Below are 55,018 nucleotides of genomic sequence, written 5' to 3'. Positions count from 1 at the left end.
CACGTTTGCGTGGCAGTCGCGACGGGGCAGGTAATGCACCAGCATTCGACGAGGCTGGCCGTCGCGATGCGGGCTATAGGCCTCGAAGGTCACGTCCTGGCCGGCAAGCGCGGCGCGGATGTTCACCTGTCGCTCGGCATAACCGCGCTCGCCGAGCACTTCGCGCGCAGTCTTGCCCAGCAGCCATTCGGTCGAATGGCCAAACCACTCGGTGTAATAGCGGTTATTGAAGCGGAAGCGTTCCTCGGAGTCGATGTAGCCGATCAGCACCGGCAGGGCATCGGTGATCATCTTGAGTTCGGCCTCGCGCTGGCGCAGCGCATCTTCGCTGGCCTGCTGGCTGGTGATGTTCATCACCGCGCCGGGGAAGCGCAATGGCCGGCCCTGCTCGTCGCAATGGCAGCGTCCGCGGGCCAGCGCCCAGCGCGTGGCGCCATTTTCGCCGCGTAGCCTGTAGCGCTCGTCGAGATTGCCGCGCTCGGTGATGCAGCGTTGCAGTGCGACGCGCAACCGTGGCACGTCGTCGGGATGCACATGATCGAAAAAGGCTTCGCTGCTCAGGCCCTTGGGCCCGGACTGTGCCACCGGCAGAATGCGCGATAGCTCAGCGCCAGGCGGTATTTCGCTCGATTGGATGGCCCAGTCCCAGATGCCGATCAGGTCGCTGGCTTCGAGTGCCAATTGCAGGCGCTGCTCGCTGGCTCGGTGGACTTCGGCGCTGAGCTTGTAGTGCAGGGCGGTTTGCGACAGGCGGGTTTCGGTGCGTACACGCTCGCTGGTTTCGCTCAGGCACAGCAGCAGGCCGCCGATGCTGCGCGGGGTGTCGCGGATGGGGCTGAGGGCGAGGTCGAACCAGGCTTGCTCCAGCACGCCTTCACGCTCGATCGCCAGCTGCTGGTTGCGCAATACCCGTGGCTCGCCGCGGCGGGCGGTGTCGCAAGCCGGGTTGAGCAGTTCCCAGGTCGCCCCCCCAGCGGTGGCAGGCTGGCTGGCCGAGTTCGGCTGGATGGCGGTCGCCGATCAGCGCTGCATGGGCATCGTTGTACAGCTGCAGCGCCTGCTCGCCCCAGAGAATGCACATCGGCAGCGGCGCTTCGAGCAGGGTGTCCAGCAGCAGTCGCAGCGCCGGCGGCCAGGTGTCCGGGGCGCCGAGCACGGTCGCACCCCAGTCGAACCGGCGAATGCGCTCGCTCATCTCACTGTGACTGTGGGGCCAGAGTTCGGCGCCTACTGCTGCCATGTTGCTTCCTATCGATCATCCGTGGCTGAACTACGAGCGCAAGGCGTCTGCTGCCTTTCCGTTCGCTGTTTCGATGCGTGTCGGCCCGGCTCGTCCTGAGCGGGTTTGCTGCCGACGGCAACTACCGACCTAGTGTAAGGCCTTCAGACGTCAGTGGCAGCGCCTGCCGTCACGCTTGCTCGCCGAGCAGGTTGCGCACCAGCTCCCGATAGTCGCCGACCGCGGCGAATTCTTCGGTGTCCTTGGCCGGACGCCGGCTATCCGGCTCGCGGACCGCAAGCAGATGAGCGATGCCGAAACGCTCGGCGCTGCGCAGGATCGGCAGGCTGTCGTCGATGAACAGCGCACGTGCCGGATCGAAGTCCAGATCCTGACGCAGCGCGTGCCAGAACTGTGGCTCTTCCTTCGGATAGCCGTAGTCGTGGGAGCTGATCAGGCGGTCGAACCAGGGCGCCAGTTCGACTTTCTCCAGCTTGAGTGACAACGAGTCGCGGTGCGCATTGGTAATCAGCACCACACGTTTGCCGGCTTCGCGCAGCGCGGCGAGAAAATCGTCGGCCGAGGGACGCAGCGCGATCAGTTCGGCGATCTCGCGTTTCATTTCACGAATCGGCAGGTTCAGCTCGCGGGTCCAGTAATCCAGGCAGTACCAGGTCAGCTTGCCGACGTGTTCGTTGAACAGCGGCGCGAGTTCCAGCTCGGCCATGGCGCGGCTGATGCCGTGCAGTTCGGCGTAGCGCTGCGGCAGCAGTTCGAGCCAGAAGTGGTTGTCGAAGTGGAGGTCCAGCAGCGTGCCATCCATGTCGAGCAGGACGGTATCGATGTCGGACCAGGGCAGGTTGGCGGTCATTGGCGGGCTCGGTCGGCGGTGGAGGGAATGACGGCTGCGGTCAACTGGTCGCAAAGCGTTCGCGGCCGGTGCAATAAGCCGGGTTATGATAGCCGCTCGCGTTTCCAGGAGTTTCCCATGCGCCAGAAACCCACAGTACTTGCCCGTGAGATCGTCGCCAGCAGCCGCCTGTTCCGTGTCGAAGAACTGCAGCTGCGTTTTTCCAATGGTGTCGAGCGCACCTATGAACGCCTGGTCGGCAGGGGTAGCGGCTATGGTGCGGTGATGATCGTGGCGCTGGCCGACGCGGAGAATGCGCTGCTGATCGAGGAATACTGCGGCGGCACCGACAGTTACGAACTGTCACTGCCCAAGGGATTGATCGAGCCGGGTGAAGACGTGCTCGAGGCTGCCAATAGGGAGCTCAAGGAGGAGGCCGGGTTCGGTGCGCGGCGCCTGGAGCTGCTCACCGAGCTGTCGTTGTCGCCGGGCTACATGAGCCAGAAGATTCAGGTGGTGCTGGCGCGCGATCTGTATCCCGAACAACTGCCTGGCGACGAGCCCGAGCCGATGCGGCTCGACAAGGTCAGCCTGTACGAGCTGTCGAGCCTGGTGCAGCATCCGCAGTTCAGCGAAGGACGTGCACTGGCGGCGCTCTATCTGGCACGCGATCTTCTCACCCAGCGCGGAGAGTTCGGCCAATGAACCATCCGTATCTGTCGTCGGTAATCGATCTGGTGCGCCAGGCCGGCGCGGTGATCCTGCCGCACTGGCGCAGCGAGCTGGCGGTGCAGGCGAAGGCTGATGACTCGCCGGTAACCGCTGCCGACATGGCTGCACATCGCGTGCTGGCGGACGGGCTGAGAGCGCTGGATGGCGCAATCCCGGTGCTCTCCGAAGAGGACTGCGAGCTGTCGCTGGCCGAGCGCGCCAGCTGGACGCGCTGGTGGTTGGTCGATCCGCTGGATGGCACCAAGGAGTTCATCGCCGGCAGCGAGGAGTTCACCGTCAATGTCGCGCTGATCGAAGAGGGCAAGGTGCGTTTCGGTGTGGTCGGCATCCCGGCATCCGGGCGCTGCTATTACGGCGGCGAGGACTTCGGTGCGTGGCGCAGCGAGGCGGACGGCGCGGCAGAGCCCTTGCGCGTGCGCAGGCAGCCTGTCGACGCGTTCACCGTGGTGGCCAGTCGACGCCACAGCAGTCCGGCACAGGAGCAGTTGCTGGGCCGTCTGGGCGAACGATTCGGTGAGCTGGCGCTGGCCAACGTGGGCAGCTCACTGAAGTTCTGCCTGCTCGCCGAGGGTGCCGCCGACTGCTATCCGCGTCTGGCGCCGACCTCGCAGTGGGACACCGCAGCGGCGCAAGGCGTGCTGGAGGGGGCAGGCGGTGAAGTGCTGGACGTCAGCGGCGTTCCGCTGCGCTACGAGGCGCGCGCGAGTTACCTCAATCCGTCATTCCTGGCATTACCCAAAGACGTCGACTGGCGTGACTGGCTGATCGAGCTGGCCAACCGCGGCTGAACCTGGCGTGGCTGCCATCTAGCGCCTGAGCGGAACTGCCGCAACAGCGGCTCCATGCTGATGGCCTACTTGTGCAGGACGAACTGCCCGGTGAAACGCACAGCGTCACGACCGTCGGCGGCGAGGATGCGGCTGTTGAGTTCCAGGCGCGAACGGCCCCGGCGGCGGTAGATCGACTCGAAACGCTCCCAGGCTTCGGGGCTTGGTGCCGAGCAGATGGCCATCGCATCGTCCACTACCGGCAACGGGTACTCGATCTTGCCTTCGTGGATGACGATATGGCCGTCTTCGATACCGGCTTCGCGCAGCCGCAGGTGCAACCAGCCCCAGCCTGCCAGCACGGCGGCGCAATACAGACTGCCGCCGAACATGCTGCTCTTGTGATTGATGTTCGGCTGCAGCGGTACCTGCAGGCGCAACTCGTGATTTTCCCACTGTTCGACGCGCAGCCCTAGCGAGCGGGTCAGCGGGATGTCGTGGTGGAGAATGGCTTCCAGGTAGCGGCTATCGCGGCTCATGCCGGGTAGGTTCCTAAACGTTGCGAAGATACAGACAGACGCCAAGCATGACTCTTGAGTCACGGTTTGGCCAGTCCGTTCACGGCATTTGCCGGGGCGCGTAAAAGCGGCTCTTCAGCTGCGTTGCAGGTGTTCCGGTTTTGGTGCTGCAGGTGTCGGTGGCGACGTTCGGTGGTGCGCCGCTCAGCCGGCTGACTTGCTGCGATAGGCACAGTACCCGGGGCGCGGGCCGATGCGTGGGTGGTTGCGGCAGGTGTCCGGACGCTTGGCATAGACCGTGCAGAGTCTGCTTTTGCGATCCAGATAGAGGCAATCGCCGTTGGTCAGGCGCGTCAGCGTGAAGATTTCGTGCTTGTGGTTGAAGTGCTCGACGATGCCCGCCTTGCTCAGTCGCTTGGCGATGTTCTTTGCCGGCTCGTCGCGCTCGAAGGCATCGACCAGCTCCAGGCGAATCAGGTCGTCGATGCGCACCTCCACCGGCAGCGTGCAGCAGGTGGCATGGCAGTCGCGGCACAGGCCGGCGCTGTAGCGCACCCAGGTTTCCAGGCGCTCGGGGTCGGCGGAGGCGATCAGTCTTGTCTTCACGGGCAGTCTTTCGGGGCATTCGGGCGCGCGCATCATAGCGAGCCGCACGGCGATTGCCAGCGCTGTCCGACAGCGGCGACCGGACGGGCGGTAGCGCAGATGTAAAGGAAACCTGCAACGCTTTTTCTGGAACGTCGAACGGAGGTGAACGGGCACGGCTGCCGCGAGTCCCTCTTGTGTGTCTTCGCTAACCGAGGTCTGTCCATGACGCAGGAAACAGCCATTGCCACCGCCGAAGAAGTTGCCGCTTTCCGGGAGCGGGTGTTGCGCAAGCTCACCTATTCGGTGGGCAAGGATCCGGAGAACGCTTCCGATTACGACTGGTTCCATGCGGTAGCCCTGGCCACCCGCGACAGCACCATCGACCGCTGGATGGATTGCACCCGTGAGGCCTACAACAGCGGACAGAAGCGGGTCTACTACCTCTCGCTGGAATTCCTTATCGGTCGGCTGCTGGTCGACAGTCTGAGCAACCTGGGCTTGTTCGAAGTGGCGCGCGAGGCGCTGGCCGGGCTCGATGTGGATATCGACCGCATCCGCCTGCTGGAGCCGGACGCGGCGCTAGGCAATGGCGGCTTGGGGCGGCTCGCGGCCTGCTTCATGGAAAGCATGGCGACCCTCGGTGTGGTCTCCCATGGCTACGGCATTCGCTACGACCACGGTCTGTTCCGTCAGGCGATCGTCGACGGCTGGCAGCACGAGCAGACCGAAACCTGGCTGGACTTCGGCAACCCCTGGGAGTTCGAGCGTTCGGAGGTCAAGTACCTGATCGGCTTTGGTGGCAGCGTCACCGCGACCACCAACGACAAGGGCGAGGTGCAACATTTCTGGCACTGGGCCGAAGGCGTGCGGGCGATCGCCTATGACACGCCGATCGTCGGCTGGCGCGGTGCCGGGGTGAACACGCTGCGCCTGTGGCGTGCCCGTCCGGAGGCGGATTTCCACCTGGCACGCTTCAACGCGGGCGACCATATCGGCGCCGCGGCGGAAGAAGCTCGCGCCGAGAGCATCTCCCGCGTGCTCTATCCGGCCGACAGCACCGAGGCCGGGCAGGAGCTGCGTCTGCGCCAGGAATATTTCTTCGTTGCCGCCTCGCTGCAGGACTTGCTGCGCCGCCACATCAAGCAGCGCGGCTCGTTGGACAGCCTGCCCGAGTACACGGCCATCCAGCTCAACGACACCCACCCGGCCATCGCCGTGGCCGAGCTGATGCGCCAGCTGGTCGACGTGCACAGCTACGAGTGGCAGCAGGCCTGGCGCCTGACCACGGCGACGCTGTCCTATACCAATCACACGCTGCTGCCCGAAGCCCTGGAAACCTGGCCGGTTGGGCTGATGGAGCGCCTGTTGCCGCGGCACATGCAGATCATCTACCTGATCAACGCTCATCATCTGGACTGCCTGCGCGAGCGGGGCATTCACGATGCCGAGCTGCTGCGCTCGGTGTCGCTGATCGAAGAGGATCATGGTCGTCGGGTGCGCATGGGCAACCTGGCATTCCTGGGTTCGCACAGCACCAACGGCGTTTCCGCGCTGCACACGCAGCTGATGCGCAAGACCGTGTTCACCGATCTGCACGGCTTGTATCCGCAACGCATCAACAGCAAGACCAATGGCATCACCTTCCGCCGCTGGCTCTATCAGGCCAATCCGCAGCTGACCCAGTTGCTGGTGGAGCACCTCGGCGAGGAGGTCCTCGATGAGCCGGAAACCCGCCTGCGCGAGCTCGAGCCCTTTGCCGAACAGGCCGCGTTCCGCCGGCGCTTCGCCGAACAGCGGTTGGCCAACAAGCGTCATCTGGCCAACGTGATTCAGGAGCGGCTGGGCATCAGCGTCGACCCGAACGCGTTGTTCGATGTGCACGTGAAGCGCATCCACGAATACAAGCGCCAGTTGCTCAACCTGCTGCACACCGTCGCGCTGTACCAGGCGATTCGCTCCGATCCGGGCGGCAACTGGGTGCCGCGGGTGAAGATCTTCGCCGGCAAGGCAGCAGCCAGCTACCACCAGGCCAAGCTGATCATCAAGCTGACCAACGATATCGCCAATACGATCAACGCCGACCCCACGGTGCGCGGCCTGCTCAAGGTGGTGTTCCTGCCCAACTACAACGTCAGTCTGGCCGAGGACATCATCCCGGCGGCCGATCTATCCGAGCAGATATCCACCGCCGGGTTGGAGGCTTCGGGCACCAGCAATATGAAGTTCGCCCTCAACGGCGCGCTGACCATTGGCACGCTGGATGGCGCCAACGTGGAGATGAGTGAGCAGATCGGCCTGGAGCACATGTTCATCTTCGGCCTGACCGCGCAGCAGGTGAACGCGCGCAAACAGGCCAACGAATACAACGCCGAAGCCATCATCGGCGCTTCGCCGCGGCTCAGCGAGGTGCTCTCGGCAATTCGCGGCGGCGCGTTCTCGCCCGGCGACGCGGGGCGCTATAGCGGGCTGGTGGACGGCATCAGCTGGCACGACACCTTCATGGTCTGCGCAGATTTCGAGGCCTATTGGCAGGCGCAGCTGGATGTCGAAGCGTGCTGGCGCGACCCTGACCGCTGGTGGCGTTCCTCGGTGCTGAACACGGCGCGTACCGGCTGGTTCTCCTCGGACCGCACCATTCGTGAATACGCCCGGGAGATCTGGAAAGTGATGTGACGGCACGCGCGCCGGGACACCATTCCCGGCGCGCGGTCACTCTGCACGCAGCGCCACCGGTGCTGGCAAACTGGTTGCCGCTGCGCTGAACTCTGTGGGGGCGCGACCGGTCTGAGGGGAGTTAGTTTTCCTACGGCCTGCTAAACTGCGCGGGTTTATCCTTCCTCCGGAGTCATTTCCATGTCACGCGTAACCCTCAGCCGCTACCTCATCGAGCAGACTCGCAGTAACAACACGCCTGCTGATCTGCGCTTTCTCATCGAGGTCGTGGCGCGAGCGTGCAAGGAAATCAGCCATGCGGTCTCCAAGGGCGCCCTCGGCGGCGTACTCGGCAGCGCCGACAGCGAGAACATCCAGGGCGAAGTGCAGAAGAAGCTCGACGTCCTGTCCAACGAGATTCTGCTAGAGGCCAACGAGTGGGGCGGCCACCTGGCCGGCATGGCCTCCGAGGAAATGGACAACGCCTACCAGATTCCCGGCAAGTACCCGAAGGGTGCCTATCTGCTGGTCTTCGATCCGCTGGACGGCTCCAGCAACATCGACGTCAACGTCTCGGTCGGCACCATCTTCTCGGTGCTGCGTTGCCCCAACCAGTGCTTCTCGCAGAACGACAGCCTCGGCGAGGAGGCCTTCCTGCAGCCGGGCACCGAGCAGGTGGCCGCCGGTTATGCCATCTACGGTCCGCAGACCATGCTGATCCTGACTCTCGGTCACGGCGTGATGGGCTTCACTCTGGACCGCGAGCTGGGCAGCTTTGTGCTGACCCACGAGCACCTGCGCGTGCCGCAGAGCACCGCCGAATTCGCCATCAACATGTCCAACCAGCGCCACTGGGAAGAGCCGGTCAAGCGCTATGTCGGCGAGTTGCTGGCTGGCAAGGAAGGCCCGCTGGGCAAGAACTACAACATGCGCTGGATCGCCTCGATGGTCGCCGACGTGCACCGCATCCTCACCCGCGGCGGGCTGTTCATGTACCCGCGCGACAACCGCGATCCGTCCATGGCCGGCAAGCTGCGCCTGATGTACGAAGCCAATCCGATGGCGATGATCGTCGAGCAGGCCGGCGGTGCCGCTACCAACGGCACGCAGCGTATTCTGGAAATCCAGCCTGAATCGCTGCACCAGCGGGTGCCGGTGTTCCTCGGCTCGAAGGAAGAAGTCGAGCGCGTCACCGGCTACCATCAGGGCTGATCGATGCAGGCGCCCTGGCAGGAGTTGCTGAATTGGTGGTTCGGCCAGGGCTCCAGTGCAACCGGGATCGCTGCCGAGAAGCAGCAGCTCTGGTTCGGTTACCGAGCACAGCAGGATGCCGAGGCGCGCGAGCGCTTCGGCGAACTGGTCGAGCAGGCGCTGAACGGTGAACTGCAGGATTGGGCGGAGCTGCCCGAGGGTTGGCTGGCGCTGATCCTGCTGCTCGATCAGCTACCACGCATGATCCATCGCCAAACGCCACGAGCCTTCGCCGGCGACGAACGCGCGCAACAGCTTGTTCGCGACGGCCTGGCGCATGGCGGTGACATGCTGCTGGCGCCGATCCAGCGCGTGTTCATCTACCTGGTGCTGGAGCACGCGGAAAACCTGGCGGTGCAGGACCTGGCGGTCGCGCACTTCAGTGCTCTGCGTGATATTGCCGATGAGCAGGAACAGCCGCTGTTCCTCGGCTTCCTCGACTACGCCGAGCGCCACCGCGAAGTGATCTCGCGCTTCGGCCGCTTCCCCCATCGCAACGCCATTCTCGGTCGTGAATCCAGCGACACCGAGCAATTATTTCTGGAACAGCCGGGCTCGTCCTTCTGAGGTCGGCTACTACTCGGGCAACGCCTGTGGCGCCTTTGCGCTGGGCATTGAACCTTAGAACAAGCAAGGAGCTCGATATGTCATTGCGTACCCCATTTCTGCTTGCCTGCGCCGTGTTGCTGGTTGCCTGCAGTCCGGTCACCCAGGAGAACTTCGCCAAGCTCAAGCCCGGCATGGAACGGGTGGAAGTGGAAAAGCTGCTCGGTAAGCCCTCTGAATGCGCGGGTGCGCTGGGTATGTCCAGCTGCACCTGGGGTGAGAAGAACCGTTTCATCAGCGTCCAGTTCGCCGGCGACCAAGTGATGATGTTTTCCGGCAAGGGCCTGAAGTAGCTATCAACGTAGCTTGGAGAGTCCGATGCGTGCGAGTGTGGTCCTGCTGTGCCTGACGCTGTTGAGCGGATGCGTGGGTGGTAGCCGCGAACAGCCCCCCGAGACCGTAGGCGAGGTGGACCTCCAGCGCTATCAGGGAACCTGGTACGAGCTGGCGCGCTTGCCGATGTTCTTTCAGCGTGATTGCGTGCGCTCCGAAGCGCATTACCAGTTGCAGGCCGACGGCAGCGTGGCAGTGACCAACTGCTGCGAAACCGAAGACGGCGACTGGCAGGAAGCCAAAGGCGAAGCGGTGCCGCAGCAAGCCGGCAGCACCGACCGGCTCTGGGTACGCTTCGATAACTGGTTCAGCCGGCTCTTTCCCGATCTGACCAAGGGGCACTACTGGGTGCTTTATCTGGATGAGGGCTATAGCACGGCGCTGGTCGGCAGCCCGGATCGCAAGTACCTCTGGTTGCTGGCACGCGATACCGAAGTCGACCAGGCGACACGCAAGCGTCTGCTCCATGAGGCTGAGCGACGCGGTTACGACACCAGCGAGCTGCTCTGGCGCCAGTGATCGTCTGGCCTGTCAGTCCCATTCCAGGCGCGCCAGCTGCCATTCACCCTGCTCCTGGCGCCACTCGAGCTTGACCTGATAATGCCCCGCCTGCTGCGGCAGCAGTGCCTCGGCGCCAGTGAGCGCTACCTGCGCCTCGGTATGGCCGCGATCAGGATAGGTCGGATCGACCCAGCTGCGCTGGCTGAGGGCGATTACCCGAACATTGCGATGACGCAGGAACATCAGCGTTGCGGTGCGTCTTGCCCACTCGCGGTCGTATTGGCGCTGGGCCTGGAAGTCGGCATGCAATAGCTCCATCAGCGCCCCGGTCTGCTTGCTCTCCAGCTTTGCCTGCAACTGCTCCACCGCCAGCTGCAATGCCGCTTCCGGGGTGTTGCCACCGCAGCCGACGAGTGCCAGCAGCACCGCCAGCACCGCTATTTTCCATGCTGACATGCTCAACTCCGTTAACCTCGTTATGATGCCGCTAACGTCATGGGGGCCGGCCGGCCCGCCGCAGATCAGGAGTGTGCCATGCAGACCTTGTATCCGGAGATCAAACCCTACGCCCGGCACGAGCTGGCGGTAGAAGAACCGCATGTGCTCTATGTCGACGAGAGTGGGTCGCCGGATGGTCTGCCCGTGCTGTTCGTCCACGGTGGCCCCGGCGGTGGCTGTGACGCCATGAGCCGACGCTTCTTCGATCCGAGCCTGTACCGCATCATCACCTTCGATCAGCGCGGCTGTGGCCGCTCGACACCGCATGCCAGCCTGGAAAACAACACCACAGCGCATCTGATCGCCGACATGCAGCGTATCCGCGAGCATCTGGGCATCGACAAATGGGTGCTGTTCGGTGGCTCCTGGGGCTCGACGCTCTCGCTGGCCTATGCCCAGACCTACCCGGAACACGTGCACGCCCTGATCCTGCGCGGCATCTTTCTCTGCCGGCCACAGGATCTCGCCTGGTTCTATCAGGAGGGCGCCAGTCGGCTGTTCCCTGACTATTGGCAGGATTTCCTCTCACCGATTCCGCCCGAAGAGCGTGACGACTTGATGCAGGCGTTCCACCGACGCCTCACCGGGACCGACCAGATCGCCCAGATGCATGCCGCGAAGGCCTGGTCCTGCTGGGAAGGGCGTACCGCGACGCTGCGTCCGAACAACCAGGTGGTCGATCGCTTTGCTGATACCCACCGGGCGCTGTCGATGGCCCGTATCGAATGCCATTACTTCGTCAATCAGGCCTTTCTCGAACCGGATCAGCTCTTGCGCGACATGCCGAAGATCGCCCACCTGCCGGGCTTTATCGTGCATGGCCGCTACGATGCGATCTGCCCGTTGGACAATGCCTGGGCGCTGCATCAGGCGTGGCCGAACAGCGAGTTGCAGATCATCCGTGATGCCGGGCATTCGGCGGCGGAGCTGGGTATTGCCGATGCCCTGGTGCGTGCTGCCGGCGAGATCGCCCATCGTCTGCTCGATCTGCCGCCGGCGGATGCCGAATGAAGGGGCTGATTCAGCGCGTGCGCCAGGCACGCGTCGAGGTAGCGGGCGAGGTTGTCGGGTCCATCGACCAGGGTTTGCTCGTCTTGGTCGGTGTCGAGCGCGAAGACGACCACGCGCGGGCCGACAAGCTGCTGCACAAGCTGCTCAACTACCGGGTCTTCAGCGACGAGCAGGGCAAGATGAATCGCTCGCTGAAGGATATCGGCGGCGGTCTGCTGCTGGTTTCCCAGTTCACCCTGGCGGCTGACACCCGCAGCGGCTTGCGGCCGAGCTTTTCCAGCGCGGCGCCACCCGCGCAGGGCGAAGCGCTATATGACTATCTGCTGGCGCAAGCGCGCGCCCAGCACCCGCAGGTAGCCTGCGGGCGTTTCGGCGCCGATATGCAGGTGCATCTGGTCAACGACGGACCGGTGACCTTTCTCCTCGAAAGCTGATCAGGATGTCAGTGCCGCACCGGCACTGGCTCCAAATCGTTATCGCGCAACCAGGTGACCGCATATTCGCGCAGCTGCACGGTCTGGTAGTGCAGCCAGGCCTCCCTGACCTCTGGAAAGTCCTCCAGCTTGAAATCGAATGTGCGTAGCGGCTTGCGGCCCTTGAGCGCATTGCTCAGTACTGCATGGGCGATGGGGTCATGCTGGGTGAAGAGGAAGGCTTCACGCATGGCGATCGATTGCGCCAGCTCCAGCGGTTCGATGTGAAGGTAGCGATCCTGCTGTACGTCGTATTTCTCCATGACGCCGGGTGCTGGCTCGCTCGGGAAGACGGCGCGGATCTCGCCGTTCTCTAGATCCAGGTAGTACTCGGCGCTGTCGCGTCCATCCAGAGCGTACTCCAGACGGTGCATGTCTATGGTCAATGGTCGCATGGCAAGAACGGCTCTTTATTGGATTAGGGCATAGGTCAGAGTCCCCGTGCGGTCGCACGGAAACATGAGCAGTCTTAGCCTCTGACTCCCTGGCACCGGGTGGGTGCGTTACGTTCATCGGGGCGCCATGGCTCGCGCGGCGAACGAAGGCCTGGCTGTGCTATGGCGCGGGCTTAAAACAGCCTGGCCAGCAGGGCGCTGACTGCCGTCTCGACGCGCAGGATGCGCTCGCCCAGCTGTACCGGCTGCAGCCCCGCGGCGGCGAGCTTTTCCACCTCGTAGGGAATCCAGCCGCCTTCCGGGCCAATCGCCAGCGTGACAGGCCCAACGACAGCGCGTGGACAGTGCGGATAGTCGCCGGGATGACCGACCAGGCCCAGGGTGCCCGCGCTGAGTTGCGGTAGGCGATCCTCAACGAAGGGCTTGAAGCGCTTTTCGATGATGACTTCCGGCAGCACGGTGTCGCGCGCCTGCTCCAGGCCAAGAATCAGCTGTTCATGGATCGCGGCCGGTTCAAGGAAGGGCGTCTGCCAGAAGCTTTTCTCCACCCGATAGCTGTTCAGCAGCACCAGTTGCGGCACGCCCATGGTCGCGACGGTCTGCAGTACGCGGCGGAGCATTTTCGGCCGCGGAAGTGCCAGCAGCAGAGTCAGCGGCAGCTTGGCCGGTGGCGGTTGGTCGAAGCTGACCTGCAGTTCCGCTTCGCCGGCATCCAGACGCAACAGGCGGCCACTACCCATGTCGCCGCCAAGCAGGCCGACCTTGAGGCTCTCGCCGACTTCCGCGCGATGAACCTGTTGCAGGTGTGTCAGGCGCCGATCACGCAACAGAACATGGTCATCGGCGACGAAGTCTGCCTGCTCGAGCAGTAGCAGGTTCACGGGCGTGGAGCGGGGGGCTGGTCACCGGTTTCCGGCGCTTCGTCCTCGGCGTCGCCGCGGAAATGCGGGTCGCGTTTCTTCACCAGGCTGCCGCAGATCACCCCAGCCTCGAACAGCAGCCACATCGGCACGGCCAGCAGCGCCTGGGAGAACACGTCGGGCGGTGTGAGCACCATGCCGACGGCGAAGCAGCCAACGATCACGTACGGGCGGCTCTTGCGCAGGGTGGCGACATCGACGATACCGACCCAGATCAGCAGGAACGTCGCCACCGGAATCTCGAACGCCACGCCGAAGGCGAAGAACAGCGTAAGCACGAAGTCGAGGTATTGGCCGATGTCGGTCATCATCGCCACGCCTTCCGGTGTCACGCTGGCGAAGAAGCCGAACATGATCGGGAACACCACGAAGTAGGCGAATGCCATGCCGGCGTAAAACAGGAAGATGCTCGACACCAGCAGCGGCACGGCGATGCGCTTTTCGTGCTTGTACAGCCCGGGCGCGATGAAGCCCCAGATCTGGTGCAGGATTACCGGCATCGACAGGAACAGCGCAACCATCAGCGTCAGTTTGAACGGTGTCAGGAAGGGCGAGGCGACGCCAGTGGCAATCATCGTCGCGCCTTCGGGCAGATAGGCGCGCAGCGGTGCGGCGACCAGTGCGTAGATCTGCTGCGAGAAATAGAACAGCCCGCCGAACAGCAGGGCGATGGCCACGACGCAACGCAGCAGGCGCTTGCGCAGCTCGGTCAGATGCGCGACCAGCGGCATTTCCTGGTCGTCGATGGAAGACTGGCTCATGGTTCGGGTGATCTGTCGGGGCGAGGAGTGGGCACGGCTTCGGCGCTGGAGGCAGACGATTCCGCAGGTGGCGCTAGCGTGCTGCCGACGTCGGCTGCGCTGCTGCCAGCGCTGGCGGCGACCTCGGTCGCGTTGCCCGCCGCTGGCGGCGTGGCGGCAGTCGAGGGGCTGGATGGCGCTGGTGGCATGATGCTCTGCTTCATCTCCCGCTCAAGGTCGAGGATGCGCTCGTTATGCAGTTGGCGACGGATCTCGTCGGCGCCGATTTCGCGCTCCACTTCGGCCTTGATGTTGCTGAAGCTGCGCTTCAGCCTGCCAACCCACAGGCCGGTGGTTCGCACCGCACCCGGCAGGCGCTCCGGGCCGAGCACCATCAGCGCCACCAGGCCGACCAGTAGCAGTTCGGTGAAACCGATATCGAACATCAGGACGTGCTCACATCAATAGAGAGAGCGGTCGCGCAGCACTGCGTGACCGCGTCAAGCCAGGGACTAGTCTTTCTTGGTCGGTTCTTCGACCTTGCGCGCTTGCGCATCGATGGTGTGGTTCTGCTTGTCTTCGACGCCGGGCTTTTCCTCGTCGGTGCCCATGGATTTGCGGAAGCCCTTGATCGCATCACCGAGGTCGGAGCCCAGGCCCTTGAGGCGCTTGGTGCCGAACAACATGATGACGATGAGCAGAATGATCAGGAGTTGCCAGATGCTGATGCCGCCAAAACCCATGGTGATATCTCCGATGTGAATCAGGTTTGCGGACGCGCGGCTTTTTCCGCGTGTCCGGAGAGACCGAAGCGTCGATCCAGTTCATCCAGCACTGCCTGCGGGTGCTGGCCGAGCGCGGCGAGCATGACCATGCTGTGGAACCACAGATCGGCGGTTTCGTAGATCAGGTCGCTGGCGTCGCCACTCACGGCGGCGTCCTTGGCGGCGAGGATGGTTTCCACCGATTCCTCACCGACCTTCTCGAGAATCTTGTTCAGGCCCTTGTGATACAGGCTGGCAACGTAGGAGCTGTCCGGCGCCGCACCCTTGCGGGCCTCCAGCACCTCGGCCAGACGGGTCAGGGTGTCACTCATGCTTGTGCTCCGCATAGATGGCGTGCGGGTCCTTGAGAACCGGCTCGACGACTTTCCAGCTGCCATTTTCGAAGACACGGTAGAAGCAGCTTTCCCGGCCAGTATGGCAGGCGATGCCGCCGATCTGCTCGACCATCAGGATGATCACGTCGGCGTCGCAATCCAGGCGCAGCTCATGCAGCCGCTGCACATGCCCGGACTCCTCGCCCTTGCGCCACAGCTTGCCACGCGAACGTGACCAATAGATGGCGCGGCCTTCCTGCGCGGTCAGCGCCAGCGCCTCGCGGTTCATCCAGGCCATCATCAGCACGCGACCGCTCTGGTAGTCCTGCGCGATCGCCGGGACCATGCCGTCGGCGTTCCAGTTGATTTCGTCCAGCCAGTTCATCCGGTTCTCCACTCAATGCGCCCAAGTGTGCCAGCCCGCACCAGCGATGGCTATCGGCGTACCACGATGAAGACGCCGGCCACCAGCATGACCCAGGCCGGCCAGGCGGTGATTGCAGCAAGATTCTCGGCGCTGGCCGCCAGTGTGGCGCCACTGCCAAGCAGCAGCGCGCCGATCAGGCGCAGCGGCCAGCCGCGATGGCGCTCGCGCCAGGGCGGCGGTGGGTTGTTCGCATGGGGGTGCGACATACGCTCGAGCAGCTCGCGGGTCATGTGTGCCAGATGCGGCAGTTGCTCGATCTGTGCGTGCACATTCTTGATCAGCTGCTTGGGGCTCATGCGTTCGCGCATCCAGCGCTCGAGATAAGGCTGCCCGGTGCTCCAGAGGTCGAGATCCGGGTACAGCTCGCGACCGAGGCCTTCGATGTTGAGCAGAGTCTTCTGCAGCAGCACCAGTTGCGGTTGCACTTCCATGTTGAAGCGCCGCGCCACTTGGAACAGACGCACCAGCAGCTGGCCGAAGGAGATGTCCTTCAGCGGCTTCTCGAAGATCGGCTCGCAGACGGTGCGGATTGCCGCCTCGAACTCGTTGACCTTGGTTTCCGCCGGCACCCAGCCCGAATCGATATGCAGCTGCGCGACCTTGCGGTAGTCGCGCTTGAAGAAGGCCATCAAGTTGCGTGCCAGGTAGTCCTGATCCTCGGGCGTCAGGCTGCCGACGATGCCGAAGTCCACCGCGATGTACTGCGGGCTCCACGGCTGATGGGTGCTGACGAAGATGTTGCCGGGGTGCATGTCGGCATGGAAGAAGCTGTCGCGAAACACCTGGGTGAAGAAGATCTCCACGCCGCGCTCGGCGAGCTGGCGCATATCGGTGTTCTGCCGCGCCAGCCCGGCCATGTCGGTCACCGGGACGCCGTAGATGCGCTCCATCACCAGCACCTGCGGGCGGCAATAGTCCCAGTAGATCTGCGGCACGTAGAGCAGCGGCGAGCCTTCGAAATTGCGCTTGAGCTGGCTGGCGTTGGCCGCCTCGCGCAACAGGTCCAGCTCGTCGTAGATGGTCTTGGCGTAGTCGTCGACGACTTCCACCAGGTGCAGACGGCGCGCGTCGATGGAGATGCGCTCGGCGCTGTTGGCCAGCATGAACAGCCAGGCCAGATCCTGACTGATGATCGGCTTGAGGTTCGGGCGCACCACCTTGACCACCACTTCCTCGCCGGAACGCAGCTTGGCCGCATGCACCTGAGCCACCGAGGCGGAGGCCAGCGGCTTGCTGTCAAAGCGGGCGAAGATCTCCCCCACCGACGCACCCAGTTGGCGCTCGATCAGCGCTGTGGCGACGGCTGAATCGAATGGCGGCACGCGGTCCTGCAGCATCGCCAGTTCTTCTGCGATATCCGGCGGCAGCAAATCGCGGCGGGTGGAGAGGATCTGCCCGAACTTGATGAAGATCGGCCCCAGACCTTCCAGCGCCAGGCGCAGCCGAGCGCCACGGGACAGCTCGCTGCGCCGACGTGGAATCCAGCGCCAGGGCAGCAGATAGCTGGTCGCGCGTAGCCACCAGGGCATCGGCAGGTCGAGAATGATGTCATCGAGGCGGTAGCGGATCACCACCAGCAGGATGCGAAACAGGCGGCGTGCGGCGGCGAACAGCTTCATTCGAGGCGATCTGGATTCAGGTTGAGGGCGAGGCGCTCGATGCGGGCTTCGAGTCGGTCGAGGGCAAGTTTCATGTCATCCAGCTCGTCGAAACGCGCCTGGGCTTCGGCCTGGCCGACCAGCATCCGCGATTCCTCGCTGAGGTAGTCGGCAAGATCCTGACGCAGCGAGTCGGCGCTGTCGCGTACCCAGTCCACAGGGCTACGCAGGCTGGAACCGAGCAGTTGTGCGCCGACCGGGCCGAGCCAGCGGGAAACTTCGTATTCCCAGTCCAGCTCCAGATCCTGCAGCACTTCGGCGAGGCTCATCAGCAGTCCGCTGTCACCGTCGATCTCGACCTCGGGGCCATGCAGCACCGCGGTCTTGTTGCGGCTGACGGCCAGGCGCAGCAGGCTGCTCGCTGGCGCGCGCAGGCGGCAATCGGCCTCCGCGCCCCAGTTGCTGGCCAGGCGCAGACCTTCGTTATCGGCGAGAATGAACAGGCGCCAGGCCGGCGCGGTGCAGTCGATCTCGATGATCCGGCCGTTCAGGCGTGCCAGTCGCGGCAGTGCGGTGGGGTCCAGGCGCAGGACGCGATTGATGCCGCGCTCGGCACCGGCCAGCAGGGCAGTGCGCAACATCAGGGCTTGATGCCGCGGTGCAGGGCGACGATGCCGCCGGTCATGTTGTGATAGCTGACGCGCTCGAAACCGGCGGTCTCCATCATGCTCTTGAGGGTTTCCTGATCCGGGTGCATGCGGATCGACTCGGCCAGGTAGCGATAGCTCTCGGCGTCGTTGGTGATCAGCTTGCCCATCATCGGCAACAGGCTGAACGAGTAGGCGTCATAGGCCTTGGAGAACAGCTGGTTGGTCGGTTTGGAGAACTCCAGTACCAGCAGACGGCCGCCCGGCTTCAGCACGCGCAGCATGGAAGCGATGGCGTCTTCCTTGTGCGTCACGTTGCGCAGGCCGAAAGCGATGGTGACCACGTCGAAGTGGTTGTCCGGGAAGGGCAGCTTCTCGGCATCGGCCTGGACGAACTTGACGTTGCCGGCCACGCCCTTGTCCAGCAGCTTGTCGCGGCCGACCTTGAGCATCGAAGCATTGATGTCGGCCAGCACCACCTCGCCGGTAGGGCCGACGATGCGCGAGAACTGGCGGGTCAGGTCACCGGTGCCGCCGGCGATATCCAGCACGCGGTTACCGTGGCGGGCGCCGGACAGCTCGATGGTGAAGCGCTTCCACAGGCGATGCACGCCACCGGACATCAGGTCGTTCATCAGGTCGTACTTGGCGGCCACGGAGTGGAACACCTCGGCCACCTTCTGCGCCTTCTGGCTTTCCGGCACGTTCTTGTAGCCGAAATGGGTGGTCGGTTCTGCGTCATGCGCTTTGCGAGGGTCGGTCATGTCACTTTCGCCGAGAAGAATGTGCCCGGCATTCTAAACCTAAATGGCCGGCTGATAAGCGTCGAGCTGGCCGCGGCCGGCAAAAGGTCTAGCGGCGACATGTCGCAGGGTTGGGGAGGCCGGTCGCCGAGAAGGGAAGTCGCCGTGCGCGCTTGCAGCCTCTTGTGGGCACGCTATGGCTTCCTCCGCCGTTCGTCGCTGCTTTGCTATAGTGCGCGCCTTTTCGGGCGCAGCCAGGAGTCGTAATGGCCCAGATCATCGTCGAGCGTACCCACAATCTTGGCCGCGAGGCCGCACGCGAGAAGGCCGACGAGCTGGCCGCGCGCCTGGCTCGCGAGTTCGGCGTGAGCTGTCAGTGGCAGGGCGATGTGCTGGCCGTCAAGCGCAGCGGCGCGGACGGGCGCATCGAGGTCCACGAGGACAGCGTCAAGGTGCTGCTCAACCTCGGCCTGCTGCTCTCGGCCATGGGCGGCAGCATCAAGGGCCAGATCGAGCGGGCGTTGGACAAGGCGCTGGTCTGAGCTGGCGCCCAGCTTAACGGGCGCCTCGATAGGTGCGGGACGTAGGGTGGATGTCGCTTTTTACATCCAGCGCAGCGCTGCTCGATTGACCTGAACCCGATGGATCGCCACCCGGTGGGCCGCCACCCGGTGGATCGGTGGCGCGTGATCCGCCCTACGGTTTGCCTTTCAGAGCATCAGCTTGACCACGGATTCGTTCGGGTCGCGTGACTTGCCAGCGGCCGCCAGCGCCGCGAGATAGTCATCCCACAGCGCTTGCTGATTCAGTGCCAGGCGTTCCAGATAGTCCCAGGTAAACAGGCCGCTGTCGTGGCCGTCGCTGAAGGTCAGCTTCAGTGCGTACTGGCCGGCCGGCTCGATCTGCTCCAGGCCGACGTTCAGCTTGCCGGTTTGCAGCACCGGATTGCCGTGGCCCTGGACTTCCGCCGAGGGCGAATGCACACGCAGGAACTCGGCGGACAGCACGTAGCGCTCGTCGGCGCCGTACTCCAGCTCCAGCGTTTTCGATGCCTTGTGCAGCTTGATTGCGGTGGGGATGCGCATGCAACGCTCCGGAAAACCGGCCGCGGCGATCGCCACGGCCGCGACGGTTAGAGAATGTAGCGCGACAGGTCTTCGTCCTGCGCCAGTTCGCCGAGGTGCTCGTTGACGTAGGCAGCGTCGATGCGGATCGCTTCGCCGTCCTGCTTGGCTGCGATATCGCCAGCACTGAAGGAAACCTCTTCCAGCAGCCGCTCGAGCAGCGTGTGCAGGCGACGCGCGCCGATGTTCTCGGTTTTCTCGTTGACCTGCCAGGCGATCTCGGCGATGCGCTTGATGCCGTCTTCGAGAAACTCGATGTGCAGGCCCTCGGTTTTCAGCAGTTCACGATACTGCTCGGTGAGCGCCGCATGCGGCTCGGTGAGGATGCGCTCGAAGTCCTGCGGTGACAGCGCCTTGAGCTCGACGCGGATCGGCAGGCGGCCCTGTAGTTCCGGTACCAGATCGCTGGGCTTGGACAGGTGGAAGGCGCCGGACGCGATGAAGAGGATGTGGTCGGTCTTGACCATGCCCAGCTTGGTGTTGACCGTGCTGCCTTCGATCAGCGGCAGCAGGTCGCGCTGCACGCCTTCGCGGGAGACGTCGGCGCCGCTGGTATTGCCGCGCTTGGCTACCTTGTCGATCTCGTCGATGAAGACGATACCGTTCTGCTCAACCGCTTCCAGGGCGCGTGCCTTGAGGTCTTCTTCGTTGACCAGGCGCGCGGCTTCCTCGTCGCGGATCAGCTTGAAGGCTTCCTTGATCTTCAGCTTGCGGCTCTTCTTCTTGCCTTTGCCCATGTTGGCGAAGAGGTTCTGCAGCTGGTTGGTCATCTCCTCCATGCCGGGCGGAGCCATGATTTCCACGCCGGCCGGGCTTTCGGCGACTTCGATGTCGATTTCCTTGTCGTCCAGCTGCCCTTCGCGCAGGCGCTTGCGGAACAGCTGGCGGGTGTTGGAATCGCTCGGCTGCATTGGCTCCTCGGAGAAGCCCACCGGGCGCGCCGGCGGCAGCAGCGCGTCGAGGATGCGCTCTTCGGCGGCGTCTTCGGCGCGGTGGCGCATCTTGTGCACCTCCTGCTCGCGCAGCATCTTCAGCGCGGCGTCGGCCAGGTCGCGAATGATCGACTCGACGTCACGGCCGACATAGCCGACCTCGGTGAACTTGGTCGCTTCCACTTTCAGGAAGGGCGCATTGGCCAGCTTGGCCAAACGGCGGGCGATTTCGGTCTTGCCGACACCGGTGGGGCCAATCATCAGGATGTTCTTCGGGGTGACTTCCTGGCGCAGCTCGGCGGGCAGCTGCATGCGCCGCCAGCGGTTGCGCAGGGCGATGGCGACGGCACGCTTGGCGTCGTCCTGGCCGATGATGTGGCGGTTGAGTTCGTGGACGATCTCGCGGGGCGTCATGGACATTTCTTCATTACTCCGGAAGCTGGGCGGGGTACCAAACAGGCGGCTTGAAAAACGTGGGCGAGGCAGGCAAGACACACACCGTATTTGCCAACACAGCCAGTTTTAATCGGCCTGTCAGACGGCGCTATCCAGCTCCTCAATGGTCAGATTCTGATTGGTGAACACGCAGATGCTGCCGGCGATGTTCAGCGCCGTCTCGGCGATTTCCTGGGCCGACATGTCGGCGCCGGCCTTGAGCAGCAACGCTTTGGCCGCGGCCTGGGCGAAACCGCCGCCAGAGCCCATGGCGATCAGGTCGTCCTCGGGCTGCACCACGTCGCCGTTGCCGGTGATGATCAGCGACGCGTCCTTGTTGGCTACCGCCAGCATGGCTTCCAAGCGACTCAGCGAACGGTCGGTACGCCAGTCCTTGGCCAGCTCGACGGCGGCGCGAACCAGGTGGCCCTGATGTTTCTCCAGCTGGCCTTCGAAGCGTTCGAAGAGGGTGAAGGCGTCGGCGGTGGCACCGGCGAAGCCCGCCAGTACCTGGCCGTGATAGAGGCGGCGGACCTTCTTGGCGTTGCCTTTCATGACGGTGTTGCCCAGGGAAACCTGGCCGTCGCCGCCCATGACGACTTTGCCGTTGCGGCGCACTGAAACGATGGTGGTCAAAGGAAAATCTCCACACTGCGGGGCGATGAATGCCCGAATGCGGTTGATATGGGGGACTGCTGGCGGCTTTTCAACGGCTGTCGATGACGTTCATCGACAGCCGTGTTACAGCGCTTTGCTTTGCAGCGCTCAGTCGCTCAGGGCCGGTCCGGGCTCTTCGCTGCGCTGCGGGCGACTGGGCTGGCGCGGCACGTCGCCGGCAACCGCCGCGGCGATCAGCTTGCGCAGGCGCACCGGGATCGACTTGGCCGCCGGCACCTTGCTGCGTTCGGCGTGGTGCCAGACGGGCAGCAGCGCGTTGCATTCCGGGTAATAGCCGGCGCAGCAGCCCTCGGGAATGTTGTAGGGCGTCACCCGCAACGGGCTGACTGCGCGATGCACGCCATCGTCGACCACGGTGATCGCTTCGATGCGATCGTTCTCGGCCAGGCCCAGGCGGGCGATGTCGTTGCGGTTCATCAGAATCACCGCGCGGGTGCCATGAATGCCGCGGAAGCGGTCGTCGTAGCCGTAGACGGTTGTGTTGAATTGGTCATTGCTGCGCAGCGTCATCATCTGCAGTACGTCGTGCCGCTCGTGGCCGTTTTCTTCGGTATCCGGGTCGGCGGACAGCGATGGCGGATTGATGAAGTTGGCCTTGCCCGACTCGGTATCCCAGCGTCGTTCGCTCGCACCGAGCGGGCGGTGGAAGCCGCCGGGCTCCATCATGCGCACATTGAAGTCGTGGAAGATCTCCGGGTAACTCTCGGCAATGGCGTCGCGGATCAGGCTGTAGTCCGCCACCCAGGTATCCCAGTCCAGCATCGGGTTGGGTGTCAGCGTCGCCTTGGCCAGCCGCGCGATGATCGCCGGTTCCGATAGCAACAGTTCGCCAGCGGGCTCGGCGGCGCCGCGCCAGGCGCGGATGCAGCCGGTGCTGTCTTCGGTGGTGTGGCGCTGCTCGCCGGTGGCCTGGCGGTCGATCTCGGTCCGTCCCAGGCAGGGCAGGATATAGGACACCTCACCGGTGATCAGGTGGTTGCGATTGAGCTTGGTCGATACCTGTACCGACAGCCGTAGCTTGCGCCACGCCGGCTCCATCTGCAGGGTGTCGGGAATGGCACGGACGAAGTTGCCGCCCAGGCCGATGAAGCCACGGATGCTGCCGTCGAGAATGCCTTCACAGGCCTCCACGGTATTCACGCCATCCTCGCTCGGCGGCTCGAAACCGAATTGCCGGCGCAGGTTGTCTGCCGGGACTTTCGCAGCCTTCTCGGTGATGCCGACGGTGCGCTGGCCCTGCACGTTGGAATGGCCACGCACTGGCAGGATGCCGGCACCCTCCTTGCCGATGTTGCCGCGCAACAGCAGCAGATTGACCAGCATCTGGATGGTCTGCACGCCGTAGCGGTGCTGGGTCAGCCCCATGCCGTATGGCGCGATAACCCGTTCACAGCTGGCATAAACGGTGGCCGCGGCCTCCATGGCGGTACGGCTCAAACCCGAGCGGCGTTCCAGATGTGCCCAGCTGTAGCTGCGGATGCGTTGCTCAAAGGCTTCGAAGCCGTGGGTGTGCTGCTCGATGAAAGCCATATCGAGCACGCGCTTGCGGCCCTCGGCGACGGCCTGGTCGTCCATGGCGAACAGCGCCTTGCACATGCCGGCGATGGCGGCCATGTCGCCGCCGATGGCGAGCTGGTGGTACTGGGTGCTGATCACCGTGCTGTCCGGTGTGAGCATCTCGCGCGGCGACTGCGGATTGACGAAGCGCTCCAGCCCACGCTCGCGCAGCGGATTGAAGGTGACGATCTGAGCGCCGCGTTCACGGGCTTCCTGCAGCTGATGCAGCATCCGCGGGCTGGAGGTGCCGGTGTTGTGGCCGAAGAAGAACAGCCCGTCGGTGTGCTCGAAATCGTTCAGGGTGACGGTCGCCACCGGCACGCCGATGCTCTCCGGCAGCGCCACCGAGGTGCTCTCGTGACACATGTTGGAGCTGTCCGGCAGGTTGTTGGTGCCGTACAGCCGCGCCAGCAGGCCATACATGTAGGCCGTTTCCAGCGCCGCGCGGCCGGACATGTAGAACACCACCTGATCGGGATCGGCCATGGCCTTGAGTTCGGTGCCGATCTCGGCGAAGGCCTCATCCCAGCTGACCGGCTGGTAGTGATCGCTGGCGGCGTCGTAGCGCAGCGGATGGGTCAGCCGGCCCTGCTGCTCGAGGTCGTAGTCGCTCCAGTTGAGCAGCTCGCTGACGCTGTGCCTGGCAAAGAATTCCGGGCCGCAGCGCAGTGACGTGGTTTCCCAGGCGGTGGCCTTGGCGCCGTTCTCGCAGAACGACAGTGGTCGTGACGGATGCGGCTTGGCCCAGGCGCAGCTGACGCAGGCGAAGCCGTCGATCGGTTTGTTCTGCTTGAGCAGCAGGCCGATGCCGGCCGGCGAGACGCGCTCACGCAGCAGGATATTGGCGACGGAGTAGGCTGATCCCCAGCCGCCCGCGGGCGCGTGGTAGGGCCTGAACTTGGTCTGGGACACGTCGTTTCTCCTGCTGCCAAGGGAGCTTGTCTGTTTACGACGGGGACCACGGCGGATCGTTCAGGACCCTTTGTCACAAGGTTGTACCGCTCACTCCATGGCGAAGCCGTGCTGGCGCCAGGCCTCGTACACCGCGACGGCGACGGTGTTCGACAGGTTCAGGCTGCGGCTGTCGGGCCGCATCGGCAGACGCAGGCGCTGGTCGTTGGGCAGGGCGTCACGGATCTCCGCCGGCAGGCCGCGACTCTCCGGCCCGAACAGCAGCGCATCGCCGCGTCGGTAGTGCACCTCGTGAAAGGGCTGCGAGCCCTTGGTGGTAAAGGCGAACAGTCGCGGGCCGTCGGGGTTTGCGGCGTCAATGCCGATCCGCGCGAGGCAGCTCGGCAGGTCGGCGTGACGCTCCAGCGTGGCGTACTCGTGGTAGTCGAGGCCGGCGCGGCGCAGGCGCTTGTCGTCCAGCTCGTAACCCAGCGGCTCGATCAGGTGCAGGTGACAGCCGGTATTGGCGCAGAGCCTGATAATGTTGCCGGTATTGGGCGGAATTTCCGGTTGGAACAGGATCACGTGAAACATGCGCAGCACCGAGGTTGAGGATCGGCGGCATTCTACCGGGGAGCAGGACCCGATGCCGCGGTTGCGCCGGCGCTTTTTCGGCTCGCTGGTGCTGATCGGTCTGCTGATCGGGCTGATGATCGGTCGCCTCACCGCGCCGGGGCCGGTCCAGCTCGAGGTGGTGGAGTCGCAACCGCAAGGCCTTTCGTTGCAGTTCGACCGCGAGCCCGAGATATATGACGAGCACCTCGAAGGGGCGTTCGCCCTGCTGTTCCAGGCCGAGGGCGAGCCGCAGGCCGGACAGTTGCAGATAGACGGCATGCCGGTGGCCTGGCGCGTGCAGCAGACCGAGAAAGGTCTGTTGCTGCACTTGGTCGCGGCGCGGCCGTTGCAGGGGCAGTGGCGTGGAGAACGTCGCGATGGCGGCTGGCACCTCGCGGTAAAGGTGGTGGCGGCCAAGCGACCGTGAGCTGAAAGAATCGCTGCGTCAGAAACGACGAACCCCGCCAGCAGCGGGGTTCGTGGTCACTCTCTATATTTCGCCGCCCACGGGTAGGTCAGCTGTCGTCTCCTTCATCGTCGTCGGCGCCATCGACGCGCATGCCCAGCTCCTTGATCTTGCGCGTCAGGGTGTTGCGACCCCAGCCGAGCAGCAGGGCGGCATCGCGGCGGCGGCCGGCGGTGTGCTTGAGGGCCGTCTCGATCATGATCCGTTCGAAGGCCGGCACCGCCTCGTCGAGCAGGTTGCTCTGGCCGCGCGCCAGGGCTTGGTCGGACCAGTTGCGCAGCGCCTGTTCCCAGTTGTGCGCCGGCTGTGCCTCGGCCTGCTGGTTGAGCAGCTCCGGCGGCAGGTCGTCGACATGCACTTCGCGGCCGGATGCCATCACCGTGATCCAGCGGCAGGTGTTCTCCAGCTGGCGCACGTTGCCCGGCCAGGGCAAATGCTGCAGATACTCCTTGGTTTCCGGCTTGAGCACCTTGGTTTCCACCGAGAGCTCCTGAGCGGCGCTGGCGAGGAAGTGCTCGGCCAGCGCCGGGATGTCCTCGCGGCGATCGGACAGCCTGGGAATATGAATACGGATGACGTTCAGGCGGTGGAACAGGTCCTCACGGAACTTGCCGGCCTGCACCAGCGTTTCCAGGTCCTGGTGCGTGGCGGCGATGATGCGCACATCGACGCGCACCGGCGTGTGGCCGCCGACCCGGTAGAACTCGCCATCGGCCAGTACGCGCAGCAGGCGCGTCTGCGTGTCGGCCGGCATGTCGCCGATCTCGTCGAGAAACAGCGTGCCGCCGTCGGCTTGCTCGAAGCGGCCGCGGCGCTGATTGGCCGCACCGGTGAAGGCACCTTTCTCGTGGCCGAACAGCTCCGACTCCATCAGATCCTTGGGGATCGCCGCCATGTTCAGCGCGATGAACGGCGAGGCCGAGCGCGGGCTGTGGCGGTGCAGGGCGTGGGCCACCAGCTCCTTGCCGGTACCCGACTCGCCATTGATCAGCACGGTGATGTTGGAATGGCTGAGGCGACCGATGGCGCGGAACACCTCCTGCATCGCCGGCGCCTCGCCGATGATCTCCGGCGTGTGGTGGCGGTTGGCGGGCTCCTGCTGGTTCTGCTGCTCCTGGGCGTGCTGGTTGGCGCGCTTGACCAGCGAGACCGCGTCATCGACGTCGAACGGCTTGGGCAGGTATTCGAAGGCGCCGCCCTGATAGGACGCCACGGCGCTGTCCAGGTCCGAGTGCGCGGTCATGATGATCACCGGCAGGCGCGGGTACTGCTCGCGGATCTGCGAGAGCATGTCCAGGCCGCTGAGGCCGGGCATGCGGATATCGGAGATGATTACATCCGGCTGCTGGCGGGCGAGGCGGGCCAGCACGCCGTCGGCGCTGTCGAAGCTCTGCGTGGCCATGCCTTCCTGTTGCAGGGCTTTTTCCAGGACCCAGCGGATGGAGCGGTCGTCGTCGACGATCCAGACGTTTTCGCTTCGGCTCATGCTGATGTGGCTCCTTGTTCCAGCGGTAGGAAGATCGAGAACACGGTGTGGCCAGGATGGCTCTCGCATTCGATCAGGCCCTGGTGCTGACTGATGATGTTCTGGGTGATGGCCAGGCCCAGCCCGGTTCCGTCCGGACGACCGCTGACCATCGGGTAGAAGAGCGTGTTCTGCAGTTCGGCAGGGATGCCCGGGCCGTTGTCGATGATCTCGATGCGCGCCACCAGGCGATGACGGATATGACCGATGGTGAACTGGCGTAGCGTGCGGGTGCGCAGGGTCAGGCGGCCGAGGCCGAGATCGTTCTGCCCGGCCAGCGCCTGCATGGCGTTGCGCATGATATTGAGCACGGCCTGGATCATCTGTTCACGGTCCATCAGGACCTCGGGAATGCTCGGGTCGTAGTCGCGCACCAAAATGATGCTTCCCTGGCATTCGGCCTCGATCAGGCTGGCGACATGTTCGAGCACTTCATGGATGTTGGTCATCGCCAGCGACGGCAGCTTGTTCGAACCGAGCATGCGGTCGACCAGATTCCGCAGGCGGTCGGCTTCCTCGATGATGACCTCGGTGTAGTCCTTCAGGTGTTCTTCCGGCAGCTCGCGGGCCAGCAGCTGCGCGGCGCCGCGGATGCCGCCCAGAGGGTTCTTGATCTCATGGGCGAGGCCGCGCACCAGCATCTTGGTGGTTTCCTGCTTGGACAGCTGGGCTTCTTCCTTGGTGATGCGCAGCAGCCGGTCGCGCGGCAACACCTCCAGCAGCAACATGGTTTCCTGACGGGTCAGCACCGGGGTCACGGCGTAGTCGACGGTAAGCGACTGGCCGGTAGCAGAGGTCAGGGTGGCTTCGCGTTTGGTAAAGGGGTGGGCTTCTTCAACCGCCTGACGCAGTGCAGCCAGGGCTTCCGGCGACTCGGTGAACAGCTCGCTGATGAACTGGCCGTGGCTGCGCTGGCCGCTGACGGCCAACAACATCTCGGCAGCCGGGTTCATGTACTCCAGGCGCAAGCGCGAGTTGAGCAGCAGCGTCGCGGTGGTCAGATTCTCGATCAGCAGGCGTTGCAGGGCTTCGTTGATCATGGCAGGTCTGCGTCCGGAAGTTCTGGCAGGAAATGCAAGAACCAAACCAAACGCGCCATTGCGGCGCGGATTGGCGTGATGCTGCAGCCCTACGGGCTGTCCGGTGACCCAAATTGGTGATGAGCAATCAGTTCATCTGCTGGGCGCACCAAACAGGTGCATCCAGTGATCATAGAAAGGGCACGAACGGAATGTCGCGTTTTTCTACCGGCTTGTCTTTCAGCGGGCATTCCGGGCGCACACCGTAATCACCTTTTTTGCACGGATTGACCATCCGTCGCTGAGCCAGGGAGGTGCGAATCAGATGAAAGGGCTGGTTCTCGGTGCGTTGCAGGACGCGTTCCGCTTCATCCACCACCGCGACTGCCAGTTGGTGGGTACCGCGATCGACATTGCTGAGCTCGAACGTACTCTCTTCACCGGGTGCGCCGAAAGGCTGCCCGTCGAGCAGGACCTGATAGGCATGGCCGGCTTGCAATGCGGGCTCCGCCTGCACAGTAACGCTCACCGTGCCGGCGTTGTTGCGGATCGTCTCGTCTGCCGCCGGGCTGAGGATCTGCAGCTGATAATGGACGGCGGCTGCCTGCTGCTTCGGTGGTTGGACCGCGCGCGGGGCGGGTGTCGGCTGCGCCGCCATGCTGTTGGAGGGATTCAGCTGGACTTCCTCCACCACCTGTCCGCTGGGGCGGTCGGTGAAGACCCGGTTGCCGTCTGCATCTATATAGGAATAGATGCCGCCCAGGGCTGGCAGGGCGGCGGCCAGCAGCAGGATGGCCGTTGCTTGGCGAACGATGCTCAAGATGCCGGCTTCGGCTTGGGTGGTGGCGGACGCAGCGCGGGGCTCGAAGTGTTCACGCGCTGCACAGTGAAGGGCACCGCCTCGCTGCGCTGGATCACGCGCTGGCCGGCGAGCACCTCGACCTGCAGACGATGGTCGCCGCGTTCGACGTTGTTCAGTTGCAGCGAGGTCGCCGGGCTGGGCGCGGCCTGAGGAATGCCATCGAGCAGGAAGCGCAGGGTATGGCCGGGTTGCAGCGAAGGTTCCAGTACCGCGCTGACGACGAAGGTGCCGTTGTTGGCGCGCAGCGCCTCGGCATCCGGAATGCCGCTCAGCATCAGGGTCTGGTAGGGCGTCTGCTGGTTCTGCTGACGGTCCGGCAGCGGTGGTGGCGGCTCAGGCGTGCGGATGTTCACCGTGTTGGCCGGCGGCAGGTCTACCGTATCGGCCTGCACGCCTTCCGGCGGCTGGTTGGTGAACACCGTGTTGCCTTGTGCGTCGGTGTACTTGTAGATCTCGGCGAGCGCCGGGAGGCTGATGATCAATAGCAGGCTGAGCAGTGCGCTACGCATGGGAGACTCCGCGGAGTTGGACTGCGGAAGCCTTGCACCGCGCCGGCCTGCAAGCAAGCACCATCGGTGTGATTTGCGAGGCGGTACAAGCTGCGCGGGTCGGCATGGCGTAGAAACGAAGAAGGCCACCCGAGAGTGGCCTTCCTGTCACGCGAGCTGGATCAGACGCTGTAGTACAGGTCGTATTCCAGCGGGTGCACGAAGGTGCGCACCTTGATCTCTTCCTCGGACTTCAGCTCGATGTAGGCATCGATGAACTCGTCGGAGAACACGCCGCCCTTGGTCAGGAACGCGCGGCCCTTGTCCAGCTCTTCCAGGGCTTCCTTCAGGCTGCCGCAAACCTGCGGGATCAGCTTGCCTTCTTCCGGCGGCAGATCGTACAGGTTCTTGTCGGCCGCATCGCCAGGGTGGATCTTGTTCTGGATACCGTCCAGGCCAGCCATCAGCAGTGCAGCGAAGCACAGGTACGGGTTGGCAGCCGGGTCCGGGAAGCGCGCTTCGATACGACGGGCTTTCGGGCTGGAAACGTACGGAATACGGATCGACGCGGAACGGTTGCGGGCCGAGTAGGCCAGCATGACCGGTGCTTCGAAGCCCGGAACCAGACGCTTGTAGGAGTTGGTTGCCGGGTTGGTGAAGCCGTTCAGGGCCTTGCCGTGCTTGATGATGCCGCCGATGAAGTACAGGGCGGTTTCGGACAGGCCGGCATAGCCTTCGCCAGCGAAGGTGTTCTTGCCATCCTTGGAGATGGACATGTGTACGTGCATACCCGAACCGTTGTCGCCATACAGCGGCTTCGGCATGAAGGTCGCGGTCTTGCCATAGGCGTCGGCGACGTTGTGCACGCAGTACTTCAGGGTCTGAACTTCGTCAGCCTTGGCGACCAGGGTGTTGAACTTCACACCGATCTCGTTCTGACCGGCAGTCGCCACTTCGTGGTGGTGCACTTCGACGACCAGACCCATGTCTTCCATGGCGTTGCACATGGCAGTACGGATTTCGTGGTCGTGGTCGCACGGCGGAACCGGGAAGTAACCGCCCTTGACGGCCGGGCGATGGCCCTTGTTGCCGCCTTCGACGTCCTGGTCGGTCATCCAGGAGCCTTGCTCGGAGTAGATCTTGAACATCGAGCCGGAGATGTCCGACTTGAACTTGACCTGGTCGAAGATGAAGAACTCCGGCTCCGGGCCGACGAATACGGTGTCGCCGATGCCGGTGGTCTTGAGGAACTCCTCGGCGCGCTTGGCGATGGAGCGCGGGTCACGGTCGTAGCCCTGCATGGTGCTCGGCTCGACGATGTCGCAGACCAGAATCAGGGTCGGCTCTTCGGTGAACGGATCGAGCACGGCGGTTTCGTCGACCGGCATCAGGATCATGTCGGAGGCTTCGATGCCTTTCCAGCCATGGATGGAAGAACCGTCGAACATCTTGCCGTGCTCGAAGAAGTCTTCATCCTGGGCATCACGAGCCGGAACGGTGACGTGGTGCTGCTTGCCTTTGGTATCGGTGAAGCGCAGATCAATCCACTTCACATCGTAATCTTTGATCAGTTGAAGCGACTTCGACATGGTGTTCTCCAAGTGGTGGAAGCATGACAGTGAGCTTCCGAATCAGGGTGAAGCCGGGCGGCGATGTTCCGCCAAGGCGACCTGCCTCACAAGGGAGCAAATTGCATGCCAGTGCTCCGTATTGGTACCGCAGGCCCGTGGTGACGCTGCCGCCGCATTTTTGCGGGCTAAAGCGTAGCTATCCTGGACAAATGATGCTCTTTGTTGGTGCGCGCTGAGGATTTTTCGCCTTGTTTTGGTGCGTCCTGGTGCATTTGAAGAAAGCGGTTAAATGTTGAGCAGTTTCCGCTATACTCCGCGCCCCTCTTTTCCTGCCACGTCGGCGCCGCGCTGTTTCCATGAAGCTGATCGTCAAGGTTTTCCCCGAAATCACTATCAAGAGTCCGCCGGTGCGCAAGGGCTTCATTCGTCAGTTGGCGAAGAATATCCGTACCGTGCTGCGCGAGCTCGATCCCGACCTGCGGGTCGAGGGCGTGTGGGACAACATCGAAGTGGAAACCGTGCTCAGCGAACCCAAGCTGCTGCGCGAGATGATCGAGCGCCTGCGCTGCACGCCCGGTATCGCCCATTGCCTGGAAGTGCACGAGTACCCGCTGGGCGATCTCGACGACATCGTCGCCAGATGCAAGGCGCATTACGCCGAGCGCCTGCCGGGCAAGATCTTCGCCGTGCGCTGCAAGCGTGCCGGCAAGCATCCGTTCAGCTCCATGGACGTCGAACGCCACGTCGGCAGCCAGTTGCGTCAGCAGTGCGGCGCTGCCGGCATCTCGCTGAAGGCACCAGAAGTCGAAGTGCGCATGGAGATCCGCGACCAGCGCCTGTTCGTCGTGCACGAGCAGCATGACGGCATCGGCGGCTACCCGCTGGGTGCGCTGGAGCAGACCCTGGTATTGATGTCTGGTGGTTTCGATTCCACCGTCGCCGCCTATCAGATGATGCGCCGCGGGCTGATGACGCATTTCTGCTTCTTCAATCTCGGCGGCCGTGCCCACGAGCTGGGCGTGATGGAAGTTGCCCACTACTTGTGGAAGAAATACGGCAGCTCGCACCGCGTGCTGTTCATCAGCGTGCCGTTCGAGGAAGTGGTCGGCGAGATCCTGCAGAAGGTCGACAACAGCCAGATGGGCGTCGTCCTCAAGCGCATGATGCTGCGCGTCTCGACGCAGATCGCCGAGCGCCTGCACATCGATGCGCTGGTCACCGGCGAGGCGATCTCGCAGGTTTCCAGCCAGACCTTGCCGAACCTCTCGGTGATCGATTCGGCCACCGACATGCTGGTGCTGCGCCCGCTGATCGCCAGCCACAAGCAGGACATCATCGACACCGCCTTCGAGATCGGCACCGCCGAGTTCGCCAAGAACATGCCCGAGTACTGCGGCGTGATCTCGGTGAACCCGACCACCAAGGCCAAGCGCTACCGCATCGAACACGAAGAAAAGCAGTTCGACATGGCGATCCTCGAACGCGCCCTGGCCAACGCCCGTCAGGTCGCCATCGACCGCGTGATCGACGAGCTGGGCCAGGATCTGCAGGTGGAAGAAGTCGTCGAGCCGAGCGCCGGCCAGGTGATCATCGACATTCGTCACCCCGATGCCGCCGAGGACGAACCGCTCGAGCTGGCGGGCATCGAAGTACAAACGCTGCCGTTCTACGCGCTGAACAACCGCTTCAAGGAGCTGGATGAAAACCGCCAGTACCTGCTGTATTGCGACAAAGGTGTCATGAGCCGCCTGCATGCTCACCATCTGCTGAGCGAGGGGCATGTCAATGTACGCGTCTATCGTCCGGCCTGACTCATCGGTGAAACAGCCGGGGCTGCTTGGCGGCAGCATCCGCCACCGCCCTCCCGACCGGCACTGATCGCAAGGCCAGGCCGTACAACCCTCGGACAGACTGTCTTCGTCCGGACTACTTCCAGCTTCCAGCCTCAGCTCGAAGCTATCTACAGAGAAAAGAATCAGTGATCGAGAATCTACGCAACATCGCCATCATCGCCCACGTTGACCATGGCAAGACCACCCTCGTCGACAAGCTGCTGCGTCTGTCCGGCACCCTGGACCGCAAGGAGCTGGAAAACGAGCGCGTGATGGACTCCAACGACCAGGAAAAGGAACGCGGCATCACCATCCTGGCGAAGAACACCGCGCTGAAGTGGAATGGCTACAACATCAACATCGTCGACACCCCCGGCCACGCCGACTTCGGCGGCGAAGTCGAGCGCGTGATGAGCATGGTCGACTCCGTACTGCTGGTGGTCGACGCCCAGGACGGCCCGATGCCGCAGACCCGTTTCGTGACCCAGAAGGCCTTCAAGGCCGGCCTGCGTCCGATCGTCGTGGTGAACAAGATCGACCGTCCGGGCGCGCGTCCTGACTGGGTTATCGACCAGATCTTCGACCTGTTCGACAACCTCGGCGCCACCGACGAGCAGCTGGACTTCCCGATCGTCTACGCCAGTGCCCTGAACGGCATCGCCGGCATGGACCACGAGAAGATGGACGACAACATGGATGCCCTGTTCCAGGCCATCATCGACCACGTTCCGTCGCCGAAAGTCGACCTCGACGGTCCGTTCCAGATGCAGATCTCGCAGCTGGACTACAACAGCTTCCTCGGCGTGATCGGCATCGGCCGCATCGCTCGCGGCACCATCAAGGCCAACAGCCCGGTCACCGCCATCGGTGCCGACGGCAAGAAGCGCAACGGCCGCATCCTGAAGATCATGGGCCACTCCGGTCTGCAGCGCGTCGAAGTGCAGGAAGCCGAAGCTGGCGACATCGTCTGCGTATCCGGCATGGACGAGCTGTACATCTCCGACACCCTGTGCGACCAGAATGCCGTCGAGGCGCTGCCGCCGCTGACCGTCGACCAGCCGACCGTGAGCATGACCTTCCAGGTCAACGACTCGCCGTTCGCCGGCAAGGAAGGCAAGTTCGTCACCAGCCGCAACATCAAGGACCGTCTGGAGAAGGAACTGCTGCACAACGTCGCCCTGCGCGTCGAGCCGGGCGACAGTCCTGAGAAGTTCAAGGTTTCCGGCCGTGGCGAGCTGCACCTGTCGGTGCTGATCGAAACCATGCGTCGTGAAGGCTTCGAGCTGGCCGTTGGCCGTCCGGAAGTGGTGATCATCGAGAACGAGGCCGGCGAGAAGCAGGAACCGTACGAGAACGTCACCATCGACATCGAAGAGCAGCATCAGGGGCCGGTAATGGAGCAGATGGGTCTGCGCAAGGGCGACCTGAGCAACATGGTTCCGGATGGCAAGGGCCGTGTCCGCCTGGAATACACCATCCCGGCGCGTGGCCTGATCGGCTTCCGTAACAACTTCCTGACCCTGACTTCGGGCTCGGGCATCCTGACCTCGACCTTCAGCCACTACGGCGCGATCAAGGCCGGCGAAGTAACCAACCGCCAGAACGGCGTGCTGGTCTCGATGGCCACCGGTACCGCGCTGACCTACTCGCTGGAAACCCTGCAGGCGCGCGGCAAGCTGTTCCTGGCGCCGGGCGACGAGATCTACGAAGGCCAGCTGTGCGGCATCAACAGCCGTGACAACGACCTGGTGCTCAACCCCACCAAGGGCAAGAAGCTCGACAACATGCGCGCTTCCGGCAAGGACGAAGTCATCGCCCTGGTTCCGCCGATCAAGTTCACCCTCGAGCAGGCGCTGGAATTCATCGCCGACGACGAGCTGGTTGAAGTGACGCCGAAGTCGATCCGACTGCGCAAGAAGTATCTCAACGAGAACGATCGCAAGCGCTTCGAGCGCAGCAAGGTCTGACACCCGTTGCGAGACAACAGAAAGGCGCCTTCGGGCGCCTTTTTGCTGTCTGGCGATTGCCGGGCCGAGTTGCTCCGGTGTGCCGATTGGCACGGTTGTTACAACCGGTCGGCGGACCAGTCCGAAAAGTTGTACAAAACCTCTGCAAGCCCCGCCCTTGAGACTGCGATATTTCACCGCGAACACCGAATCAGCCATGTTCAGCCGCTTGCGGCCGACAGTCCGTCGATTAAACTTGTACAAGTGATGTCAAGATGACATTATGTTGTACAAGTTTTCCCCGCTGCGAGTATCGCTCGGAGCATCAACGACTGACTGAATGGCTGCCTCGCAGTCTGGCTAGAGGAGTGTTCGATGAACAAGCAGATGTCGGTATCCATGCGCCTGGGCCTGGGGTTTCTGGTGATCCTGGCGCTGATGGTGGCGGTCGCCGTGGTCAGTGCGCTCAAAGTCGACATCATCGACCGCAGCATGAGCCAGATCAGCTCGCAGGCCGGCCTGAAGCAGCGCTATGCGATCAACTTCCGCGGCAGCGTGCATGACCGCGCGATCGCCGTGCGGGACGCGGTCAGTGCGGCCGATCCCTCGTTCGCCCGGCAGCAGGTGGCGGAAATCGAACGATTGGCGCAGCTGTATGCCGAGTCCGCCGTACCGATGAAGGCGATGCTCGCGCAGCCCTCTGCCGATACCCTCGAGCGCCAGCTGATGGGGCAGATCGAGACCATCGAGGCGAAGACCAACGCGTTGACCCGCCAGGTGGTCGAGTTGCGCTTCAACGAGGGGTCGGATCGCGCCTACGAATTTCTCCTGGAAAACGTCGCCGGGGCCTACAGCGAATGGCTGCGGCTGATCAACGCGTTCATCGATCACCAGGAATCGAGCATCAATCAGGACGTGACCGTGGTCCGCGAGACCGCCAGCGGCTTCCTCGCGCTCATCGTCGCGGTGACCGGCGTGGCGGTGCTGCTGGGTGTGGCCATCGCGGTGGTGATCATCCGCAAGCTGCGTTCGACCCTCGGTGCCGAGCCCGACGAGGTGGCGCGGGTAATCGGCAATCTGGCCAACGGCGACCTGGGACAGCGGATCGTCACGCCATACCCGGATAGCGTCATGGGGGCGACGGCGAAGATGGCCAGCCGGCTAACCTCGATCATCGCCGAGGTGCGCACTGCAGCCGATGGCGTCGGTACGGCATCGAGCGAGTTGCTGACCTCCTCGGCGAGCAGCAATCAGCAGATTCAGCGGCAGTCGGCCGAGGCCGAGCAGGTGGCCACGGCGATCAACCAGATGGCTGCCACCGTGAGTGAAGTAGCCAGTTTCGCCGCCAATGCCGCGACTGCAGCGAAAAGCGCCGACGAGCAGGTCGAGACCGGCACCCGCATCGTCGGTGAGACGGCCGTGTCGATCCACAACCTGGCCAAGGTGCTGGAGAGCGCCACCGATACCGTCAATCAGGTCTCGGCACAGAGCGGGGATATCGAGAAGATTCTGCAGGTGATTACTGCCATCGCCGAACAGACCAACCTACTGGCGCTCAACGCAGCCATCGAGGCGGCGCGCGCCGGCGAACATGGTCGTGGCTTCGCGGTGGTGGCCGACGAGGTGCGCTCGCTGGCCAACCGCACGCAGCAGTCGTCCAGCGAGATCAGCGAAATGATCGCCTCGCTGCAGGCGGGCGCCGGCAGGGCGGTGGAGGTGATGCAATCGAGCAAGCAGCTGGCACAGCAGACCGTGGAACAGACCCTGCAGGCAGAGAACGCCCTGGCCAAGATTCGTCAGGAAGTAGGCGCGATCAACGAAATGAATGCACAGATTGCGACCGCTTCGGAGGAGCAGAGCGCGGTGGCCGAGGAGGTCAACCAGAGCGTAACGCGCATTCACGACTCGACGGTGACCAGCTCGGCGGCATCGAATCAGGTCGCAGCCTCCAGCCAGGATCTGACCACCCTGGCGCAGGAGCTGAACCGGCGGGTGAATTACTTCCGCGGCTGATGGCGCCGCAGCCAAACGAAAAGCCCCGACCGCAAGGTCGGGGCTTTTTCACTTCCGGATGGCTGAAAACGCCGGTCAGGTAAAGAACAACGGCACCACCACGCTGGAGATCAGCAGAATCAGTGCGCCGCCCAGACGCGAGGAAATCTGCGCGAACGGCATCAGCGACATGCGCCGCGCCGCGGAGAGCACCGCGACGTCACCGGTGCCGCCCATGTTGGCCATGCACAGCCCGGCGGTGATCGCCGATTCGATGGGGTAGAAGCCGACCAGGCGGCCTACCAGGCCCGCGCCGAAGGCGGCGCCGGCGACCACCGCGAAGACGATCAGCACGTAGGTCAGCGAGATGGCGTCGAGCACCTGGCCGAGGTCGGTGAAGGCCACGCCGATGCCGAACAGCAAGGCGAAGGTCCAGTTGCGCGCAACGAAACGGAACCACTGGGAAGCAGCGTCGTTGATCGACTCGGGCACCAGATTGCTCACCTTGAGCAGCGCCACCAGCACGATCATCAAGGCGTAGGGATGCAACGGCACGAACTTGCCGAGGATCTGCCCGGCAATGAAGAAGCTCAGCGCGGCAACCAGGCCGATGCCCAGGGCGGGCAGGGTGATCGGACCTTCCTTGTCGCTGACATCCACGCCCGGCATCATCTGGCCGTTGCCGGTCAGTGACGGGTAGCGATTACCCAGGCCGTTGAGCAATCCGGCGATGATGATCGCGAAGACATTGCCCAAGGCCAGTGCCGGCACCAGGATCGAGATGTAGTAGCTGGCCGGTTGGCCGAGCAGCTGCTCGTAGATCTGGCTCATCGGCACCGCGCCGGCACCCATGCCACCGCCCATGATCGGCATGGCGATGACCACCACCGCATCCTGCGGCGAGAAACCGAGCAGCGCGCCCACGGCCATGGCGAACAGCGCGGCGAACAGCACCGAGCACAAGAGAGGCAACGCGTAGCGCGAGCCGACTTTCACCAGCACCTTGGCATCCATGCCGAGGATGCTGCCGGTGATCAGCGCGGCGATATAGAAGTCGAGAAAGCCGCCGCCCTTCATGAAACTGGCGACATCATCGGCCACCGCGGCGGGTAGCCAGCCGAAATAGACCATGGACGCGGCGCCGAACAGCGCCATGATCGCGCCGCCGCCGAGGTAGGTCCTGATGATGGGTAGACGGTCGCCGGCGAAACCGAGCAGCTCGCCCAGCAGCATCATCACCAGCAACGCGCCGATCATGCCGGTGGGCAGGGTATCGGTGACGATGGCGGCGGCCATGACGAGCAGGGCGATGGCGAACAGCGGCAGCGGAAGATTGAAGATGCGTTGGGAAAGCAGCGAAACGTTCGGGGTGCCTTCAGACACGGCAGGGCTCAGCGTGGTCCGATTCATTGTTGTACTCCTTCGAACGTGGCAGCCAGGCGGCGCACGCACGGGTGATGTTTGCGAATGCGCGGTCGGACAACCGCGGCGGGGCTACCTTAAGCAGAGTTGCTTCGCCGCCAATGTTTGGCGAAGTTAAAAAACCATTACGAAACTAAAAAAAGCAGAGCCGAGCTTGACCCGCGATTGCCGGGCTGGCTCGATCCGGCCCTTTACCGCGGCATTTAGCGCCGATCACCGATGGGAGAATGGCTTTTGCGCTTGCGCCTGAACACGCTGATCTCGCTGCTGGTCGCCGTCATGGTGGTGCTGGCCCTGGCGCTGGCCCTCTGGCTGTTCAATGTGCAGCTGCAGGACACGCTGGAGGAAGGCCAGGCTTCGCGGGTCACCAACCTGGCGCAGAGCGTTGCCGCGCGTGACGACGTGCAGCTGGCCCTTGCCGGCCCCGCCGATTTCAGTGCGGATAACTCGTTGCAGCGGGAGATCGACGGGTTGCGTCAGCGTCTGGGTGTGGACTTCATCGTGGTGATGACTCCGCGCGCCCTGCGCCTGACGCACCCGCAGCCGAGCCTCATCGGGCAGGCCTTTCGCGGCGACGACGAAGGTCGCGCGCTGGCCGGTGAAACCTATGCCTCGCGGGCCGATGGCAGTCTGGGCAGCAGCATTCGCGGCTTCGCCCCAGTGCTGGACGACGAGGGTGTGGTGATCGGTGCCGTTTCCGTGGGCGTCACCCTGGCCTCGCTCGGCGAGCTGTTGCGGGCCCATCAACGCGGCGTGGTCTTCGGCGTGCTGGCACTGATGCTGGTCACCGCCCTCGGCGCGCACCTGCTGGCGCGCTTTATCAAGCGCGTGTTGCTCGGCCTGGAGCCCTACGAGATCACCCGTCTGGTAGAGGAGCGCCAGGCGATGCTGGCCTCGGTGCGCGAGGGCGTGCTGGCGGTCGACGATCAGGCGCGCATCACCCTGGTCAACCCGGCAGCGGAACGGTTGCTGGTCAGCACCGGGTTGGGCAAGCCGCCACTGGGGCGGCCGATCTGCGAATACCTGCCCAACAGTGGTCTGCCCGAGGTGCTGGCCAGCGCGACCGAGCAGCTGGACCGTGAATTCAGTCTCAATGGCCGGGCGATCCTCGCCAATCGCGCGCCGATCCGCCATCAGGGGCGGGTGATCGGCGCCATCGCCACCTTCCGCGACAAGAGTGAGGTCAACGCGCTGGCCGAACAGCTGACCGGTGTCAGCCGCTATGCCGAAGCACTGCGGGCCGCGACCCACGAATTCAAGAACAAGCTGCATGTGTTGCTCGGCCTCGCACAGCTGGGTGATCTGGATGCCCTGCGCGTCTACCTGCGCGACCTTGCCGACCACCAGCTGGCGCCGGCGACGGTGCTGGTCGAGGGGATTGGCGAACCGGTGCTGGCGGGTTTTCTGCTGGGCAAGCAGAGCGAAGCCCGCGAACGTGGTATCGACTTTCAGGTCGACGTCGAACATCCCCTGCCGGCCGCCGCGCCCGAGCAGATTCATGGTCTGGTTACCATCCTCGGCAATCTGCTGGAAAATGCCTTCGAGGCGGTGGCCGAGCAGGACGAGCGACGCGTCAACCTGACACTGAACTACGACGAAGCGCTGCTCTCGCTGCATGTGCAGGACAGTGGTGGCGGTATCGAGGCCACCGTGCGCGAGCAGATATTCGAGCGCGGCGTGTCGACCAAGGGCGAGCGTCGCGGCATCGGCCTGGCTGCTGTGCAGGAGCAGGTCGAGGCCTGGGGTGGCAGCCTGGCGGTCTATTCCGAAGCGGGCCGCGGCAGCCTGTTCGAGGTCGAATTGCCCTATCGGACCGCCGCGGAAGGGGAGGCATCATGAAAACCGCCATGCGCGTGCTGATCGTCGAGGACGACCCGATGGTCATGCGCCTGAATGTCGACTACCTCGCCCGTCTCGACGGCATCGAGTTGGTCGGCCAGTGCGAGAGCGTGCCAGCTGCGCTGGAGATGCTCGAACGTGAGCCGGTAGACCTGCTGCTGCTTGATGTCTACCTGCGCAATCGCTCCGGCCTCGAGGTGCTCCGTCACCTGCGCGCGCAGGACCGCAATACCGATGCGGTGCTGATCACCGCGGCTTCGGAGATCGAAACGGTACGCGCGGCGCAGCGCCTCGGCGCGCGGGATTACCTGGTCAAACCGTTCAGTTTCGAGCGCTTTCGCGATGCCATCGAGGCGTGCCGTCGCGCCCGCGAGTCGCTCTCCCGGCTGCCGGAACAGCTCGGCCAGGGCGATATCGACCGGCTGTTCAGCCAGCCTGCTGCAGTCGAGGTGCGCCGTCCGGGCGATCTGCCCAAGGGGCTGACCCCGGCGTCACTGGCGCAGGTGGCACAGGCGATCCTCGCGCTGGAGGACGAGAGTTTCACTAGCGAAACCCTGCTCTCGGCCACCGGCATGTCGCGCGTCTCGGTGCGCAAATACCTCAAGCACCTGAACGATATGCAGCTATTGGAAGAATCCTTTCATTACGGGCAGATCGGCCGGCCGTCGTTCCGTTATCGCTGCCTGGATCGCGCCGCGCTGCAGCGGCTGGCACAAGGCTGACGGTGTCTGTCGTCGCCCCATGCCAGCAGGGCCAGGTCATTGACGCAGCATGACGTGCGGCATGACCTGCCGTGGCGAGGGTGGCCTTACTGGCGCACCCAGGTCTGCGTTCGGCCCAGTGCCTCGATGCCGATGTAACCACGCACTTCCAGCTCATCGCCGCCTTCCAGCAGCTTCGCCTTGGCGCGGTAGGTCTTGCCCTTCGCCGGGTCAAGGATGGTGCCGTCGCTCCAGACCTGCTCGCCGTTCGGCTTGAGGTCCTGCAGGATGGTCATGCCGGTAATGGGCTGGTCCTTGCGCTCGCCTTCGCATTGGCTGCACACCGGATTGGCGCCCTGATCCGACTTGAGAATCTCTGCGACCTTGCCGGTCAGGGTGCCGTCGGCCGCCTGCTGGATTTCGACGATGGACTTGGGCTTGCCGGTCTCGTCGTCGATGGTCTGCCAGCGCCCGGCAGGCGAGTCGGCGGCTGAGGCCAGTGAAGAGAGTGCAAGCGGCAGGGTCAGCAGCAGGGCGTTGAAGAGTGGGCGCATGGTTTCTCCAGTGATCGAATACGTGGCACCGACTCTATCACCGGCGATACAGCCCGGTTGCCGCTTGCTGGCTGACCGGTTGGTTCTCGTCATATACGCCCTTTGAGTCGTCCTGTTTCGGCTGCATTTTGGTATGGCTGAGGCCAAATTGGCGCGAAAGCGATGCCGCCATCGTCAACTGAATGTCCCGCGATAGCGGGCGACAAAGGGCAAAGCAAGCCGCGAGCGTTCACGGAAAATAAATCTGTCCCCTTTTCCGTATTGCGTGGGCGGTGCGGTGGTTGGGGGAGGGCGGTGAGGCGGGCTGAATCTTCATCGCTGAATGCTCATCTGACCCGGGTTCCACCAGCCTGTAAGCCGTTCATGGAAGCCGTGCCTGCGGAGGGGATCACGTGCTCGGCGACAATCCCCAGATGCTTGAGCAAATCAGCGGAATCCTGCTGCAGGCGTCTGTGCAAAAACAGCCGGTTGGCCAGGCGGCCGAACAGGTGGTCAAAGCGATACTCCATGCTGCGGGTGAAGCGGCTGCCGGTGCCCTGCGGGCTGCATTCATAGGTGACCCGCATCTGCAGGCCGTAGTTGCCGCGTGCCTGTGCGGTCCAGCGCTGCCCCGGCAGATACTCAAGCACATCCCACAGCAGATAGCCGGCGCGCTCGCTGCTGTATTCAAACCGGCTGCCGGCACCCAGGGTGCCGCTGGGGCCTTTGATCGACACCGGGTAGTGATGCCACTCGTGCCAGCGTGTCGGCGTAGCCAGATAGGCCAGCAGCAGATCCGGCGAGCGCTGGATATCCACATGCTGCTGTATACGGGTCATCGGCTGGTCTGATTCAGCGCCCTCAGCTTCCCAGTACAGCGTTCCATACAGCCAGTCCCAGAGCGGAAACACGATATTGAAATTGAAGTTGTGCATCAGCTCGCGGGCATGGTGCAGCTCGTGCAGCCGGCGCATGCGGCGCAGGCCTGGCATTGTCAGCAGCGGGTGCTGTTCCGGTAGGTGCTCGCAGGCATGCATGGTCTCGTAGGCGAGGTAACCCAGCAGCAGGGTGGCGCAGAACAGCGCCGCCACATTGCTGTTCCACTGGCTGAGTACCCAGAAGAGCGTGAGGTTGATGGTGGCGTACACCGCAATCAGCCAGGCCGGGAAGAAAATCACCCGCCAGTCCCTAGGGGTTTCGTAGTTCATCTGCCCATAGGCGAAGAAACTGTGGTGATCACCGGTATGACGCTGATAGAACAGCTTGCTGAAGCCATGTTTGACGTGCCCCAGATTCTTGTGAATCTTGTACTCGCCCCAGTTGTAGAAGATCAGCGCCAGCGGCACCGTCAGCCACTCCCAGGGTGATGGGGCGGCAACCCGGCTCAACAGGAAGCCGATGCACAGCGCACCGAACAGCAACACAAAGCCGCCATGCAGCCAGGCGTTGTAGCCGGGCTTGATACTGGCGCGATAGCGCGCCCGAAAGCTGGTTGTATCGAACTGCATTTTCGCGCCCGTCCAGTCTGTTTATTGACTGGACGATAAGGGCGGGAATCATTATTTTTCAAATGGATATTTGAAAAGATAGTTATTGATGATTACGAATTTGCGCCAGCTCGACCTCAACCTGCTGCTGGTATTCGATGCCCTGATGCAGGAGCAGAACCTGTCACGCGCCGCCGTGCGCCTGCATCTCAGTCAATCAACCGTCAGTAACGCCCTGGCTCGCCTGCGCAAGCAACTCGGCGAGCCGCTGTTCCAGCGCACCGCACGCGGCATGCTGCCGACGCCACGGGCCCAGGCCCTGTATGGGCCGGTACGCGAAGCCCTGCATTTGCTGCGCACAGGCCTTGCGCCGCAGGCCGGGATCGATACCGGCAGCGAACTGACCTTCCGGGTGTCGATGAATGACTATGCGCAGGCGGTATTCCTGCCGGTCGCGCTGTCCCGGCTGCAGGCACTGGCACCGCGACTGGTGCTGTCGGTGCAATCCGATGATGCCGACACCCTGGTCAAGCGCCTGAGGACCGGCGAGCTGGATCTGGCGATCGACTATCTGCATTTCGACGACGAATTGAGATATGAGCCGCTGCGCGAAGAGGAACTGGTGGTGATTGCCTGTGCCGATCACCCGGTGATTCAGCAGCAACTGACGCTGGCGCAGTACCAGAACGCCAGTCATGTTTCGGTGCATCCGCGAGCCGGGCGAGGCTCGCCACTGGAGATAGTGCTGGGGTCGTCCAAGGTGCAGCGCAAGGTACAGCTGCTGGTGCCCCACTATCTGGCGATTCCCTCGGTGGTATCGCAGACCCGTTTGCTCGGCACCGTGCCCAAGGCACTGGCTGAGCATTTCGCCGAGCAGTACGCCTTGCAGGTGTTCCCACTACCGATGGCCATGGCCATGGCACCGGTGCAGGTCAGCTTGATCTGGCATCGGCAGCAGGATGCCTCGGTCGGGCTGCGGTGGCTGCGCAGGCAGCTTTGCGCGGCGGCAAGTGGTGAATGAAACGGGCAGGCTGACAGCGTTTGGGAGTCAGGTTACTGGCCCGAACTTCCCCGTCGACTCATGCTGCCAAGCAAGTTGTTGGCTTTCAGGACGCTCTGCCAGTCGCTGCTACCGAACTGGCTACCCTGATCTGAGTGAATCATCACCTCATGCTTTGGATTACGCCGCCAAACCGCCCATCAGCAATACATCAATAGCCAGGTCGCTGGTCATCTGCGGTTCATTGACCAACCGATCACCTGCCGCGAAAACAGAACCCATAACTATGGTCTTTTTCGCCTTTCACCTTTGATCCTAGAAGCACTTGCCTGACTCGCGGGGCCACTAAGCTGGCCGGCGCGGCAAGTCGTCATGCCACACCAGCCCGCTAGACTGGCTTCGTCTCCACTAGAACAAGAAAAACGAATGAGTAGCACCGACGGCATAGCACTGGATGCGTGGCGCGCCAGCGCTCGCGAGTTCGATTTTGGCGGTAAGCGCATTCGCTACTGGATGGCCGGCGAAGGCGAGCCGCTGCTGTTGATTCATGGCTTTCCCACCGCCAGCTGGGACTGGCACAAGGTCTGGCAGTCGCTGGCGGCGCGCTATCGGCTGATTGCCTGCGACATGCTCGGCTTCGGCTATTCGGCCAAGCCGCGCGGGCACGCCTACAGCCTGATCGCGCAGGCCGATCTGCAGCAGGCGCTGCTGGCGGAGCTGGGTGTCGACGGCGCGATCCATGTGCTGGCGCATGACTATGGCGACAGCGTCGCTCAGGAGTTGTTGGCGCGGTATTGCGAAGGGCGCATCGCGCTGGCCAGCTGCGTGTTTCTCAATGGCGGGCTGTTCCCTGAAACCCATCATCCGGTACGGGTGCAGAAGCTGCTGCTCGGCCCGTTCGGCTTTCTGCTGGGCAGGCTGTTTTCGCGGCGTACGCTAGGAGCGACCTTCGGCCGCGTGTTCGGTGCGCAGACGCAGCCGAGCGACTCCGAGCTGGACGATTACTGGCGACTGATCGCCGAGGGCAATGGGCCTGCGGTGATGCACCGGCTGATCCGCTACATGCCGGAGCGCGTCAGGCAACGCGAGCGCTGGGTAACGGCGATGCAGCGCTGCAACGTGCCGTTGCGGGTGATCGACGGCGCGGCCGATCCGATTTCTGGTGCCCACATGGTCGCCCGCTACCGCGAGCTGATTCCTGCGCCCGATACCGTGCTGCTGGAGGGCATCGGGCACTACCCGCAGGTCGAGGCGCCGGAGCAGGTGCTTGAACACTACTTCGACTTTCGCACGCGCCTTGCGCCCGGGGCGTGTGGTCGTTGAGTCGGGGCGCGTTATCGCCTCTTCGGTGAGCGGTGCGGTCGCGTGGGGCTCAGGCTTTGCGTCGCTGGCAAAACTGCGAGGTAGGGTTCTTGTGGAGGGCTCCAAACGCGGTGGACAGCGCTGAATACGAATCTCCGCCCGACCGATTGCTTCTTGTCAGATATCCCGTTTGGAATCGGGCGCTTGCAGGATTCTGGCACCCCAACGCAAGAAGCCCCGCCGGCATCGGCCAGGCGGGGCTTGCTTGTCACCCAGCGCGAGCGCCTCAGACAGCGCCGCGCGGCGTCAGTGGTGCAATCACTGCTGCATCATCGCAATCACGCGGTTGCGCAGTTCCGGGTCGGTCTGCACGGCTTCGTTGATGGCGTTGTACTCGTCGATGCTGATGTCATTTTCCTCGATCACACCGAGCATTTTCTCGTTGGCTTGCTGCTGAAGCTCACGGGCCTTGTCGGCGTCTTCGGTCTTCTGCAGCTTGCCGGTGAACTCCTCGCGAATCTCCATGATCTCGCCCAGTGATTCGGCAAAGTTCTCCAGTTTCTTTTCACTGAACTGCTGCGCCTGAGCGCCAGTTGCCGGCTGAGCAGTGGGGGCTGGGCTGGCTGATTGCGCCGATGCAAGGGGAGCGGCCAAGCCGAGGAACAGCGAGAAAATTCCGGCGAAGGCGAGACGAGCGTTGTGCTGGGTCATGTTCATTCCTGCTTCGGTTAAAGACGGATTGGGCATTGCAGCAGCCGTGCCAGCTTTCTCTTGAATAGCTAAGCCATTGTTGTTTAAAGGCTTTCCCGTTTCGTCGGGGCAGGGTGGACCCATATGTCGGGCGTCTGTAGTGTGCCTATATGACACATGTATCAATCTGGCAGCGTCCATCCAGCTTACGCGGCGCACTCTTGCTCAAGGTCGTCGTGCCGCTGATGGCGATCATGTTCGGCTTCAGTTCGGTGGTGCTTTGGACGGTCGAGCGCAACAGCGAGCGACGCTTGCAGGCGGAGGTCGAGCTGGTGGCGCGGGCAGTACGTCTGCCGCTCAGTGCCAGCCTGGAGAAGAACCATGAGCGCACCCTGCAACAGGTGCTCGAATCGGTGCTCGGCGTCGGTCGTGTGTATGGCGCCTATGTCTATGATCGTGACGGCAAGCTCGCGGCCTATGCCGGTGCGGCGGAGCCGGATCAGGACGAGTCGGCGATCCAGCAGCTCACCGCCGGTGGCGAGCTGACCGGCACCTATCAGCGCATCAATGGCCGCCCGGTTTATTCCTATTTCGTCCCGCTGGAAGAGAGCGGTGGGCAGATCAACGGCCTGCTGCAGGTGACCCGGCGCTGGGGCGATTTCGAGCAGGACATCCGCCGCCTGCGCCTGATCGCCGCGGGCCTGGGTGGCTTGCTGGCCGGGGTGGCGCTGGTGGTGATTCTGCTCGGCCACCGCTCGGCCGTGGGCAAGCATCTGCAGCAGCTGGCGCGCAGCATGGAGCGGGTTGCCGCGGGGGAGCGCGCGCATCGAGCGCCACGCAGCGGGCCGCAGGAAATCGTCGTGCTGTCCGGTGCGTTGAACCAGATGCTCGACAGCATTGCCGCCGCCGAGCGCCAGGTGGCCGAGCAGCAGACCCGCGAGGAGCAGCTGCAGGCGCGTCTGCGCCAGAGCCAGCAACTGGCGGCGGTAGGACGGCTAGCGGCCGGCGTGGCGCACGAGCTCGGCAGCCCGCTCAGCGTCATTGACGGCAAGGCGCAGCGGGTGTTGCGCGACGACGAGCTGGGTGAAACCCATCGCCGCGCGCTGTTGCAGATTCGTCAGCAAGTGGCGCGGCTCAGTGCCATCGTCCGTCAGCTGCTGGATTTTGGTCGTGCCGCCGGTTCGCCCCCGCGCAAGGTGCCCGCTGAGGTGCTGGCGCATTCCGCAGCCGCTGCGGTGGCTGACGAGCTGGCCGCGCTACAGGTTCGGCTGGAACTGCTGGCGCCGGCGCAAACAGTTTATTGCCGTGTCGATCCGCCGCGTTTCGAGCAGGCGCTGACCAATCTGCTGCGCAACGCCGCTCAGGCGAGCCCTGGTGGGCTGGTGCGGCTGAGCTGGTGGCAAGACGGCAACGAGCTGCTGCTGCAGGTGGAAGACGACGGCCCGGGTGTAGCCGAGGCAAATCGCGCGGCGCTGTTCGAGCCGTTTTTCACCACCAAAGCGGTGGGCGAGGGCAGTGGACTGGGTCTGGCAGTGGCGCATGGCGTGGTCAGCGAGTGTGGTGGACGTATCGAACTGGTTGACGGCAGCCTGCCGGGCGCGGCCTTCCGTATCGCACTGCCATTGATCGACGAGGAGGTCGAGCATGACTGAAGTGACGCAGGAGCGGGTGCTGCTGGTCGAAGACGACGACAGTCTGCGCCAGTTGCTGGTCGAGGAGCTGGAAGACCGCGGCTTGCAGGTGCGTGCGCTGGCCAGCGCGGAGGAGGCGGTGGGTTCGCTGGAGAGCTGGGAGCCGGCGCTGGTGGTCAGCGATCTGCGCTTGCCCGGTGCCGATGGCATGGCGCTGCTGCGGCGGGTGAAGAGCATGCAGGCGGCGCCGGCGTTTCTGGTGATCACCGCGTTCGGCAGCATCCAGCAGGCGGTGGCGGCGCTTAAGGAGGGCGCCGACGAGTTCCTTACCAAGCCGCTGGACCTCGAACATTTTGGCCTGGCGGTGGCCCGCGCGATGGAGACGCGACGCTTGCGCGACGAGGTGCGGCGCTTCCAGCAGCTGCTCAGTGATGATCGCTTCCACGGCATGCTCGGCCGCAGCCGGGTGATGCGCGGCTTGTTCGACCAGATCCGCCAACTTGCCCGCGCCGAGGGGCCGGTGCTGGTGATCGGCGAGAGCGGCACCGGCAAGGAGCTGGTCGCCCGCGCCGTGCATGCGGAAAGCGAACGTGCCAAAGGGCCATTCCTTGCGATCAACTGCGCCGGGCTGCCGGCCGAATTGCTGGAAAGCGAATTCTTCGGCCATGTCTCTGGCGCTTTCACCGGCGCCAATCGCGCGCACAAGGGGCTTTTCCAGCAAGCCGACGGTGGCACGCTGTTTCTCGACGAGATCGGCGAGATGCCGTTGCCGCTGCAGGCCAAACTGCTGCGAGTGCTACAGGAAGGCACGATCCGCCCGGTGGGCGCCGAGCGTGAGCTGACGGTGGATGTGCGCATCATCGCCGCGAGCAACCGCCCGTTGGAAACCGAGGCCGGTCGTGAGGCCTTCCGCGAGGACCTGTTCTTCCGTCTGGAGACCTTCATCCTGCAGGTGCCGCCGCTGCGGGATCGCGAGGAGGACCTCGAGCTGCTGGCGGCGGGTTTCGTCGCCCATTTCGCCGCGCGCAGCGGGCGGCCGGTGCGCGGCCTGGCACCGGCAGTGCTGGCGCAACTGCGGCGCTATCCCTTCCCCGGCAATGTGCGCGAGCTGCAGAACGCCATCGAACGCGCGGTGACCTTTTGCCACGGGCGCAGGATCGAGCTGGAGCACCTGCCCAGCCGCATCGCCGACTATCGTGACGACAAGGCGCGCAGTGCTGGCGCCGAACTGCTTGCCCAGCTTAGCGATGGCCCTCTGCTGCCGACCCTGGAAGAGCTGGAACTGCGCTATATCGAGCATGTGCTGAAGCTGGTGGACGGCAACAAACGACGCGCGGCGGCCTTGCTCGGCATCGGCCGGCGCACGCTGTACCGCCGCCTCGGCGAGCGCGAAGACGGTTGATCGGGCTCGCCGCAGGGCGCCCGAAAGCGCACACTGCCGGCCTTTTCTCAGTGAGGAGCGAACATGCTCAACAACGACGTCCTGCGCAGCCTGCGCTATACCCTCAAGGTCAGTGATGCGCAGATGGCCGAAATCGCCGCTTTGGGTGGCTGCACGGTTGCCGAGGCCGATGTTCGCGCCTGGCTCAGCCGCGAGGACGAGGACGGCTATCAGGAGTGCCCTGACGAGGCGATGGCGCGTTTTCTCGACGGGCTGATCTATTTCAAGCGCGGCAAGGACGACAGCCGCCCGGCGCCGCCGCTGGAGCTGCCGGTCAGCAACAACCAGATCCTGAAAAAACTGCGGGTGGCCTTCGAGCTGCGCGACGAAGACCTGCAGGCGATCCTGCATGCCGCCGACCTGCAGCTGTCGAAATCCGAACTCGGCGCGCTGTTCCGCAAGCCGGGCCACAGCAACTACCGCGCCTGCGGTGACCAGCTGCTGCGCAATTTCCTCAAGGGCCTTTCGCTGCGCCAGGGCTGATCCACACCGCACGACACCTCAAGTGGTAAATGGCCAGGCGGCCGCTACGCTGAAGCAGGCAGCTAGCCGCATGCCCGGTGCGCAGCTCGTCGCCGGGAACGCCATAAGAACAAGATGACCGCCCCACGCGGCGGTGCCCTGAGGTGCGTGCCATGAAGATTCCCTGCCTGACCCTGAGCGCCCTGCTCACGCTGAGCTGCGCCGCTGCGATTGCGGCGCCGACCAGTGACGAAGCCCTTGAGCGCATGCGCTCGATGAAGACCACCGGCCAGTCGCTGGACATGAAGACCATCCCCCAGGATGGCCCCACCGCCGACGCCATCCGCGACAACCTCAAGCGCATCAAGCTGCCCGAGGGTTTTCGCATCGATCTCTACGCCGTGGTCCCCGATGCCCGTCATATGGCAGTCGGGCCGTCCAGCGGAGTGGTCTTCGTCGGCACCCGCAAGACTGACCTGTGGGCCGTCACCGACCGCACCAAGAATCGCACCGCCGACGAAGTGAAGCGCTTCGCCCCGGCGATCTCCTTCACCCAGCCTGGCCCCTGTTTCAGCCCGGACGGCTTTCTGTTCGTTGCCGAGCACAACCGTGTGCTGGTGTTCCCGGCCGCCGAATTCTTCTACGAGGGACCGGACGTGGCGGCGGACATCGTGGTGCCGACCGGCGAGCTGATCCCCAAGGACGAAGAGAGCTACAACCACGGCGCGCGGGTCTGTGCCATCAGCCCGGACAACAAACTGACCATCTCCCTCGGCCAGCCACACAACGTGCAGCCCAAGGAAAAGCGCGAGCTGTACGAGCAGCACGGTATCGGCGGCATCGTGCGCATGGAGCGTGACGGCAGCAAGCGTGAGGTCTACGCCACCGGTGTGCGCAACTCGGTGGGCGTCACCTATCACCCAGCGACGAAGGAGCTGTGGTTCACCGATAACCAGGTCGATGGAATGGGCGACGACACGCCGCCGGGCGAGATCAATCATGCGCCCAAGGCCGGAATGAAGTTCGGCATGCCCTGGTACGGCGGCGGCCAGGTGCGTACCAACGAGTACGCCGACGAGACCCCGCCCGAGGGCCTGACCCCGCCGGTGGTGGAAACCACCGCCCACGCCGCCGACATGGGCCTGACCTTCTACACCGGCAAGCAGTTTCCCGAGCAGTACCGCGGTGGCCTGTTCAGCGCCCAGCGCGGCAGCTGGAACCGCACCGTGCCGGCTGGCGCACGGGTGATGTTCACGCCGTTTGCCGCCGATGGCAGCGGTCCGTCCGGTGAGACGGTGCCCTTCGCCGAAGGCTGGCTGGACGAGGAAACCGGCGAGTACTACGGCCGCATCGTCGATGTCGCGCAGCTCAAGGACGGCTCGCTGCTGGTCAGCGACGACACCGCCGGGGCCATCTACCGCATCTCCTACCAGGGCAAGTGAGCCGTCGCGCCGGCCTGCCGTTCGCGCGGGCCGGCGCTATTCGAGGATTCCTGCATGTCGATGGATTTCAAGCGGTGGCTGTGTCTGGTGCTCGCACTGCTGCCGGGCAGCGCCTGCCTTCCGGCGCTGGCGGCCGATCTGACCGCTGCCAAGGCCAAGGCCAGGATGTGCGCGGCGTGCCATGGCATCGATGGCATCGCCAAGGTCGCCGATGCACCGAATCTGGCCGGCAACGGCGAGCTGTACCTGGCGCGGCAGCTGCAGGCCTTCCGCTCCGGTGAGCGCAAGCATCCGCAGATGAGTGTCATCGCCTTCGGGCTGAGCGACGAGGACATCGCAGCGGTCACGGCCTGGTACTCGGCGATCAAGGTCAGTGTCGAATTACCGGAGTGAGCCGCCCGCTCTGAACGTTTGCCGCTCGGCCCGGGCCTAAGCTCTGACGAATCCAGAGAGCACGCCCATGACCTTTTCCATCGTCGCCCGCTGCCCGCGCACCGGCCAGTTCGGCGTGGCCGCTGCCACCGCCATGCCCGCGGTGGGCAAGTTGCTGACCCACGCGGCGGCGCATGTCGGCGCTGTGGCGACTCAGGCGCAGATCAATCCGTACCTGGGTATTGATGGCCTGCGCTTCCTGCGTGAATTCAGCCCGGCGGCGGAGGTGCTGGAACGGCTGCGGCGCACCGACCCCTGTATGGAGCTGCGCCAGTGCGCGGTCGTCGACAACCAGGGCCGTACCGCCTGCTGGACCGGTGAGCGCTGTCTGCCCTGGGCCGGCTCCATCGCCGGCGAGCAGTTCTGCGTGCAGGGCAACCGGCTGAAGGGGCGCGAGGTGCTGGAGGCCGCCTGCGAGGCCTATGTCGGCAGCGCGCATCTGCCACTGGTGGAGCGCCTGATGGCCGCGCTCGCGGCCGGCGATGCGCAGGGCGGCGATCGCCATGGCGAGTCGTCGGCAACGGTGTATGTGGTCGACCAGGAGCAATATCCGCTGTGGGACATCCGCGTCGATCATCATCCTGATCCGTTCGCCGAGCTGCACCGGCTGCACGATGTGTTCGCCCGCGAGGTGGTGCCGGAGATCCTCGCCATGCCGACGCGCGCCAATCCGGCGGGTGCGGCTGGAGAAGAAATCATCTGATCGCTGAACCGGCTTGCAGCGCGGGGCTGGCCGGCTGCGACTGCGGAACGCAAAGCTCGACTCCGTCAAATGCTGGCGGTTGGCTATGCTCCAGGCATTAACACGCTGTTCGTGCGCGGCGCCGCTTGTCGGTCGACTGCGCCGGCGCGGGTGGTCGGACCGTGAGGGCGCATGCTATGCGGATCGCGCTGATTCTTCTGTGTCTCGTTCTGAGCGGCTGCGCCAATATCTGGCGTATGGAGAACGGTCCGCTGACCGCCTTCAGCGAATCGCTGCGCGAGTCGTCAGAGCCGCGTTACACCATGGTCTGGATCGATCTGCAGAAGAAGACCGATGCCCGTGTGCTCGCCGCGCAGATCAAGCTGGCCGAGCAGGCGCCGCTGGTGGCGATAGGCGCGCTGCGCCCGGAATTCGTCGCCCGCTACCTGCCGGCGTGGGAACCTCCGCCGCAGTGGCCGGAGATCGTCAGAGAGAAGGCGCGCCAGGATGACAATTACCAGGGCGGCGGCATCTATGTGAGTTTCCGCCAGGGACGGCTGGTGTATGTCAGCCTGGTCTCGCGGTTGCGCGATGAACGCTTCTACCCGCAGGTCGCCGCGCCCGCTGCGACCGGGCTGCTGACCCTGCCGCTCAGCCGTGCGCAGATGGACGAGGTGTTCGGGCCGCCGCGGCGCGTCTATCGTGTTTCCGAGGTGCGCTACTGATCGGCGGATGCGGTTTCGCCGCCAGGGGTAGCCAGGGAGGATTCTCATGCAGGTGGTGCCGAGCATATGCACGTTCTGCGGCGTCGGCTGCGGGCTCGGCCTGCGCGTCGAAGGTGGCCGCGTGGTGGGTGTGGAGCCGCAGCCGGGGCATCCGGTCAGTGCCGGGCAGCTGTGCGCCAAGGGCTGGGCCAGCAGCTTCGCCGTCGATGTCGGCAACCGCCTGCGCACGCCGCTGATCAAGGAGCACGGGCGGTTCCGCGAAGCCAGCTGGGACGAGGCGCTGGCGCTGGTGGCCAGCGAGTTCCGCGCCGCGCTGGATACCGCTGGGCCGAGCAGCGTCGGGGTGATCAGCTGCGCCCACGCCACCAACGAGGATAACTACGCCGCGCAGAAATTCGCTCGCGCGGTGCTTGGCACCGCCAATATCGACCACTGCGCGCGCATCTGCCACAGCCCTTCGGTGGCGGGCCTCGGCCGCAGCCTGGGCTCTGGGGCGATGACCAATTCCATCGCCGACATCGACGAGGCCGAGCTGATCCTGGTGATCGGCGCCGACGTCACCGAGAACCACGCGATGATCGGCGCGCGCATGCTGCGGGCGCAGGCCCGCGGCGCCCGGCTGATTGTCGTCGACCCGCGGCGTACCCGCCTGGCGCGCCTGGCCGACCAGCACGTGCAGCTGCGCGTGGGCAGCAACATCGCGCTGCTCAACGGGCTCTTGCACATCATCTTCGCCAACGGCTGGGAGGACCGCGACTTCCTCGCCTGCCGCTGCGACAACGAGGCGGCGCTGCGCGCCCATGTGCGCGAGCTGACCCCGGAACTCACCAGCGCGCAGACCGGTGTGCCGGTGCTGGCGCTGATCGAGCTGGCGCGTGCCTACAGCCAGGCGCGGCGTGCCTTCATCGCCTACGGCATGGGCATCACCCAGTTCCAGAGCGGCACCCACAACGTCATCGCGGTGGCCAACCTGGCGCTGGTTTGCGGCCAGCTCGGCCGGGCCGGCACCGGTGTCAACCCGTTGCGCGGGCAGAACAACGTGCAGGGCGCCTGCGACATGGGCTGCCTGCCGGACGTCTACCCCGGCTACCAGAAGGTCGCCGACGCCCAGGTGCGCGCCAAGTTCGCCCGTGCCTGGGGCGTGGCGCAGCCGCCGGCGCCGGGGCTGACCTCGCTGGGCATGAGCGAAGCGGCGCTGCGCGGCGAGTTCCGTGCGCTGCTGGTGCTCGGCGAGGAGCTGGTGGTCACCGACCCGGACCAGCACAAGCTGGCCCGCGCGCTGGCCGCGCTGGACTTTCTGGTGGTGGTCGAGCTGACCTTGAGCGAGACCGCGCGCTTCGCCGACGTGGTGCTGCCCGCTGCATCCTTTGCCGAGAAGGACGGCACCTTCAGCAACTGCGAGCGGCGCATGCAGCTGCTGCACAAGGCCGTCGAGCCACCCGGGCAGGCGCGCGCGGACTGGCAGATCCTCGCCGCACTGGCCGAGTGCATGGGTTACGACGGCATGCGTTGGGCCAGCGCCGAGGAGGTGTTCGCTGAGATGGCCGCGCTGGCGCCGCTGTTCAGTGCCATCAGCCACGCGCGTCTCGAGCAAGGCGGCGGGCTGCAATGGCCATGCGACGCTGCGCATCCTGCTGGCACGGCGATCCTCCATCGGCACTGCTTTCCGCGCGGCCGCGCGCAGCTGATTCCGGTGTCGCAGGTCGAGCCGGACGAGTGTCCGGATGCCGACTACCCGTTCTGCTTCACCACCCAGCGCCTGCACTTTCACTACGGCGGCGGGGCGATGACCCGCAAGTCGCCGCTGCTCGAGCGGGAAATTCCCGCAGGATTGCTGTTCATCCATCCGCAGGATGCCGCCCGGCTGGGTCTGGCCGAGGCGCAGGGCGTGCGCGTGGCGTCGCGCCGCGGCGCGCTTGAGACCCGCGCGCACCTCACCGACGACGTGCCGCCGGGCACCGTCGCCATGCCCTATCACTTCCGCGAGGCGCCCTGTAATCGGCTGACCAACAGCGCCCAGGACCCGATCAGCCATATGCCGGAGCTCAAGGCCTGCGCGGTGGCGCTGACCCCGCTGGCGCCCGGCCAGGCGCCGCAAAGCGAGCTGGAACGCCCGCAGGAGGCCGAACATGCAGGCCCATGAGCTGGACAGTCCCGAGCGGCTGCGCAACCACCTGGCGCGCGCGCGACAGCTCTACCAGCCGCAGCCGGACGGGCAGGGCGCATTGCGCTGGCAGCCGCTTGCGGATCCGGCGCAGCCCGTCGCGGTGCCGACCGAGCCGCCGCTGTTCTCGGCCAAGGCGTTCTTCTTCGCCGAGCGCGAGGCGCAGTTTCGCTACGAGAACGGCCAGTTCATCCCGCTGCTGCCGCAGGTGCGCCCGCAGGTGCTGTTCGGCCTGGCCGCCTGCGACCTCACCGCGCTGGCCTACCAGGACCGTTTTTTCGCCGCCGACCCGCATTACCAGGCGCGCCGCGCCGCGACCCTGCTGGTCGGCCTCGATTGTGCGCAGAGCTGCCGGCAAGGCTTCTGCGCGATTATGGATAGCGGCCCGGAGGTGCGGCCGCAGACTGCCGACCTGATCCTCTGCCCGCTGGGACGGCGCTGGCTGTTGCTCGTTGCGTCCGAGCGCGGCGCCGCCGCACTGGCCGGATTGACGCTGGCTCAGGCGCCGGCGGACTGGGCGCAGCAGCGCGACGCCCAGGCGCTGCAGGTGGCCGCCGAGCAGGG

The 55,018-nt window shown here is 64.4% G+C and carries 54 protein-coding genes and 4 pseudogenes (2 of these 58 only partly in view); 28 read left to right on the top strand and 30 right to left on the bottom strand.

The features are described from left to right. Both BHD08_RS12730 and yrfG read right to left on the bottom strand, forming a co-directional pair. Nucleotides 1-1,240 (bottom strand): annotated as a pseudogene (locus tag BHD08_RS12730) (PAS domain-containing protein) (it extends 1,323 nt beyond the left edge of the window). 169 nt (nt 1,241-1,409) lie between these two features. Next, on the bottom strand, nt 1,410-2,090 hold the full coding sequence (gene yrfG / locus BHD08_RS12725; protein WP_106156244.1) for a GMP/IMP nucleotidase: 681 nt from the start codon (nt 2,088-2,090) through the stop codon (nt 1,410-1,412). Nucleotides 2,091-2,207: 117 nt separating this feature from the next. Between yrfG and nudE the strand changes: the two genes are divergently transcribed. Both nudE and cysQ read left to right on the top strand, forming a co-directional pair. Beyond that, nucleotides 2,208-2,774 (top strand): ADP compounds hydrolase NudE, encoded by a 567-nt coding sequence (gene nudE, locus BHD08_RS12720; RefSeq protein ID WP_125022673.1) that lies wholly within the window; start codon nt 2,208-2,210, stop codon nt 2,772-2,774. Then, complete coding sequence (cysQ, locus tag BHD08_RS12715) at nt 2,771-3,589, top strand: 3'(2'),5'-bisphosphate nucleotidase CysQ (protein WP_015278611.1); 819 nt, start codon at nt 2,771-2,773, stop codon at nt 3,587-3,589. The genes nudE and cysQ overlap by 4 nt, the downstream gene beginning before the upstream one ends. 65 nt (nt 3,590-3,654) lie before the next feature. Here cysQ and BHD08_RS12710 read toward each other — a convergent pair whose 3' ends face one another. Beyond that, entirely contained in the window at nt 3,655-4,107 is a 453-nt protein-coding gene (locus tag BHD08_RS12710) for a thioesterase domain-containing protein (RefSeq protein ID WP_015278610.1), read from the bottom strand. A gap of 183 nt (nt 4,108-4,290) precedes the next feature. Further along, nucleotides 4,291-4,711 (bottom strand): annotated as a pseudogene (locus BHD08_RS12705) (YkgJ family cysteine cluster protein). Nucleotides 4,712-4,896: 185 nt separating this feature from the next. On the opposite strand from BHD08_RS12705, the gene BHD08_RS12700 reads away from it, so the two are divergent. The 5 genes from BHD08_RS12700 (at nt 4,897) to BHD08_RS12680 (ending at nt 10,035) form a co-directional block, all read left to right on the top strand. Continuing rightward, the gene (locus BHD08_RS12700; protein ID WP_125022669.1) at nt 4,897-7,347 is read left to right on the top strand and encodes a glycogen/starch/alpha-glucan phosphorylase; all 2,451 of its coding nucleotides are present in this window, start codon (nt 4,897-4,899) and stop codon (nt 7,345-7,347) included. A 180-nt stretch (nt 7,348-7,527) separates the two neighbouring features. Continuing rightward, entirely contained in the window at nt 7,528-8,538 is a 1,011-nt protein-coding gene (locus BHD08_RS12695; RefSeq protein WP_015278607.1) for a class 1 fructose-bisphosphatase, read from the top strand. A gap of 3 nt (nt 8,539-8,541) precedes the next feature. Next, entirely contained in the window at nt 8,542-9,144 is a 603-nt protein-coding gene (locus BHD08_RS12690; protein ID WP_015278606.1) for a DUF924 family protein, read from the top strand. Nucleotides 9,145-9,221: 77 nt separating this feature from the next. After that, nucleotides 9,222-9,476, top strand: a complete 255-nt coding sequence (gene bamE, locus BHD08_RS12685) for an outer membrane protein assembly factor BamE (RefSeq protein WP_015278605.1) — start codon at nt 9,222-9,224, stop codon at nt 9,474-9,476. A 25-nt stretch (nt 9,477-9,501) separates the two neighbouring features. Next, on the top strand, nt 9,502-10,035 hold the full coding sequence (locus BHD08_RS12680) for a lipocalin family protein (RefSeq protein WP_125022667.1): 534 nt from the start codon (nt 9,502-9,504) through the stop codon (nt 10,033-10,035). A 12-nt stretch (nt 10,036-10,047) separates the two neighbouring features. On the opposite strand, the gene BHD08_RS12675 is transcribed toward BHD08_RS12680, so the two are convergent. Next, nucleotides 10,048-10,473, bottom strand: coding sequence for a hypothetical protein (locus BHD08_RS12675; RefSeq protein WP_125022665.1), 426 nt, complete (start codon nt 10,471-10,473; stop codon nt 10,048-10,050). 78 nt (nt 10,474-10,551) lie between these two features. Between BHD08_RS12675 and pip the strand changes: the two genes are divergently transcribed. Both pip and dtd read left to right on the top strand, forming a co-directional pair. Continuing rightward, the gene (pip, locus tag BHD08_RS12670) at nt 10,552-11,526 is read left to right on the top strand and encodes a prolyl aminopeptidase (RefSeq protein ID WP_125022663.1); all 975 of its coding nucleotides are present in this window, start codon (nt 10,552-10,554) and stop codon (nt 11,524-11,526) included. Next, nucleotides 11,523-11,960, top strand: coding sequence for a D-aminoacyl-tRNA deacylase (dtd, locus tag BHD08_RS12665; protein WP_015278601.1), 438 nt, complete (start codon nt 11,523-11,525; stop codon nt 11,958-11,960). Before pip ends, dtd begins: the two co-directional genes overlap by 4 nt. Nucleotides 11,961-11,968: 8 nt before the next feature. Here the strand turns inward: dtd and BHD08_RS12660 are convergent, their stop codons facing one another. From BHD08_RS12660 to ubiE, 10 genes are all read right to left on the bottom strand, one after another. Next, on the bottom strand, nt 11,969-12,394 hold the full coding sequence (locus BHD08_RS12660) for a UPF0158 family protein (protein ID WP_015278600.1): 426 nt from the start codon (nt 12,392-12,394) through the stop codon (nt 11,969-11,971). Nucleotides 12,395-12,567: 173 nt separating this feature from the next. Further along, a complete protein-coding gene (locus tag BHD08_RS12655; protein WP_015278599.1) occupies nt 12,568-13,275 on the bottom strand; it encodes a 16S rRNA (uracil(1498)-N(3))-methyltransferase in 708 nt (235 codons plus the stop codon). Then, nucleotides 13,272-14,075, bottom strand: a complete 804-nt coding sequence (gene tatC, locus BHD08_RS12650) for a twin-arginine translocase subunit TatC (RefSeq protein ID WP_015278598.1) — start codon at nt 14,073-14,075, stop codon at nt 13,272-13,274. The genes BHD08_RS12655 and tatC overlap by 4 nt, the downstream gene beginning before the upstream one ends. After that, the gene (tatB, locus tag BHD08_RS12645; RefSeq protein WP_015278597.1) at nt 14,072-14,500 is read right to left on the bottom strand and encodes a Sec-independent protein translocase protein TatB; all 429 of its coding nucleotides are present in this window, start codon (nt 14,498-14,500) and stop codon (nt 14,072-14,074) included. The genes tatC and tatB overlap by 4 nt, the downstream gene beginning before the upstream one ends. A gap of 66 nt (nt 14,501-14,566) precedes the next feature. Beyond that, the gene (gene tatA, locus BHD08_RS12640; RefSeq protein ID WP_015278596.1) at nt 14,567-14,797 is read right to left on the bottom strand and encodes a twin-arginine translocase TatA/TatE family subunit; all 231 of its coding nucleotides are present in this window, start codon (nt 14,795-14,797) and stop codon (nt 14,567-14,569) included. 20 nt (nt 14,798-14,817) lie between these two features. Further along, nucleotides 14,818-15,150, bottom strand: coding sequence for a phosphoribosyl-ATP diphosphatase (locus BHD08_RS12635; protein WP_015278595.1), 333 nt, complete (start codon nt 15,148-15,150; stop codon nt 14,818-14,820). Next, nucleotides 15,143-15,538 carry a phosphoribosyl-AMP cyclohydrolase gene (hisI, locus tag BHD08_RS12630; protein WP_015278594.1) on the bottom strand — a complete coding sequence of 132 codons (396 nt, stop codon included), beginning with the start codon at nt 15,536-15,538 and terminating at the stop codon, nt 15,143-15,145. Before hisI ends, BHD08_RS12635 begins: the two co-directional genes overlap by 8 nt. A gap of 50 nt (nt 15,539-15,588) precedes the next feature. Beyond that, on the bottom strand, nt 15,589-17,199 hold the full coding sequence (ubiB, locus tag BHD08_RS12625) for a ubiquinone biosynthesis regulatory protein kinase UbiB (protein WP_125022661.1): 1,611 nt from the start codon (nt 17,197-17,199) through the stop codon (nt 15,589-15,591). Further along, a complete protein-coding gene (locus BHD08_RS12620; protein ID WP_125022659.1) occupies nt 17,196-17,819 on the bottom strand; it encodes an SCP2 domain-containing protein in 624 nt (207 codons plus the stop codon). Before BHD08_RS12620 ends, ubiB begins: the two co-directional genes overlap by 4 nt. Next, a complete protein-coding gene (gene ubiE, locus BHD08_RS12615; RefSeq protein ID WP_015278591.1) occupies nt 17,819-18,589 on the bottom strand; it encodes a bifunctional demethylmenaquinone methyltransferase/2-methoxy-6-polyprenyl-1,4-benzoquinol methylase UbiE in 771 nt (256 codons plus the stop codon). Before ubiE ends, BHD08_RS12620 begins: the two co-directional genes overlap by 1 nt. 245 nt (nt 18,590-18,834) lie before the next feature. Between ubiE and BHD08_RS12610 the strand changes: the two genes are divergently transcribed. Next, nucleotides 18,835-19,110, top strand: a complete 276-nt coding sequence (locus BHD08_RS12610) for a polyhydroxyalkanoic acid system family protein (RefSeq protein WP_125022657.1) — start codon at nt 18,835-18,837, stop codon at nt 19,108-19,110. Nucleotides 19,111-19,278: 168 nt separating this feature from the next. On the opposite strand, the gene BHD08_RS12605 is transcribed toward BHD08_RS12610, so the two are convergent. The 5 genes from BHD08_RS12605 to BHD08_RS12585 all read right to left on the bottom strand — a co-directional run bounded on the left by BHD08_RS12605 (nt 19,279) and on the right by BHD08_RS12585 (nt 24,779). After that, nucleotides 19,279-19,653, bottom strand: a complete 375-nt coding sequence (locus tag BHD08_RS12605; RefSeq protein ID WP_015278589.1) for a gamma-butyrobetaine hydroxylase-like domain-containing protein — start codon at nt 19,651-19,653, stop codon at nt 19,279-19,281. A gap of 47 nt (nt 19,654-19,700) precedes the next feature. Then, the gene (gene hslU / locus BHD08_RS12600; RefSeq protein ID WP_125022655.1) at nt 19,701-21,044 is read right to left on the bottom strand and encodes an ATP-dependent protease ATPase subunit HslU; all 1,344 of its coding nucleotides are present in this window, start codon (nt 21,042-21,044) and stop codon (nt 19,701-19,703) included. A gap of 114 nt (nt 21,045-21,158) precedes the next feature. Next, complete coding sequence (gene hslV, locus BHD08_RS12595) at nt 21,159-21,695, bottom strand: ATP-dependent protease subunit HslV (protein WP_011911583.1); 537 nt, start codon at nt 21,693-21,695, stop codon at nt 21,159-21,161. A 129-nt stretch (nt 21,696-21,824) separates the two neighbouring features. Then, nucleotides 21,825-24,206: an FdhF/YdeP family oxidoreductase gene (locus BHD08_RS12590; protein ID WP_125022652.1), complete on the bottom strand. Its 2,382-nt coding sequence runs from the start codon at nt 24,204-24,206 to the stop codon at nt 21,825-21,827. A gap of 90 nt (nt 24,207-24,296) precedes the next feature. Beyond that, on the bottom strand, nt 24,297-24,779 hold the full coding sequence (locus tag BHD08_RS12585) for a tRNA (cytidine(34)-2'-O)-methyltransferase (RefSeq protein ID WP_125022650.1): 483 nt from the start codon (nt 24,777-24,779) through the stop codon (nt 24,297-24,299). Between BHD08_RS12585 and BHD08_RS12580 the strand changes: the two genes are divergently transcribed. Further along, entirely contained in the window at nt 24,778-25,227 is a 450-nt protein-coding gene (locus tag BHD08_RS12580; RefSeq protein ID WP_125022648.1) for a hypothetical protein, read from the top strand. The two genes, BHD08_RS12585 and BHD08_RS12580, sit on opposite strands and share 2 nt — an antisense overlap. 88 nt (nt 25,228-25,315) lie before the next feature. Here the strand turns inward: BHD08_RS12580 and ntrC are convergent, their stop codons facing one another. From ntrC to glnA, 5 genes are all read right to left on the bottom strand, one after another. Beyond that, nucleotides 25,316-26,752: a nitrogen regulation protein NR(I) gene (ntrC, locus tag BHD08_RS12575; RefSeq protein WP_015278584.1), complete on the bottom strand. Its 1,437-nt coding sequence runs from the start codon at nt 26,750-26,752 to the stop codon at nt 25,316-25,318. Next, a complete protein-coding gene (glnL, locus tag BHD08_RS12570) occupies nt 26,749-27,831 on the bottom strand; it encodes a nitrogen regulation protein NR(II) (RefSeq protein WP_015278583.1) in 1,083 nt (360 codons plus the stop codon). Before glnL ends, ntrC begins: the two co-directional genes overlap by 4 nt. 169 nt (nt 27,832-28,000) lie before the next feature. Then, nucleotides 28,001-28,630 carry a DUF4124 domain-containing protein gene (locus BHD08_RS12565; protein WP_125022646.1) on the bottom strand — a complete coding sequence of 210 codons (630 nt, stop codon included), beginning with the start codon at nt 28,628-28,630 and terminating at the stop codon, nt 28,001-28,003. Next, on the bottom strand, nt 28,627-29,181 hold the full coding sequence (locus BHD08_RS12560; protein ID WP_015278581.1) for a DUF4124 domain-containing protein: 555 nt from the start codon (nt 29,179-29,181) through the stop codon (nt 28,627-28,629). Before BHD08_RS12560 ends, BHD08_RS12565 begins: the two co-directional genes overlap by 4 nt. A 161-nt stretch (nt 29,182-29,342) precedes the next feature. After that, the gene (gene glnA, locus BHD08_RS12555) at nt 29,343-30,749 is read right to left on the bottom strand and encodes a glutamate--ammonia ligase (RefSeq protein ID WP_015278580.1); all 1,407 of its coding nucleotides are present in this window, start codon (nt 30,747-30,749) and stop codon (nt 29,343-29,345) included. A gap of 338 nt (nt 30,750-31,087) precedes the next feature. Here glnA and thiI point away from each other — a divergent pair, with 338 nt between their 5' ends. From thiI to BHD08_RS23510, 4 genes and pseudogenes are all read left to right on the top strand, one after another. After that, on the top strand, nt 31,088-32,542 hold the full coding sequence (gene thiI / locus BHD08_RS12550) for a tRNA uracil 4-sulfurtransferase ThiI (protein ID WP_125022644.1): 1,455 nt from the start codon (nt 31,088-31,090) through the stop codon (nt 32,540-32,542). Nucleotides 32,543-32,709: 167 nt separating this feature from the next. Further along, entirely contained in the window at nt 32,710-34,530 is a 1,821-nt protein-coding gene (gene typA / locus BHD08_RS12545) for a translational GTPase TypA (protein WP_125022642.1), read from the top strand. Between the two features lie 354 nt (nt 34,531-34,884). Continuing rightward, nucleotides 34,885-35,397 (top strand): annotated as a pseudogene (locus tag BHD08_RS23515) (MCP four helix bundle domain-containing protein); the annotation flags it as partial. 243 nt (nt 35,398-35,640) lie between these two features. Beyond that, a complete protein-coding gene (locus BHD08_RS23510) occupies nt 35,641-36,522 on the top strand; it encodes a methyl-accepting chemotaxis protein (protein ID WP_375708254.1) in 882 nt (293 codons plus the stop codon). Nucleotides 36,523-36,597: 75 nt separating this feature from the next. Here the strand turns inward: BHD08_RS23510 and BHD08_RS12535 are convergent, their stop codons facing one another. Continuing rightward, nucleotides 36,598-37,911 (bottom strand): 2-hydroxycarboxylate transporter family protein, encoded by a 1,314-nt coding sequence (locus BHD08_RS12535; protein WP_038664136.1) that lies wholly within the window; start codon nt 37,909-37,911, stop codon nt 36,598-36,600. Between the two features lie 246 nt (nt 37,912-38,157). Between BHD08_RS12535 and dcuS the strand changes: the two genes are divergently transcribed. Together dcuS and BHD08_RS12525 are read left to right on the top strand one after the other, a co-directional pair. Beyond that, nucleotides 38,158-39,762 carry a DcuS/MalK family sensor histidine kinase gene (dcuS, locus tag BHD08_RS12530; RefSeq protein ID WP_125022856.1) on the top strand — a complete coding sequence of 535 codons (1,605 nt, stop codon included), beginning with the start codon at nt 38,158-38,160 and terminating at the stop codon, nt 39,760-39,762. Continuing rightward, nucleotides 39,759-40,484 carry a response regulator gene (locus BHD08_RS12525; RefSeq protein ID WP_125022638.1) on the top strand — a complete coding sequence of 242 codons (726 nt, stop codon included), beginning with the start codon at nt 39,759-39,761 and terminating at the stop codon, nt 40,482-40,484. The genes dcuS and BHD08_RS12525 overlap by 4 nt, the downstream gene beginning before the upstream one ends. A gap of 86 nt (nt 40,485-40,570) precedes the next feature. Here the strand turns inward: BHD08_RS12525 and BHD08_RS12520 are convergent, their stop codons facing one another. Together BHD08_RS12520 and BHD08_RS12515 are read right to left on the bottom strand one after the other, a co-directional pair. Continuing rightward, the gene (locus BHD08_RS12520; protein WP_125022636.1) at nt 40,571-41,017 is read right to left on the bottom strand and encodes a DUF2147 domain-containing protein; all 447 of its coding nucleotides are present in this window, start codon (nt 41,015-41,017) and stop codon (nt 40,571-40,573) included. Nucleotides 41,018-41,343: 326 nt separating this feature from the next. Then, nucleotides 41,344-42,504 (bottom strand): SRPBCC family protein, encoded by a 1,161-nt coding sequence (locus BHD08_RS12515; protein ID WP_125022634.1) that lies wholly within the window; start codon nt 42,502-42,504, stop codon nt 41,344-41,346. A gap of 88 nt (nt 42,505-42,592) precedes the next feature. On the opposite strand from BHD08_RS12515, the gene BHD08_RS12510 reads away from it, so the two are divergent. Then, the gene (locus BHD08_RS12510) at nt 42,593-43,504 is read left to right on the top strand and encodes a LysR family transcriptional regulator (protein WP_125022632.1); all 912 of its coding nucleotides are present in this window, start codon (nt 42,593-42,595) and stop codon (nt 43,502-43,504) included. 44 nt (nt 43,505-43,548) lie between these two features. On the opposite strand, the pseudogene BHD08_RS12505 reads toward BHD08_RS12510, so the two are convergent. After that, nucleotides 43,549-43,758, bottom strand: a pseudogene (locus tag BHD08_RS12505) (DDE-type integrase/transposase/recombinase); the annotation flags it as partial. A 151-nt stretch (nt 43,759-43,909) separates the two neighbouring features. On the opposite strand from BHD08_RS12505, the gene BHD08_RS12500 reads away from it, so the two are divergent. Further along, the gene (locus BHD08_RS12500) at nt 43,910-44,806 is read left to right on the top strand and encodes an alpha/beta fold hydrolase (RefSeq protein ID WP_125022630.1); all 897 of its coding nucleotides are present in this window, start codon (nt 43,910-43,912) and stop codon (nt 44,804-44,806) included. A 297-nt stretch (nt 44,807-45,103) separates the two neighbouring features. Here BHD08_RS12500 and BHD08_RS12495 read toward each other — a convergent pair whose 3' ends face one another. Beyond that, a complete protein-coding gene (locus BHD08_RS12495; RefSeq protein ID WP_015278566.1) occupies nt 45,104-45,496 on the bottom strand; it encodes a DUF4168 domain-containing protein in 393 nt (130 codons plus the stop codon). Between the two features lie 149 nt (nt 45,497-45,645). Between BHD08_RS12495 and BHD08_RS12490 the strand changes: the two genes are divergently transcribed. The 9 genes from BHD08_RS12490 to BHD08_RS12450 form a co-directional block, all read left to right on the top strand. Further along, on the top strand, nt 45,646-47,127 hold the full coding sequence (locus BHD08_RS12490; RefSeq protein WP_125022627.1) for an ATP-binding protein: 1,482 nt from the start codon (nt 45,646-45,648) through the stop codon (nt 47,125-47,127). After that, entirely contained in the window at nt 47,120-48,508 is a 1,389-nt protein-coding gene (locus BHD08_RS12485) for a sigma-54 dependent transcriptional regulator (protein WP_125022625.1), read from the top strand. Before BHD08_RS12490 ends, BHD08_RS12485 begins: the two co-directional genes overlap by 8 nt. Before the next feature lie 63 nt (nt 48,509-48,571). Then, complete coding sequence (locus BHD08_RS12480; protein ID WP_125022623.1) at nt 48,572-49,030, top strand: DUF1456 family protein; 459 nt, start codon at nt 48,572-48,574, stop codon at nt 49,028-49,030. A 152-nt stretch (nt 49,031-49,182) separates the two neighbouring features. Next, nucleotides 49,183-50,451, top strand: a complete 1,269-nt coding sequence (locus BHD08_RS12475; RefSeq protein WP_125022621.1) for a sorbosone dehydrogenase family protein — start codon at nt 49,183-49,185, stop codon at nt 50,449-50,451. 54 nt (nt 50,452-50,505) lie between these two features. Further along, a complete protein-coding gene (locus BHD08_RS12470; protein WP_125022619.1) occupies nt 50,506-50,844 on the top strand; it encodes a cytochrome c in 339 nt (112 codons plus the stop codon). 67 nt (nt 50,845-50,911) lie between these two features. After that, nucleotides 50,912-51,586 carry a DUF1028 domain-containing protein gene (locus BHD08_RS12465; RefSeq protein ID WP_015278560.1) on the top strand — a complete coding sequence of 225 codons (675 nt, stop codon included), beginning with the start codon at nt 50,912-50,914 and terminating at the stop codon, nt 51,584-51,586. A gap of 176 nt (nt 51,587-51,762) precedes the next feature. Continuing rightward, a complete protein-coding gene (locus tag BHD08_RS12460) occupies nt 51,763-52,290 on the top strand; it encodes a hypothetical protein (protein ID WP_125022617.1) in 528 nt (175 codons plus the stop codon). 46 nt (nt 52,291-52,336) lie between these two features. Beyond that, complete coding sequence (gene fdhF / locus BHD08_RS12455; RefSeq protein WP_125022615.1) at nt 52,337-54,433, top strand: formate dehydrogenase subunit alpha; 2,097 nt, start codon at nt 52,337-52,339, stop codon at nt 54,431-54,433. After that, nucleotides 54,420-55,018, top strand: the 5' portion of a protein-coding gene (locus BHD08_RS12450; RefSeq protein WP_125022613.1) for a 4Fe-4S dicluster domain-containing protein. It continues 409 nt past the right edge of the window; the window shows 599 of its 1,008 coding nt (coding positions 1-599); the start codon lies at nt 54,420-54,422; its stop codon lies off the right edge, out of view. The genes fdhF and BHD08_RS12450 overlap by 14 nt, the downstream gene beginning before the upstream one ends.

Source organism: Pseudomonas sp. SCT (assembly GCF_003864275.1).
Lineage (GTDB): Bacteria > Pseudomonadota > Gammaproteobacteria > Pseudomonadales > Pseudomonadaceae > Stutzerimonas > Stutzerimonas stutzeri_AE.
Note: the sequence above shows the minus strand (reverse complement) of the source record. Positions and strands in the feature narration are given on the sequence as shown.

What these genes read in the sequence shown, in the direction of transcription:
- BHD08_RS12660 (WP_015278600.1), bottom strand. Translation starts at nt 12,394, where the DNA reads ATGCGACCATTGACCATAGACATGCACCGTCTGGAGTACGCTCTGGAT.
- dtd (WP_015278601.1), top strand. Translation starts at nt 11,523, where the DNA reads ATGAAGGGGCTGATTCAGCGCGTGCGCCAGGCACGCGTCGAGGTAGCG.
- nudE (WP_125022673.1), top strand. Translation starts at nt 2,208, where the DNA reads ATGCGCCAGAAACCCACAGTACTTGCCCGTGAGATCGTCGCCAGCAGC.
- thiI (WP_125022644.1), top strand. Translation starts at nt 31,088, where the DNA reads ATGAAGCTGATCGTCAAGGTTTTCCCCGAAATCACTATCAAGAGTCCG.
- BHD08_RS12535 (WP_038664136.1), bottom strand. Translation starts at nt 37,911, where the DNA reads ATGAATCGGACCACGCTGAGCCCTGCCGTGTCTGAAGGCACCCCGAAC.
- BHD08_RS23510 (WP_375708254.1), top strand. Translation starts at nt 35,641, where the DNA reads ATGGGGGCGACGGCGAAGATGGCCAGCCGGCTAACCTCGATCATCGCC.
- bamE (WP_015278605.1), top strand. Translation starts at nt 9,222, where the DNA reads ATGTCATTGCGTACCCCATTTCTGCTTGCCTGCGCCGTGTTGCTGGTT.
- tatB (WP_015278597.1), bottom strand. Translation starts at nt 14,500, where the DNA reads ATGTTCGATATCGGTTTCACCGAACTGCTACTGGTCGGCCTGGTGGCG.
- BHD08_RS12700 (WP_125022669.1), top strand. Translation starts at nt 4,897, where the DNA reads ATGACGCAGGAAACAGCCATTGCCACCGCCGAAGAAGTTGCCGCTTTC.
- BHD08_RS12520 (WP_125022636.1), bottom strand. Translation starts at nt 41,017, where the DNA reads ATGCGCCCACTCTTCAACGCCCTGCTGCTGACCCTGCCGCTTGCACTC.
- ubiB (WP_125022661.1), bottom strand. Translation starts at nt 17,199, where the DNA reads ATGAAGCTGTTCGCCGCCGCACGCCGCCTGTTTCGCATCCTGCTGGTG.
- BHD08_RS12680 (WP_125022667.1), top strand. Translation starts at nt 9,502, where the DNA reads ATGCGTGCGAGTGTGGTCCTGCTGTGCCTGACGCTGTTGAGCGGATGC.
- BHD08_RS12465 (WP_015278560.1), top strand. Translation starts at nt 50,912, where the DNA reads ATGACCTTTTCCATCGTCGCCCGCTGCCCGCGCACCGGCCAGTTCGGC.
- glnA (WP_015278580.1), bottom strand. Translation starts at nt 30,749, where the DNA reads ATGTCGAAGTCGCTTCAACTGATCAAAGATTACGATGTGAAGTGGATT.
- ntrC (WP_015278584.1), bottom strand. Translation starts at nt 26,752, where the DNA reads ATGAGCCGAAGCGAAAACGTCTGGATCGTCGACGACGACCGCTCCATC.
- tatA (WP_015278596.1), bottom strand. Translation starts at nt 14,797, where the DNA reads ATGGGTTTTGGCGGCATCAGCATCTGGCAACTCCTGATCATTCTGCTC.
- BHD08_RS12580 (WP_125022648.1), top strand. Translation starts at nt 24,778, where the DNA reads ATGCGCAGCACCGAGGTTGAGGATCGGCGGCATTCTACCGGGGAGCAG.
- hisI (WP_015278594.1), bottom strand. Translation starts at nt 15,538, where the DNA reads ATGAACTGGCTGGACGAAATCAACTGGAACGCCGACGGCATGGTCCCG.
- BHD08_RS12525 (WP_125022638.1), top strand. Translation starts at nt 39,759, where the DNA reads ATGAAAACCGCCATGCGCGTGCTGATCGTCGAGGACGACCCGATGGTC.
- BHD08_RS12675 (WP_125022665.1), bottom strand. Translation starts at nt 10,473, where the DNA reads ATGTCAGCATGGAAAATAGCGGTGCTGGCGGTGCTGCTGGCACTCGTC.
- BHD08_RS12495 (WP_015278566.1), bottom strand. Translation starts at nt 45,496, where the DNA reads ATGACCCAGCACAACGCTCGTCTCGCCTTCGCCGGAATTTTCTCGCTG.
- pip (WP_125022663.1), top strand. Translation starts at nt 10,552, where the DNA reads ATGCAGACCTTGTATCCGGAGATCAAACCCTACGCCCGGCACGAGCTG.
- BHD08_RS12480 (WP_125022623.1), top strand. Translation starts at nt 48,572, where the DNA reads ATGCTCAACAACGACGTCCTGCGCAGCCTGCGCTATACCCTCAAGGTC.
- BHD08_RS12515 (WP_125022634.1), bottom strand. Translation starts at nt 42,504, where the DNA reads ATGCAGTTCGATACAACCAGCTTTCGGGCGCGCTATCGCGCCAGTATC.
- yrfG (WP_106156244.1), bottom strand. Translation starts at nt 2,090, where the DNA reads ATGACCGCCAACCTGCCCTGGTCCGACATCGATACCGTCCTGCTCGAC.
- cysQ (WP_015278611.1), top strand. Translation starts at nt 2,771, where the DNA reads ATGAACCATCCGTATCTGTCGTCGGTAATCGATCTGGTGCGCCAGGCC.
- fdhF (WP_125022615.1), top strand. Translation starts at nt 52,337, where the DNA reads ATGCAGGTGGTGCCGAGCATATGCACGTTCTGCGGCGTCGGCTGCGGG.
- BHD08_RS12690 (WP_015278606.1), top strand. Translation starts at nt 8,542, where the DNA reads ATGCAGGCGCCCTGGCAGGAGTTGCTGAATTGGTGGTTCGGCCAGGGC.
- BHD08_RS12695 (WP_015278607.1), top strand. Translation starts at nt 7,528, where the DNA reads ATGTCACGCGTAACCCTCAGCCGCTACCTCATCGAGCAGACTCGCAGT.
- glnL (WP_015278583.1), bottom strand. Translation starts at nt 27,831, where the DNA reads ATGATCAACGAAGCCCTGCAACGCCTGCTGATCGAGAATCTGACCACC.
- BHD08_RS12485 (WP_125022625.1), top strand. Translation starts at nt 47,120, where the DNA reads ATGACTGAAGTGACGCAGGAGCGGGTGCTGCTGGTCGAAGACGACGAC.
- BHD08_RS12585 (WP_125022650.1), bottom strand. Translation starts at nt 24,779, where the DNA reads ATGTTTCACGTGATCCTGTTCCAACCGGAAATTCCGCCCAATACCGGC.
- BHD08_RS12620 (WP_125022659.1), bottom strand. Translation starts at nt 17,819, where the DNA reads ATGTTGCGCACTGCCCTGCTGGCCGGTGCCGAGCGCGGCATCAATCGC.
- BHD08_RS12710 (WP_015278610.1), bottom strand. Translation starts at nt 4,107, where the DNA reads ATGAGCCGCGATAGCCGCTACCTGGAAGCCATTCTCCACCACGACATC.
- BHD08_RS12490 (WP_125022627.1), top strand. Translation starts at nt 45,646, where the DNA reads ATGACACATGTATCAATCTGGCAGCGTCCATCCAGCTTACGCGGCGCA.
- BHD08_RS12510 (WP_125022632.1), top strand. Translation starts at nt 42,593, where the DNA reads ATGATTACGAATTTGCGCCAGCTCGACCTCAACCTGCTGCTGGTATTC.
- tatC (WP_015278598.1), bottom strand. Translation starts at nt 14,075, where the DNA reads ATGAGCCAGTCTTCCATCGACGACCAGGAAATGCCGCTGGTCGCGCAT.
- BHD08_RS12605 (WP_015278589.1), bottom strand. Translation starts at nt 19,653, where the DNA reads ATGCGCATCCCCACCGCAATCAAGCTGCACAAGGCATCGAAAACGCTG.
- BHD08_RS12560 (WP_015278581.1), bottom strand. Translation starts at nt 29,181, where the DNA reads ATGCGTAGCGCACTGCTCAGCCTGCTATTGATCATCAGCCTCCCGGCG.
- hslU (WP_125022655.1), bottom strand. Translation starts at nt 21,044, where the DNA reads ATGTCCATGACGCCCCGCGAGATCGTCCACGAACTCAACCGCCACATC.
- BHD08_RS12470 (WP_125022619.1), top strand. Translation starts at nt 50,506, where the DNA reads ATGTCGATGGATTTCAAGCGGTGGCTGTGTCTGGTGCTCGCACTGCTG.
- ubiE (WP_015278591.1), bottom strand. Translation starts at nt 18,589, where the DNA reads ATGACCGACCCTCGCAAAGCGCATGACGCAGAACCGACCACCCATTTC.
- BHD08_RS12475 (WP_125022621.1), top strand. Translation starts at nt 49,183, where the DNA reads ATGAAGATTCCCTGCCTGACCCTGAGCGCCCTGCTCACGCTGAGCTGC.
- BHD08_RS12460 (WP_125022617.1), top strand. Translation starts at nt 51,763, where the DNA reads ATGCGGATCGCGCTGATTCTTCTGTGTCTCGTTCTGAGCGGCTGCGCC.
- BHD08_RS12500 (WP_125022630.1), top strand. Translation starts at nt 43,910, where the DNA reads ATGAGTAGCACCGACGGCATAGCACTGGATGCGTGGCGCGCCAGCGCT.
- BHD08_RS12635 (WP_015278595.1), bottom strand. Translation starts at nt 15,150, where the DNA reads ATGAGTGACACCCTGACCCGTCTGGCCGAGGTGCTGGAGGCCCGCAAG.
- BHD08_RS12610 (WP_125022657.1), top strand. Translation starts at nt 18,835, where the DNA reads ATGGCCCAGATCATCGTCGAGCGTACCCACAATCTTGGCCGCGAGGCC.